The sequence below is a fragment of the Xanthomonas sp. D-99 genome (assembly GCF_017746145.1).
GTDB classification, from domain to species: Bacteria; Pseudomonadota; Gammaproteobacteria; order Xanthomonadales; family Xanthomonadaceae; genus Xanthomonas; species Xanthomonas cissicola.
Window position 1 is genome coordinate 1 of sequence record NZ_JAGHWU010000042.1, and the last position, 56898, is coordinate 56898.

At 65.6% G+C, this 56898-nt stretch carries 52 protein-coding genes, 2 other RNA genes and 2 pseudogenes (1 of these 56 only partly in view); 31 read left to right on the top strand and 25 right to left on the bottom strand.

Annotated features, from left to right (window positions below; genetic code table 11):
• Window positions 1–56: 56 nt before the first annotated feature.
• A pseudogene (locus tag J7360_RS14715) lies at window positions 57–1607 on the top strand (TonB-dependent receptor); the annotation flags it as partial.
• A gap of 155 nt (window positions 1608–1762) precedes the next feature.
• Here J7360_RS14715 and J7360_RS14720 read toward each other — a convergent pair.
• Entirely contained in the window at window positions 1763–3844 is a 2082-nt protein-coding gene (locus J7360_RS14720) for a 3-hydroxyacyl-CoA dehydrogenase NAD-binding domain-containing protein (RefSeq protein WP_209034147.1), read from the bottom strand.
• A gap of 235 nt (window positions 3845–4079) precedes the next feature.
• Here J7360_RS14720 and rpoE point away from each other — a divergent pair, with 235 nt between their 5' ends.
• The 9 genes from rpoE (at window position 4080) to recO (ending at window position 13077) form a co-directional block, all read left to right on the top strand.
• Complete coding sequence (gene rpoE, locus J7360_RS14725) at window positions 4080–4700, top strand: RNA polymerase sigma factor RpoE (protein WP_007962205.1); 621 nt, start codon at window positions 4080–4082, stop codon at window positions 4698–4700.
• Window positions 4697–5590, top strand: coding sequence for a sigma-E factor negative regulatory protein (locus tag J7360_RS14730; protein WP_209034149.1), 894 nt, complete (start codon window positions 4697–4699; stop codon window positions 5588–5590). The genes rpoE and J7360_RS14730 overlap by 4 nt, the downstream gene beginning before the upstream one ends.
• Before the next feature lie 109 nt (window positions 5591–5699).
• Complete coding sequence (locus J7360_RS14735) at window positions 5700–7277, top strand: DegQ family serine endoprotease (RefSeq protein WP_057660823.1); 1578 nt, start codon at window positions 5700–5702, stop codon at window positions 7275–7277.
• Window positions 7278–7459: 182 nt separating this feature from the next.
• Window positions 7460–9250, top strand: coding sequence for a translation elongation factor 4 (gene lepA, locus J7360_RS14740; RefSeq protein WP_033481242.1), 1791 nt, complete (start codon window positions 7460–7462; stop codon window positions 9248–9250).
• 97 nt (window positions 9251–9347) lie between these two features.
• Window positions 9348–10148, top strand: a complete 801-nt coding sequence (gene lepB / locus J7360_RS14745; protein ID WP_007970507.1) for a signal peptidase I — start codon at window positions 9348–9350, stop codon at window positions 10146–10148.
• A complete protein-coding gene (locus J7360_RS14750) occupies window positions 10149–10556 on the top strand; it encodes a DUF4845 domain-containing protein (protein WP_011050845.1) in 408 nt (135 codons plus the stop codon).
• Window positions 10546–11226, top strand: a complete 681-nt coding sequence (gene rnc, locus J7360_RS14755; protein ID WP_008574282.1) for a ribonuclease III — start codon at window positions 10546–10548, stop codon at window positions 11224–11226. Before J7360_RS14750 ends, rnc begins: the two co-directional genes overlap by 11 nt.
• Window positions 11223–12122, top strand: coding sequence for a GTPase Era (era, locus tag J7360_RS14760; protein WP_003488210.1), 900 nt, complete (start codon window positions 11223–11225; stop codon window positions 12120–12122). The genes rnc and era overlap by 4 nt, the downstream gene beginning before the upstream one ends.
• Before the next feature lie 232 nt (window positions 12123–12354).
• The gene (gene recO, locus J7360_RS14765; RefSeq protein WP_022559779.1) at window positions 12355–13077 is read left to right on the top strand and encodes a DNA repair protein RecO; all 723 of its coding nucleotides are present in this window, start codon (window positions 12355–12357) and stop codon (window positions 13075–13077) included.
• Between the two features lie 396 nt (window positions 13078–13473).
• Here recO and J7360_RS14770 read toward each other — a convergent pair whose 3' ends face one another.
• On the bottom strand, window positions 13474–14196 hold the full coding sequence (locus J7360_RS14770; RefSeq protein ID WP_057660826.1) for a response regulator: 723 nt from the start codon (window positions 14194–14196) through the stop codon (window positions 13474–13476).
• A gap of 159 nt (window positions 14197–14355) precedes the next feature.
• Between J7360_RS14770 and rlmD the strand changes: the two genes are divergently transcribed.
• From rlmD to J7360_RS14820, 10 genes and pseudogenes are all read left to right on the top strand, one after another.
• Entirely contained in the window at window positions 14356–15690 is a 1335-nt protein-coding gene (gene rlmD, locus J7360_RS14775) for a 23S rRNA (uracil(1939)-C(5))-methyltransferase RlmD (protein WP_209034151.1), read from the top strand.
• 175 nt (window positions 15691–15865) lie between these two features.
• The gene (locus tag J7360_RS14780; protein WP_022559776.1) at window positions 15866–16363 is read left to right on the top strand and encodes a CYTH domain-containing protein; all 498 of its coding nucleotides are present in this window, start codon (window positions 15866–15868) and stop codon (window positions 16361–16363) included.
• A 215-nt stretch (window positions 16364–16578) separates the two neighbouring features.
• Window positions 16579–17262, top strand: coding sequence for a DsbA family oxidoreductase (locus tag J7360_RS14785; protein WP_042806154.1), 684 nt, complete (start codon window positions 16579–16581; stop codon window positions 17260–17262).
• Window positions 17263–17278: 16 nt separating this feature from the next.
• Complete coding sequence (locus J7360_RS14790; protein WP_209034153.1) at window positions 17279–18313, top strand: FAD-dependent oxidoreductase; 1035 nt, start codon at window positions 17279–17281, stop codon at window positions 18311–18313.
• A gap of 180 nt (window positions 18314–18493) precedes the next feature.
• A complete protein-coding gene (locus J7360_RS14795; protein WP_209034154.1) occupies window positions 18494–20071 on the top strand; it encodes a cryptochrome/photolyase family protein in 1578 nt (525 codons plus the stop codon).
• A gap of 117 nt (window positions 20072–20188) precedes the next feature.
• Window positions 20189–21194: pseudogene (gene nagZ / locus J7360_RS14800) on the top strand (beta-N-acetylhexosaminidase).
• The gene (locus J7360_RS14805) at window positions 21194–21748 is read left to right on the top strand and encodes a hypoxanthine-guanine phosphoribosyltransferase (RefSeq protein WP_017155614.1); all 555 of its coding nucleotides are present in this window, start codon (window positions 21194–21196) and stop codon (window positions 21746–21748) included. The pseudogene nagZ and the gene J7360_RS14805 overlap by 1 nt, the downstream one beginning before the upstream one ends.
• Before the next feature lie 87 nt (window positions 21749–21835).
• Complete coding sequence (locus J7360_RS14810; RefSeq protein ID WP_057660841.1) at window positions 21836–22588, top strand: S-methyl-5'-thioinosine phosphorylase; 753 nt, start codon at window positions 21836–21838, stop codon at window positions 22586–22588.
• 87 nt (window positions 22589–22675) lie between these two features.
• On the top strand, window positions 22676–22882 hold the full coding sequence (locus J7360_RS14815) for a cold-shock protein (protein ID WP_003488188.1): 207 nt from the start codon (window positions 22676–22678) through the stop codon (window positions 22880–22882).
• Window positions 22883–22977: 95 nt separating this feature from the next.
• Complete coding sequence (locus J7360_RS14820; RefSeq protein ID WP_057660844.1) at window positions 22978–24249, top strand: NAD(P)/FAD-dependent oxidoreductase; 1272 nt, start codon at window positions 22978–22980, stop codon at window positions 24247–24249.
• Between the two features lie 26 nt (window positions 24250–24275).
• On the opposite strand, the gene pdeM is transcribed toward J7360_RS14820, so the two are convergent.
• The 12 genes from pdeM to J7360_RS14880 form a co-directional block, all read right to left on the bottom strand.
• The gene (gene pdeM / locus J7360_RS14825; RefSeq protein WP_057660848.1) at window positions 24276–24920 is read right to left on the bottom strand and encodes a ligase-associated DNA damage response endonuclease PdeM; all 645 of its coding nucleotides are present in this window, start codon (window positions 24918–24920) and stop codon (window positions 24276–24278) included.
• Window positions 24910–27411, bottom strand: coding sequence for a ligase-associated DNA damage response DEXH box helicase (locus J7360_RS14830; RefSeq protein WP_057660850.1), 2502 nt, complete (start codon window positions 27409–27411; stop codon window positions 24910–24912). Before J7360_RS14830 ends, pdeM begins: the two co-directional genes overlap by 11 nt.
• Complete coding sequence (locus tag J7360_RS14835; RefSeq protein WP_057660854.1) at window positions 27408–29012, bottom strand: ATP-dependent DNA ligase; 1605 nt, start codon at window positions 29010–29012, stop codon at window positions 27408–27410. The genes J7360_RS14830 and J7360_RS14835 overlap by 4 nt, the downstream gene beginning before the upstream one ends.
• On the bottom strand, window positions 29009–29242 hold the full coding sequence (locus J7360_RS14840) for a hypothetical protein (RefSeq protein WP_017155619.1): 234 nt from the start codon (window positions 29240–29242) through the stop codon (window positions 29009–29011). The genes J7360_RS14835 and J7360_RS14840 overlap by 4 nt, the downstream gene beginning before the upstream one ends.
• The gene (locus J7360_RS14845) at window positions 29239–30261 is read right to left on the bottom strand and encodes a ligase-associated DNA damage response exonuclease (RefSeq protein ID WP_017155620.1); all 1023 of its coding nucleotides are present in this window, start codon (window positions 30259–30261) and stop codon (window positions 29239–29241) included. The genes J7360_RS14840 and J7360_RS14845 overlap by 4 nt, the downstream gene beginning before the upstream one ends.
• 258 nt (window positions 30262–30519) lie before the next feature.
• Window positions 30520–30594, bottom strand: a non-coding RNA gene (locus J7360_RS14850) — sX9 sRNA.
• Window positions 30595–30653: 59 nt separating this feature from the next.
• A complete protein-coding gene (locus J7360_RS14855; protein ID WP_008578205.1) occupies window positions 30654–31019 on the bottom strand; it encodes a hypothetical protein in 366 nt (121 codons plus the stop codon).
• Complete coding sequence (locus J7360_RS14860; protein WP_057660857.1) at window positions 31016–31573, bottom strand: polymer-forming cytoskeletal protein; 558 nt, start codon at window positions 31571–31573, stop codon at window positions 31016–31018. The genes J7360_RS14855 and J7360_RS14860 overlap by 4 nt, the downstream gene beginning before the upstream one ends.
• Window positions 31574–31799: 226 nt before the next feature.
• Window positions 31800–33509: a diguanylate cyclase gene (locus J7360_RS14865; RefSeq protein WP_057660860.1), complete on the bottom strand. Its 1710-nt coding sequence runs from the start codon at window positions 33507–33509 to the stop codon at window positions 31800–31802.
• Between the two features lie 107 nt (window positions 33510–33616).
• Complete coding sequence (locus J7360_RS14870) at window positions 33617–33943, bottom strand: hypothetical protein (RefSeq protein ID WP_011346837.1); 327 nt, start codon at window positions 33941–33943, stop codon at window positions 33617–33619.
• Window positions 33944–34171: 228 nt separating this feature from the next.
• Window positions 34172–34513, bottom strand: coding sequence for a hypothetical protein (locus tag J7360_RS14875; RefSeq protein ID WP_003489455.1), 342 nt, complete (start codon window positions 34511–34513; stop codon window positions 34172–34174).
• 122 nt (window positions 34514–34635) lie between these two features.
• A complete protein-coding gene (locus J7360_RS14880) occupies window positions 34636–35811 on the bottom strand; it encodes a thiolase family protein (RefSeq protein ID WP_209034156.1) in 1176 nt (391 codons plus the stop codon).
• Window positions 35812–35964: 153 nt separating this feature from the next.
• On the opposite strand from J7360_RS14880, the gene J7360_RS14885 reads away from it, so the two are divergent.
• Entirely contained in the window at window positions 35965–38796 is a 2832-nt protein-coding gene (locus tag J7360_RS14885) for an autotransporter serine protease (protein WP_209034158.1), read from the top strand.
• Window positions 38797–38857: 61 nt separating this feature from the next.
• On the opposite strand, the gene J7360_RS14890 is transcribed toward J7360_RS14885, so the two are convergent.
• The 3 genes from J7360_RS14890 to J7360_RS14900 all read right to left on the bottom strand — a co-directional run bounded on the left by J7360_RS14890 (window position 38858) and on the right by J7360_RS14900 (window position 40919).
• Window positions 38858–39958, bottom strand: a complete 1101-nt coding sequence (locus tag J7360_RS14890) for a Glu/Leu/Phe/Val dehydrogenase dimerization domain-containing protein (protein WP_005924809.1) — start codon at window positions 39956–39958, stop codon at window positions 38858–38860.
• Between the two features lie 266 nt (window positions 39959–40224).
• A non-coding RNA gene (locus J7360_RS14895) (sX9 sRNA) lies at window positions 40225–40301 on the bottom strand.
• Between the two features lie 90 nt (window positions 40302–40391).
• A complete protein-coding gene (locus J7360_RS14900; RefSeq protein WP_306347936.1) occupies window positions 40392–40919 on the bottom strand; it encodes a YgjP-like metallopeptidase domain-containing protein in 528 nt (175 codons plus the stop codon).
• 380 nt (window positions 40920–41299) lie between these two features.
• On the opposite strand from J7360_RS14900, the gene J7360_RS14905 reads away from it, so the two are divergent.
• On the top strand, window positions 41300–41473 hold the full coding sequence (locus tag J7360_RS14905; RefSeq protein WP_003489471.1) for a DUF1328 domain-containing protein: 174 nt from the start codon (window positions 41300–41302) through the stop codon (window positions 41471–41473).
• A 162-nt stretch (window positions 41474–41635) separates the two neighbouring features.
• On the opposite strand, the gene J7360_RS14910 is transcribed toward J7360_RS14905, so the two are convergent.
• Complete coding sequence (locus tag J7360_RS14910) at window positions 41636–41890, bottom strand: DUF2789 domain-containing protein (RefSeq protein ID WP_022559761.1); 255 nt, start codon at window positions 41888–41890, stop codon at window positions 41636–41638.
• Between the two features lie 173 nt (window positions 41891–42063).
• Here J7360_RS14910 and J7360_RS14915 point away from each other — a divergent pair, with 173 nt between their 5' ends.
• Window positions 42064–42330: a DksA/TraR family C4-type zinc finger protein gene (locus J7360_RS14915; RefSeq protein ID WP_057660871.1), complete on the top strand. Its 267-nt coding sequence runs from the start codon at window positions 42064–42066 to the stop codon at window positions 42328–42330.
• Window positions 42331–42510: 180 nt separating this feature from the next.
• Here the strand turns inward: J7360_RS14915 and J7360_RS14920 are convergent, their stop codons facing one another.
• The 5 genes from J7360_RS14920 to J7360_RS14940 all read right to left on the bottom strand — a co-directional run bounded on the left by J7360_RS14920 (window position 42511) and on the right by J7360_RS14940 (window position 47300).
• A complete protein-coding gene (locus J7360_RS14920; protein WP_209034166.1) occupies window positions 42511–43104 on the bottom strand; it encodes a mechanosensitive ion channel family protein in 594 nt (197 codons plus the stop codon).
• 430 nt (window positions 43105–43534) lie between these two features.
• Window positions 43535–43720, bottom strand: coding sequence for a hypothetical protein (locus J7360_RS14925; RefSeq protein ID WP_022559758.1), 186 nt, complete (start codon window positions 43718–43720; stop codon window positions 43535–43537).
• A gap of 189 nt (window positions 43721–43909) precedes the next feature.
• Window positions 43910–45286, bottom strand: a complete 1377-nt coding sequence (locus J7360_RS14930) for an Hsp70 family protein (protein WP_007967345.1) — start codon at window positions 45284–45286, stop codon at window positions 43910–43912.
• A 152-nt stretch (window positions 45287–45438) separates the two neighbouring features.
• Entirely contained in the window at window positions 45439–45912 is a 474-nt protein-coding gene (locus J7360_RS14935) for a peptidylprolyl isomerase (RefSeq protein ID WP_011050866.1), read from the bottom strand.
• Between the two features lie 338 nt (window positions 45913–46250).
• A complete protein-coding gene (locus tag J7360_RS14940; protein WP_057660874.1) occupies window positions 46251–47300 on the bottom strand; it encodes a cation diffusion facilitator family transporter in 1050 nt (349 codons plus the stop codon).
• A gap of 114 nt (window positions 47301–47414) precedes the next feature.
• Between J7360_RS14940 and J7360_RS14945 the strand changes: the two genes are divergently transcribed.
• Window positions 47415–47750 carry a zinc ribbon domain-containing protein YjdM gene (locus J7360_RS14945; protein WP_057660877.1) on the top strand — a complete coding sequence of 112 codons (336 nt, stop codon included), beginning with the start codon at window positions 47415–47417 and terminating at the stop codon, window positions 47748–47750.
• Between the two features lie 597 nt (window positions 47751–48347).
• Here the strand turns inward: J7360_RS14945 and J7360_RS14950 are convergent.
• Window positions 48348–49442 (bottom strand): alkene reductase, encoded by a 1095-nt coding sequence (locus tag J7360_RS14950; protein WP_057660880.1) that lies wholly within the window; start codon window positions 49440–49442, stop codon window positions 48348–48350.
• A 243-nt stretch (window positions 49443–49685) separates the two neighbouring features.
• Between J7360_RS14950 and J7360_RS14955 the strand changes: the two genes are divergently transcribed.
• From J7360_RS14955 to J7360_RS14985, 7 genes are all read left to right on the top strand, one after another.
• Window positions 49686–50897, top strand: a complete 1212-nt coding sequence (locus J7360_RS14955) for an MFS transporter (RefSeq protein ID WP_057660884.1) — start codon at window positions 49686–49688, stop codon at window positions 50895–50897.
• 165 nt (window positions 50898–51062) lie between these two features.
• A complete protein-coding gene (locus J7360_RS14960) occupies window positions 51063–51233 on the top strand; it encodes a hypothetical protein (protein ID WP_057660888.1) in 171 nt (56 codons plus the stop codon).
• 221 nt (window positions 51234–51454) lie between these two features.
• Window positions 51455–51910 (top strand): PA2169 family four-helix-bundle protein, encoded by a 456-nt coding sequence (locus tag J7360_RS14965; protein WP_007967331.1) that lies wholly within the window; start codon window positions 51455–51457, stop codon window positions 51908–51910.
• 272 nt (window positions 51911–52182) lie between these two features.
• Entirely contained in the window at window positions 52183–52785 is a 603-nt protein-coding gene (thpR, locus tag J7360_RS14970; protein ID WP_005911644.1) for an RNA 2',3'-cyclic phosphodiesterase, read from the top strand.
• A 35-nt stretch (window positions 52786–52820) separates the two neighbouring features.
• A complete protein-coding gene (locus J7360_RS14975; RefSeq protein WP_057660890.1) occupies window positions 52821–53426 on the top strand; it encodes a hypothetical protein in 606 nt (201 codons plus the stop codon).
• Window positions 53427–53489: 63 nt separating this feature from the next.
• Window positions 53490–53684 (top strand): oxidoreductase-like domain-containing protein, encoded by a 195-nt coding sequence (locus J7360_RS14980; RefSeq protein ID WP_031421812.1) that lies wholly within the window; start codon window positions 53490–53492, stop codon window positions 53682–53684.
• A gap of 69 nt (window positions 53685–53753) precedes the next feature.
• Window positions 53754–55127 carry an AcvB/VirJ family lysyl-phosphatidylglycerol hydrolase gene (locus J7360_RS14985; RefSeq protein ID WP_209034160.1) on the top strand — a complete coding sequence of 458 codons (1374 nt, stop codon included), beginning with the start codon at window positions 53754–53756 and terminating at the stop codon, window positions 55125–55127.
• Between the two features lie 304 nt (window positions 55128–55431).
• Here the strand turns inward: J7360_RS14985 and mprF are convergent, their stop codons facing one another.
• A protein-coding gene (gene mprF, locus J7360_RS14990) for a bifunctional lysylphosphatidylglycerol flippase/synthetase MprF (RefSeq protein ID WP_209034162.1) crosses the window boundary here: on the bottom strand, window positions 55432–56898 show its 3' portion. 1098 nt of this gene lie beyond the right edge of the window; 1467 of the gene's 2565 nt are visible here — the last part of the coding sequence; its start codon lies beyond the right edge, outside the window; its stop codon occupies window positions 55432–55434.

The window sequence follows — 56898 nt, forward strand, 5'->3', positions numbered from 1 at the left end:
GGCGATGGCCGCTTAGCTCCACTTCTGGCGACCGCTAAAAGTGGGGGGATTACCCCACCAAGTCGGAAAACATCAACGATTTCGTGACCACCCGGGTGCGCGATGCATTGCTGGGCTGCCAGCCGGGATCCTTCGATGGCTGCGTGCCGTACAGCGTCTGGAACGACAGCGTCACCGCCGAGCAGGCGCAGGCATTGCAGGGCGTGGGTATCGTCAATTACGAGACCTCGATGCGTGTCTTCAATGCCTACGTCACCGGCAATTTTGGCTACAGCCTGCCGTGGGCGGGCGATAACCCGATCAGCGTCGTCGGCGGTGTGGAAACCCGTACCGAAACCTTCAAGCGTGTTGCCGACAGCAATATGCAGACCGGCAATTTCACCGGCCTGGGTGGTCCGACCTCCAACGTCTCCGGCGATATCAGCGTCAAGGAACTGTTCCTGGAAGGCGCAGTGCCGTTGCTGGCGCAAGCGGGCAGCCTGGATCAGCTGGACATGCAGCTTGGCTATCGCTATTCGGACTACGACATCTCCGGCGGCGTGAGTACGTACAAGGCGGGTCTGGGCGCGACCTTCGCGGATGGCAAGTACCATTTGCGTGCAGGCTGGAATCGTGCCAACCGTGCGCCCAACATCACCGAGCTTTACAACGAAAACACGATCGGACTGTGGAGCGGCAGCGACCCCTGCGCAGGGGCCAATCCCACGTTTACCCAGGCGCAGTGCGCCAACACCGGCGTCACGGCCGCGCAGTACGGGCGCGTGGCGGCCAATCCGGCAGGGCAGTACAACGAGATCGGCGGCGGCAACACCGCGCTGCAGCCGGAAACCGCCAATACCTGGACCATCGGATTCGCTGCCAGCCCGGTCAAGGGGCTGGATCTGAGCGTGGATTACTACGACATCAAGATTGACGATGCGATCCGTGCCATTGGTTCTTCCAACATCCTGACCGCCTGCGGTGTGACCGGTAATGCGGACCTATGTAGCCGCATCCGCCGCAATGCCACGACCGGCGACCTGTTCCGCGGCAGCGACGTGGACACCTCCGGCCTGATTTTCAACTCCCAGGACAACTTTGGGTCGTTGCACTTCCAGGGCGTGGATCTGACGGCCTCCTATGCCTGGAGCATCGGGCCCGGACGCCTGACTGCCTCGATGATGGGCAGTTATGCCATCAAGCAGGAATACGAGCCGGTTCCGGGCGTGCAGCAGGTGACCTACGACTGCGCTGGCGTGGTGAACGTGGCATGCAACAGTGCCGAATGGCGGCATGTGCTGAGCACCCGCTACAGCTTCGATCGTTACACCGTTGGTCTGCGCTGGCGTTACATCGGTGAGCTGGACTATCAGAACACCGACGGCACTGCCGGTACCACCGACGTGCGCTTGGTCAATCAGGACAACAAGGTGTCGGCGTACAACTACTTCGATCTCTCCGGGTCGATGCAGCTCGGCGATTACGTCACCTGGACCCTGGGTATCAACAACATTGCCGACAAAGAGCCGCCGCTGGTGGGTGGCAGCTTGACCTTCAATGCCAATTCGCTGGGTGGTTACGACCAGGCCGGACGCTACTTCTTCACCAGTGTGGGTCTGCGTTTCTGAGTCGCGTTGCAGTGAGGTAAAACGGGAACGGCGGGCCTTGGCCCGCCGTTCTTTTTTGTACCTGAGCCAAGCTGCGTCTGGTTGTCTTTGCGCACGATCCGCACCGTTTACCACCGCGAATAGCGCCTGCTCGAGGCGGAAGATGAGCGTGTGGCTTACGCCGCAGCCTCCCGCAACAACGGTGAGTCCCAACCCGGGCGCGGCGCGAAGCGTTCGCCGTAACGGGCATGCAAGGCCTGCAGACGCTCCAGTAGCGCGTCTGCGCCGACGCTGCGGATGTATTGGATCGGGCCGCCACGGAAAGGTGCGAAACCTGTGCCGAAGATGACGCCGGCGTCCAGCAGGTCTGCGTCGGCCACCACGGCGTCATACAGGCACGCTACCGCTTCGTTGAGCAGCGGCAGGATCAAGCGATCTTCCAAATCTGCCGGTGCGGCGTAACCGCTGGCAACCTCGGGTTTGACGGCGCGTCCGTTCTCCCACTTGTACAGGCCCTGGCCGTCCTTCTTGCCGCGCTTGCCGGCTTCCACGGTCGCCAGTGCCGCCGGGATGGGCAAACGCAGGAATGGCGCCAACTCGGCACCTACGCCTGCCGCCACATCCAGGCCCACGGTGTCGATCAATTCGATTGGCCCCATCGGCATGCCGAACTTCACTGCCGTCTTGTCCAGCACCGGGCCGGGAATGCCCTCGGCATACGCGGTGGCCGCTTCGAGCAGGTAGGGGAACAGCACCCGGTTGACCAGGAACCCCGGCGTGCCGGCCACCGGCACCGGGAACTTGTCCAAGGTCTTGCAGAACGCAGCCAGGCGCGCGACGTTGGCCGGATCCAGGCCATCGTGCTGCACGATTTCCACCAGCGGCATCATCGCCACCGGGTTGAAGTAGTGCAGGCCGGCAAATTGCGCCGGGCGCTGGATGTGGCCACGCAAGTCGGTCAGCGGAATCGACGAGGTATTGGTCGTCAGCAATGCATCCGGCTTGAGTTGCGGCTCGATCGATTGATACAGATCGCGCTTGGCCTGCGGGTTTTCGATGATCGCCTCGATCACCAGATCGGCCTGCGTCACGCCCGCGCCGGCCAGGTCGCCGCGCAGACGCGCCGCCACTGCTGGTCGCTTGGCGTCGTCCTTGACACGCTTGGCGAACAGCTCGCCACCACGTGTCAGCGCCGTATCGATAAAACGCTGCTCGCGATCCTGCAACGTGACGTCGAAGCCCTTGTAAGCCGCCCAGGCCGCGATATCGCCGCCCATGACGCCGGCGCCGATCACATGCACATGGCGAATCGGGGCTGCGGCCACGCCGGCTGCGTCCTTGCCGCCCAGCGCTTTCAGACGCTCGGTCAGGAAGAAGATCCGGATCAGGTTGCGTGCGGTCGGCGTGCTGGCGAGTTTGACCACTGCCTTGCGCTCGGCCGCCAAGCGCGCCTGGGTGCCGCTACCGCCCGCCCGCTCCCAGACGTTGATCAAGGCGTAGGGCGCCGGGTAATGCTCCTTGCGCGCCTTGCGCGCCACCTGCTTGCGCATCTGCGGCGCCAGTAGTTTGCGCGCCAGCAAGGTGTTGGTGGCCCATGCGGTAGCGCGCTGCTTGAACGCATGCGTGGTGCCGGCGAGCGCCAGGCTGGCGGCCACATCCACCAGCACGGCAGGCGCGGCGACCTTGTCGACCAGGCCCATCGCGCGCGCGGCCTTGGCCGACACTGTGCGACCAGTGAGCATCAGATCCATTGCGGCCGGCGCACCGATCAGGCGCGGCAAGCGGGCGCTGCCGCCCCAACCGGGGAAGATGCCGAGCTTGGTTTCCGGCAGTCCGATGCGCGTACTGCCATCGTCGGAGGCCACGCGGTAGCGGCAGGCCAGCGCGATTTCGGTGCCGCCACCCATGCAGAAGCCATGGATCGCCGCGACGGTGGGGCACGGTAGTTCGGCCAGCTTCTGGAAGACCTGCTGCCCGCGATGGATCGCATCGTTGACCGTGCCCTTGCGGTCGAATTCCTGGAATTCCTTCAGATCGGCACCGGCGATGAAGCCGTTGGGCTTGCCCGAGCGCAGCACCACACCGGTCGGCGGATCCAGCGCCAGCCGCTCGACCAAGGCGCCCAGCTCCAGCAGTACCTCTTGCGAAAATGCGTTAACCGGTGCGCCCTGCCGATCGAGGCTGAGCACGACCACGCCGTCCTCGCGCAGATCGGCCTGCCAATGGCTGAATCGGAGCCCGTCGAAACCTGGAAGCATGCGTCTAGCCGTCCGGCGATAGAAGGAAAGGTCGTTATCATCCAGAGGTTGTTTCCTTCACGTCAAATACCCATACCTGTCGACAGGGCAGATCCGCGCTTGCGCGCGGCGTCGCCAGCGGTGCATCGCTGCCGCTACCCTGATGCGTGACGGTCGTACGGATCGGTATGAACTTTTCTTTTCAATGGTGGTCTCATTGCCCGACTTCGGTGGGCTGACAGGAGTGTGGCCCGACATGGCCGAAGTCGATACACCTCAGGAGCTGGACCTGGAACTGGTCCGGCGTGTGCAGCGCGGCGAAAGCGCGGCGTTCGATGTGCTGGTGCGCAAATACCAGCATCGGATCGTTGCCTTGATCGGGCGCTACATCGCCGACTGGAGCGAATGCCAGGACGTTGCCCAGGACACGTTTGTGCGCGCCTACCGCGCGATCAACAGTTTTCGGGGCGACGCCCAGTTCTATACGTGGCTGCACCGCATTGCCGTCAACACTGCCAAGAACCATCTGGTTGCGCACAACCGCCGCCCGCCCACCGACGACATCGAGATCAGCGATGCCGAACAATTCGATGGAGCGACCCGGTTGCGCGACACCGATACCCCGGAGCGCGAATTGATGCGACAGGAGCTGGAACAAACGGTGATGCGCGCGGTCCAAGCGCTACCGGAAGAACTTCGGTCGGCCATCACCCTGCGCGAGGTGGAAGGGCTGAGCTATGAGGACATCGCGCGAAAGATGGATTGCCCGATCGGAACGGTGCGCTCGCGCATTTTCCGGGCGCGCGAGGCCATCGATATCGAGCTGCGGCCTCTGCTGGAGACCGAAAGCGCTACCCGTGAGCGACACCGCGTATGAGCCATAACCCTGCCATGTCCACTACCGACAAATTCGAACTTCACTATCGCCAGCAGCTGTCTGCGCTGGTCGACGGCGAGTTGAGCGCCGACGAGTCGCGCTTTTTGCTGCGCCGTCTGGCCCACGACGAAGAATTGGCCGGCTGCCACGAGCGCTGGCAGTTGTGCGGCGATGTGCTGCGCGGTGCCGCCAGTGCGCCGGCGCCGCTGGATTTTGCGGCGCGTGTGCGCGGCGCCATTGCCGAGGAGCCGGCACCGCAAGCACAGCCGGCGGCCCGCCCAGGCGCACGTTGGCGCTGGGGCGGCGGTGCAGCGATTGCCGCATCGGTCGCGGCGATCGCCATGTTCCTGGCGCGCGAGCGCCTGCCGGACACCGCCGCGCCCGGTGCTGAAACACCCGTCTATGCCACCGCTGCCCAGCTTCCGCCTGCCTCGCAAACGCCGCAGGCCCCTGTGGCTCCGAAGGCACCGGCCGCACCGGCTCCGGGGACGCCGGATGAGGTGGCCGCGCTCGCTGCAGCCGTACCTGCCGCTGCGCTGGCATCTACTCGGCGCGGCGCGGCAACGCGCAACCAGCAAGTCGCACGCAGTGCGGCGGCGCGTCAGCAGCAGGCGCCGACCCGCATGGTCGCTGCGGCGGTACCGGCACCCACGGAGACCTCATCTGCGGTTGCGGCGACGCCGTCCAACCCGTTTACGCATCCGGATACAACGCTGCAGGCACGCCCGTGGCCGCGCGCGGCCTTGTCCGGGGCTGGCGAAAGCCCGCTCAACGCCAGTTTCCGCCAGAGCCGACCCGGCACGGCGTTCTATCCGTTCGAACCCGCGCCACAGGCAGTCGCCAGTCCGGCGCCGAACCGCCCGGCACCGGCGCCGGCCCCGCAGGACTGACCCTGTCGCCGGCCTTCATCCGTTCGGCTATCTCCCTTCCGTTATCGTGCCGGGCCCGTGTCGCTACGCGGGTTCCGGCTCCTCTCGCCCTGCCATCGGAGGCAACCTGATGAACCATCGCATCCGCACCCAGATGTTCGGCCTGATCGCCATGACCCTGCCGCTGGCGGCCTGCGCGCAGCAGCCCGCACCCGCTGCCAAGGACGTCGCCCCGATTGCTGCCAATCGCAGTGCCACGCCAGCGCCGCAGCTGGTGGCGGGGCTGCCGGACTTCACCAATCTGGTCGAGCAGGTCGGCCCGGGTGTGGTCAATATCGAAACCACCATTACCCGCAAGGATGCCATGGCGCGTCAGCAGCGCAGCGGCCCGGGTGGTCGTGGAGGTGGCGCGATGCCGGATGACGAACAGATGCCGGAATTCTTCCGCCGCTTTTTCGGACCGGATTTCCAGATGCCGGGCGGTCCGCGCCAGGGGCCCGGTGGCGGCGATGACGACGGCGGCATCGCCGGCAAGTCGATGGGCTCGGGCTTCATCATCTCGGCCGACGGCTACGTCCTGACCAATCATCACGTGGTCGATGGCGCCAGCGAGGTGACCGTCAAGCTCACCGACCGCCGCGAGTTCAAGGCCAAGGTGGTCGGTAGCGACGAGCAATACGACGTGGCGCTGCTGAAGATCGAGGCCAAGGGCCTGCCGACCGTGCGCCTGGGCGATTCCAACACGCTCAAGCCGGGGCAGTGGGTGGTGGCGATCGGCTCGCCGTTCGGCCTGGACCACTCGGTCACCGCCGGCATCGTCAGCGCCACCGGCCGCAGCAATCCGTACGCCGACCAGCGCTACGTGCCCTTCATCCAGACCGACGTGGCGATCAACCAGGGTAATTCCGGCGGCCCGCTGCTCAACACGCGTGGCGAAGTGGTCGGCATCAATTCGCAGATCTTCTCCGCATCCGGCGGCTACATGGGCATCAGTTTCGCGATCCCGATCGACCTGGCCTTCAGCGCGGCCGAGCAGATCAAGGCCACCGGCCATGTGAGTCGCGGCATGCTGGGCGTGGCGGTCGGCCCGATCGACTCGCTCAAGGCGCAAGGCCTGGGCTTGCCGGATAGCCGTGGTGCCCTGGTCAACGATATTCCTGCCGGTAGCCCGGCGGCCAAGGCCGGCATCGAGGTGGGCGACGTGATCCGTGCGGTGAACGGCAAGTCGATCGATGTCGCCAGCGATCTGCCGCCAATGATCGGGCTGATGGCGCCCGGCACCAAGGTGACCCTGGACGTCTTGCGCGACGGCAAGCCGCGCACCGTGACGGTCACCCTGGCGCCGTTGCAGGACGGCACCGGGAACGCCGCGCCGCGCACCGCCGCCGAGGAGGCCAAGCCCGGCGCCCCGGCCAGCGTGGAATTGCTCGGCCTGCAAGTCGCCGACCTGACCGCCGCCGAACGCAGCCGCCTGGGCCTGGAAGCGGGCGAGGGTGTGCGTATTGCCGCGGTCACCGGCGCGGCGGCGCGCAGCACCCAGCCGCCGCTGTCGCCGGGGCTGGTCATCGCCCGCGTGGGCCGGACCAAGGTCGGCAGCGTCGCCGAGCTCAACCGCGCCCTGTCCAGCTACAAGAAGGGCGACGTGGTCATGCTGCTGGTGACCGACGGCAAGGCGACCAGCTACGTGGCCTTGAAGGCCGGCGGCTGAGGGAGGCCGGGATTGGGGATCGGGATTGGCAGCAGCGGGTCCGCACTACGCGGCCCGCCCTGCTTTGCGATTCCCAAATCCCGATTCCCCAATCCCCGGCCCCAAAGGGGCCGGGCGTGCGATAATGCTGCGTTACCCTGACGACGGCTGCGCCGGCGCCCACCTCAATGTCCTCTGATTCAATGCGGAACATCCGCAATTTCTCCATCATTGCCCACGTCGACCACGGCAAATCCACCCTGGCCGACCGCATCATCCAGCTGTGCGGCGGCCTGCAGGCGCGCGAGATGGAAGCCCAGGTGCTCGACTCCAACCCGATCGAGCGCGAACGCGGCATCACCATCAAGGCGCAGTCGGTGTCCCTGCCGTACACGGCAAAGGACGGGCAGACCTACCACCTGAATTTCATCGACACCCCCGGGCACGTCGACTTCTCCTATGAAGTCAGCCGCTCGCTGGCTGCGTGCGAAGGTGCGCTGCTGGTAGTGGATGCGGCGCAGGGCGTGGAAGCGCAGTCGGTGGCCAACTGCTACACCGCGGTGGAGCAGGGCCTGGAAGTAGTGCCGGTGCTCAACAAGATCGACCTGCCCACGGCCGATGTGGACCGCGCCAAGGCCGAGATCGAGGCGGTGATCGGCATCGATGCCGAAGACGCGGTGGCGGTGAGCGCCAAGACCGGTCTGAACATCGATCTGGTGCTGGAAGCGATCGTGCATCGCATCCCGCCGCCCAAGCCGCGCGACACCGACAAGCTGCAGGCGCTGATCATCGATTCCTGGTTCGACAACTACCTGGGCGTGGTCTCGCTGGTGCGCGTGATGCAGGGCGAGATCAAGCCCGGGAGCAAGATCCTGGTGATGTCCACCGGTCGCACCCATCTGGTCGACAAGGTCGGCGTGTTCACCCCCAAACGTAAGGAACTGGCTGCGCTCGGCGCCGGCGAAGTGGGCTGGATCAACGCGTCCATCAAGGACGTGCACGGCGCCCCGGTCGGCGACACCCTGACCCTGGCCGGCGATCCGGCGCCGCATGCCTTGCCCGGTTTCCAGGAAATGCAGCCGCGCGTGTTCGCCGGCCTGTTCCCGGTCGATGCCGAGGATTACCCGGATCTGCGCGAAGCGTTGGACAAGCTGCGCCTGAACGATGCCGCGTTGCGCTTCGAGCCGGAAAGCTCCGAAGCAATGGGCTTCGGTTTCCGCTGCGGCTTTTTGGGCATGCTGCACATGGAAATCGTGCAGGAGCGGCTGGAGCGCGAGTACAACCTGGACCTGATCAGCACCGCACCGACCGTGGTGTATGAAGTGCTCAAGACCGATGGCACGGTCATCAACATGGATAACCCGGCCAAGTTGCCGCAGTTGAACCTGGTGCAGGAAATCCGCGAGCCCATCATCCGCGCCAACGTCCTCACGCCCGAGGAGTACATCGGCAACATCATCAAGTTGTGCGAGGAAAAGCGCGGCACCCAGATCGGCATCAACTACCTGGGCAGCCAGGTACAGATCAGCTATGAGCTGCCCATGGCCGAGGTGGTGCTGGATTTCTTCGACAAGCTCAAGTCGGTCAGCCGTGGCTATGCCTCGCTGGATTACCACTTCGTGCGCTTCGATGCCGGCCCGTTCGTGCGCGTGGACGTGCTGATCAACGGCGACAAGGTCGATGCGTTGTCGTTGATCGTGCACCGCAGCCATGCCGATCGTCGTGGCCGCGAGCTGTGCGAAAAGATGAAAGACCTGATCCCGCGGCAGATGTTCGACGTGGCGATCCAGGCGGCGATCGGCTCGCAGATCATCTCGCGCTCCACGGTCAAGGCGATGCGCAAGAACGTGCTGGCCAAGTGCTATGGTGGCGACGTTTCGCGCAAGAAGAAGCTGCTGGAGAAGCAGAAAGAAGGCAAGAAACGCATGAAGCAGGTCGGCCGCGTGGAGATTCCGCAGGAGGCCTTCCTGGCTGTCCTGCAGATGGACAAGTAGCAGGGATTCGTCATTCGGGATTGGCAACGGCTCGTCGCCTTCCTGCTGTTGCGAATCCCCAATCTCCAATCCCGAATTCCGTTCCGAAGGAACATCAATGAAATGGTTTGAAATCATCCTGGTTGTCCTGACGCTGGGCAGCGGCTTCATCTGGCTGCTGGACAAGCTGTTTCTGGCCAAGCGCCGTGCGGCGCGTGCCGGCCTGCTGGACAGCGAGCCGGCGATCATCGATTACTCGCGCGCCTTCTTCCCGGTGCTGGCAGTGGTGCTGATCCTGCGCAGCTTCGTGGCCGAGCCGTACAAGATTCCGTCCAGTTCGATGATGCCCAACCTGCTGATCGGCGATTTCATCCTGGTCAACAAGTTCGCCTACGGTTTCCGCCTGCCGATCACCAATACCAAGTTCATTCCCACCGGCGAGCCCAAGCGCGGCGACGTGGTGGTGTTCAAGCCGCCGCACGCGCCGGACCAGAACTGGATCAAGCGCGTGGTGGGCCTGCCGGGCGACAAGATCGGCTTCCACGGCGATACGCTGTACATCAACGACAAGCCGATGCATTACACGGTCAAGGGCGAGTACATCGGCAAGGGCAAGGGCGCCGAGATGACCGGCACCACGCTGCTGGTCGAGGACCTGCCGGGCCGCACGCATACCGTGCTGGAATGGCTGGACCGCAACATGCCGGCCGGGCAGGGCGACTGGACCGTGCCGGCGGACAGCTATTTCGTGATGGGGGATAATCGCGACAACAGCGAGGACAGCCGGTTCTGGACCCAAACGCACTTTCTGCCGGAAGCCAATCTGCGCGGCAAGGCGTTCCTGATCTGGCTCAATTGCGAAGGATGGTTCTGCAAGGGGAGTTTCGATCCATCGCGGATCGGGACTGGAATCCAGTAAATGCACGCACGGCGTGCCAGGGGAAGCACAATGAAGCGCAAGCAAAGCGGTATGACGTTGACGTCGTTCGTGGTGGTGCTGGCGGTGGTGGGGTTCGGTCTGTACATCGGGATGAAGCTGTTCCCGATGTATCAGGAGTATTACGCAGTGCGTACGTCGATGAAGGGCCTGGCCAATGAGGCTGGCAGTGCCGACATGGATCCGTCCAAGTTGCAGGAAATGTTCTTCAAGCGGCTCGATATCAATGCATCCGAAAGCGTGAAGCGTGAGAACGTCAAGTTCGAGCGGATCGAAGGCGGCTGGCGCATGAAGGTCAATTACGAAGTCCGCCGTGAGCTGGTTGGCAATCTGGATGTGGTCGGCAAGTTCGATACGGCACAGGATCTGACGAAGCGCGGTGTCGAATAGAACCTTCCAGCGCGGTGATCCGATCGGGCACGCATTCGCCGATCCGGCTCTGCTCGCCCAGGCGCTGCGGCATCGCAGCGCCGGGACGCCGCACAACGAGCGACTGGAATTTCTCGGCGACGGCATCGTCAACCTGCTGATCGCCGAGGCCCTGTATCAACGCTGGCCCAAGGCCGATGAAGGCGCATTGACCCGTGCACGTGCCGAGCTCGTACGCGAAGGTGCGTTGGCAGTCATCGGGCGTACGCTCAATCTGGGCGAACGTCTCACGCTTGGCCCGGGCGAGCTGAAGTCCGGTGGTCACCGGCGCGATTCGATCCTGGCCGATGCAGTCGAGGCGATCGTCGCGGCCATCTATCTGGACTGCGGTTTCGAGCGTTGCCGTGCAGTGGTGCTGCCGTGGTTCGAAGCGTCGCTGGCGGCATTGCCGGTGGGCAAGGCAGAAAAGGATCCCAAGACCCGGCTGCAGGAATGGCTGCAAGCGCGGCAACTGCCGCTGCCCACTTACGCGCTGATCAGCGAGAGCGGCGACGAGCATGCCAAGCAGTTCCACGTCGCCTGCATTCTGGAGCAGCCCGTTGCCCGCGCCGAGGGCCAGGGCACCTCGCGTCGCCTCGCAGAGCAACAGGCGGCGACTCTTGTCATCGCACAACTGGATTCAAACACGTGAGCGAAATCACTTCCCCTCACCGCAGCGGTAGCGTTGCGGTGATCGGCCGGCCCAATGTCGGCAAGTCCACCCTGACCAACGCCCTGGTCGGCGCGAAGGTCAGCATCGTCTCCAACCGGCCGCAGACCACGCGCCATCGGTTGCTGGGCATCGCCACCTTCCCGGAAGGACAGCTGGTGCTGGTAGATACTCCGGGCTTGCACCGCGAGCAGAAGCGCGCGATGAACCGGGTGATGAATCGCGCTGCGCGCGGCTCGCTCGAGGGGGTGGACGCGGCGGTCCTGGTGATCGAAGCCGGCCGCTGGGACGAGGAAGACACGCTGGCGTTCCGCGTGCTCAGCGACGCCGGCGTGCCGGTGGTGCTGGTGGTGAACAAGGTCGACCGGCTCAAGGACAAGACCGCGCTGTTCCCGTTCCTGGCCCAGGTCAGCGAGGGGCGCACCTTCGCCGCCGTGCATCCGGTGTCCGCGCTCAAGCGCAAGGGCCTGGACGCGTTGGTCGGCGACCTGCTCAAGCTGGTGCCCGAAGCCGAGGCGATGTTCGGCGAAGACGAGATCACCGACCGCAGCCAGCGCTTTTTGGCCGGCGAACTGGTGCGGGAGCAGCTGATGCGTCAGCTCGGCGAAGAGCTGCCGTATGCCACCACCGTTGAGATCGAGCGTTTCGCCGAAGATGGCGCGCTGCTGCGCATCGGTGCGGTGATCTGGGTCGAGCGCGAAGGCCAGAAGGCGATCGTGATCGGCAAGGGCGGCACCCGGTTGAAAGAAATTGGCGGCAAGGCGCGCCTGCAGATGGAGCGCCTGTTCGGTGCCAAGGTGTTCCTGGAAACCTGGGTGCGCGTGCGCGAAGGCTGGTCGGACGACGAGGCTGCGCTGAAGGCGTTCGGGTACGAATGAGGCCGGGAAGGCCGGGACCCGGGACCCGGGACCGGGGGCCCGGGAAACGCTGGGTCAGGCAGTTGGCCGGCATGCTGCCGAGGAGAGGTTGTTTCGTTTGTTTCAGGTTCGGGTGCTGCGCTGACGGCATTGGCTCGGCGCCCAATCGCCGCGTCGCGCGGCACGGCGACGGCCGATCCGGCGCTTTTCCAGGGTCCTCGGTCGCGGGTCCCCAATCCCGGCTTTTCCTCCCATGCTGATCGAGCACGAGCGCGGGTTCGTGCTGCATGTAAGGGCCTGGCGCGAGACCAGCCTGCTGGTGGAAGTGCTGACCGAGCAACACGGGCGGGTGGGGCTGCTGGCGCGCGGTGTGCAGGGGCCGCGCAAGCAGGCGCTTCGCGCGGCTTTGCAGCCCTTGCAGCTGATCCAGTTCAGCGCCGTGCAGCGCGGCGAGCTGGCCCAGCTGCGCCAGGCCGAAGCCCTGGATACCGCGCCGCGGCTGGCCGGCGACACCATGCTGGCCGGTTTCTATATCAGCGAATTGTTGCTGCGCCTGGCGCCGCGTAACGATCCAGTGCCCGAACTCTATGCCTGTTATGCGCAGGTACGTAGCCACCTGGCGTCCGATCTGCCGTTGGCGTGGGGCCTGCGCCGGTTCGAGCGCGACGTGCTGGAGGGGCTGGGCTTCGCGTTCGATCTACAGCATGACAGCGACGGGCAGCCGATCGACCCGGCAGCGCGGTATCGGCTGGATCCGCAGGACGGCGCCTTGCGCGTGTTGAGCGAACGGCTAGCTCAGGATCGCCGCGAAACCGTCACTGGTGCGGCGCTGCTGGCGCTGGGCCAAGACGTCATGCCGGACGCGGACGACATGCCCGGCCTGCGGCGCAGCATGCGCGGCGTGCTGCTGCATCATCTGGGCGGGCGTGGCCTGAAATCCTGGGAAATGCTCGAGGATCTCGCGCGCCGTCGTTGATGGCGCGAAGCGCTGGACGCGCATGCGCGATTGCGCTGGACATAAGTCCAGCTGCGGCCGGCGTACCATGACCGAGCAGCGAATTGAGCGAAGCGGGTGCTCGGAACCGACCGGCAGCACCTTGCCGGTCGGTTCCGAAAGCCCTTCGGCATGCACCCGACAACGACCGCCACTCACGTTCTCCAACGTGGACCGGGCGAGCAGCAAATGCATGCGCCCTGCGTCGAGCCTGGAGCTCGTCCAGGCCGTCAAGCGCCTGCAAGTGGAGCCGGTGCTATCTGCAATACGCAGCTCGATCAGCAAAACGGCGATGCATCGACCATGGCGGCGAGCCGGAAGCGCACCGACGCCGGCGTCTCGCGCATCTCGTCAGGCGAGGCGCTGCGATGGGTTCGCTCAATGCAGCAACGCAGCCACCGCCGCATGGAATTGGGTGCGCGCGGTGCGCGAGTGCGGGTCGCCGCGCAGCAGGCGCACTGCGCCGGCAAGCCGTGAGGCGCCGACAAAACCGCAGCTGGCTTGCAAGCGATGAAGATGGCTGCGTAAAGCCTGCTCGTCGCTGATCTGCAAGGCCGAATCCACCGCATCCCGTGTGCCCGGTAGCTCGGCCAGGAACAGTTCGCGCAGGGCATTGAGATGATGCTGCTGGCCATTGAGCGCACTCAGCGCAGCGGTCTCGTCCCAGTCGCTGGCGGCGATGTCCAGCACGCCTACCGGGGCCACGCTGTAGCGACCACGTGCCAGGCCGCGCCGCACCGCCTGCAGCAGGCGCTCGGAGGTCAGCGGTTTGACCAGCATTTCCAGAAACCCGTCGGACTGCAAGCTGTTCTGCATCGACATGGTCGCGTCGGCGGTATGCGCCAGTGCCGGCACGTCCGGGTGCAGCAGGCGCAATGCACGCAGCAGACCACTACCGGTGCCATCGGGGAGGTTGACGTCGATCAGCCAGAGGTCGTGGCGACGTTCGCGCGCGCGGTCGAGTGCGGAAGAAAGGGAATCGGCACAGTCGACCGTGGCAGGGAGACTTTCGAGGACAGCCTGTAAGAACCCGCGGCTGATCGGGTCGTCTTCCACCAGCAGTAGGCGTGGGTGGGGTTCCTGGCGTGTGGCCATGTTCATGCTGCCTCCTTGTCAGCGATGCCGCGTCCTGATTTTGTCGCGCGCAGCGGGAGTTTGCCTGTGTTTGTGGGGCGCGACAATTGTTGCGCTGACCGGCGCGGCCTCCGTCGATCGCATCTGCGACAATACGCACCCTTTTTGCCCGCAGCTTGTCGCCACGTGGCCAGAACCAGAAACCGTCTCGACCGAACCCCCTTCCAGACCGCGGTCACCGACCTGAGCCATGACGGCCGCGGGGTCGCCCGCCGCGATGGCGAGGGCGGCAAGGTCACCTTTATCAGCGGCGCCTTGCCGGGCGAGTTGGTGCGCGCCGAACCCACCGCCCGTAGCCGGCATTTCGATGAGGCCAAGACCGTGGGGGTGCTGGAGGCATCGCCGCAGCGGGTCACCCCGCGCTGCCCGCACTTTGGCGTCTGCGCAGGCTGTGTGTTGCAGCATCTGGAGGAATCGCAGCAGATCGTGGCCAAACAGCGCGTACTCATGGACAACCTGGAACGTATCGGTCATGTCACTCCGCAAGCCGTGCTGCCTGCGCTGACCGGCGACAACTGGGGGTATCGGCGCAAGGGCAGGTTCTCGGTGCGTCGTGTCGAGAAGAAGGACAAGACCTTGGTCGGCTTTCGTGAGCTCGACCCGCGGTTCGTGGCCGATCTGTCCGTTTGCTACACGGTGATTCCGCAGATCGGCGAGAAGATCCCCTTGCTTGCCGCGCTGATCGAAGGCATGGATGGCAAGCGCGACATTCCGCAGATCGAATTCATCGCTGGCGACGATGCGGTGGCCTTGACCATTCGGCATATGCAGCCGCTCAGCGAGCGCGACCGCCAGAGCTGGATCACATTTGCCCAGGAGCACGGCTTTACGATTTTTCTGCAGCCCGGCGGGGTGGACAGCGTGCATCCGCTGTGGCCGCAGGAAGTGCCGCTATCGTTCCGCTTGCCGCAGTGGGATGTGGAACTGGCGTTCCGGCCGCTGGACTTTATTCAGGTCAACGCGTCGCTCAATCAGAAGATGATCGCGCATGCAGTCGCGCTGCTGGATGCCAAGCCCGACGACCGCGTGCTGGACCTGTTCTGCGGCCTGGGCAACTTCACCCTGCCGTTGGCGCGCGTGGTGCGCGAAGTGGTAGGTGTGGAAGGCGACGCCGGACTCGTGGCACGGGCGAAGGAAAACGCCCAGCGCAATGGCCTGGACAATGCGCAGTTCTACGCCGCCGACCTGACCCAGGATCAGCGCAGCGCACCCTGGATGCGCCAGGGCTTCGACAAGCTGCTGCTGGACCCGCCGCGCTCGGGCGCCCTGGAAGTGCTGCAGCAGTTGCCGTTGAAGACGTTCCAGCGCATCGTCTATGTGAGCTGTCATCCTGGCTCGCTGGCGCGCGACGCCGGTTATCTGGTCAACGAGCAGGGCTTCACGCTGGTCTCGGCTGGCGCGATGGACATGTTCCCGCACACCGCGCACGTGGAAAGCATTGCGGTGTTTGAGAGGCGGTGATTCGGGATTGGGCATTGGGGATTGGCAAAAGCGAACACCTTCGCTCTGCGTCGCAACTGTCGTTTCGCGCATGTCGCTCGCTGTTGAGTCCGGATCCGACTGCAATCCGTGGATCGATAAGATTTGAGGTGACTGGCACTGCTCCTGCTTCAACGAATCCCCACTCCCGAATCCCATGCCTCTAGAAATCGAACGCAAATTCCTGGTCACCGGCGATGGCTGGCGCGATGCCGCGCATGCGGTGATTCCGATGGCGCAGGGCTATATCAACGACCAGGCGGCGCTGCGCAGTGGCATGCAGCATGCCTCGGTACGGGTGCGCATTCAGGGCGAAAGCGCATTTCTCAATCTGAAATCGCGCGAAGTGGGGCATACGCGGCAGGAGTTCGAATATCCGATTCCACTTGCCGATGCACGCGCATTGCTGGCGCTGTGCGTGGGCGGCCTGATCGACAAACGCCGGCATCTGGTCGCCTATCAGGGCCATGTGTGGGAAGTGGACGAATTCCTCGGCGACAACGCCGGCCTGATCGTGGCCGAGATCGAACTCGAACGCCCCGACGAAGCATTCGCCACGCCGGAATGGGTCGGGACCGAAGTCACCGACGACGTGCGCTACTACAACCTGGCCCTGGCCTCGCATCCGTTCAAGCAGTGGAACGGGGATCTGTGATTCGGGATTGGGACTCGCAAAGGCGGGCACGCGGCTCGGCGCCTTGGAGGCCTGAGGTGCAATTGGTGATTCGTAAGAACAGATGATGCGCGGCACCAGGGTGCTTTGCAGCGCTTCATCATCGCTCCCCAATTTCAGCAGTGGCAAACGTTTGCGAGTGCAGAATCCCGTCTATGCTCTGCCAATCCCAAATCACCACGAACGAACCCCAGCTCATGCGCATCGACATCTGGTCCGACGTAGTGTGTCCCTGGTGCTGGATCGGCAAACGCCGTTTCCAGGCCGCCCTCGCAGCGCTTGGTGCGCAGGCGCCGGCCTTGGATATTCACTACCACGCGTTCCAGCTTGATCCGGATGCCGGTCTGGAGCCGACGCCATTGCGCGAGGCGCTGGCGCTGAAGTTCGGCGGTACGGCACGGGTCGAGCAGATCCTGGCGCAGACCCAGGCCACCGCGCAGGCGGAGGGCTTGCCGCTGGATTTTGGCCGTGGGCAGGTGCAGGTGAGCACGCTGCGTGCGCATCGTTTGATCTGGCTGGCCAGCCACGAGGGCGATGTGGATGCGGTCATGGAAGCGCTGTTCCATGCGCATTTTGCCGAAGGCCGTAACGTCGGCGCGACCGACACGCTGGTGCGTGCCGGTGAGGCCGGCGGCCTTGCGGCGGCGCGTGTGCAGGCGATGCTGGAATCGGACGAAGGCGCCGTCGAGGTACAAGCGCAGCTAGCGCAGGCCGACGCGTTGGGCATCCGCGCAGTGCCCAGTTTCGTGATCGACGGCCGTGCACTGATCCAGGGCGCGCAGCCGCCGGAAAGTTTTGCGCAGGCGCTGCTGCAGTTGGCAGCCGAATCGACGCCAGTCGGCGGCCCTGATGCCTGCGGACCCGACGGCTGCGCGGTGTGACACGCATGCCTGCCGCATGCACCGGCACCTGCGCGATGGCATGACACCGCCCGACCGCGTGCAGACGATCGCCGTGATTGGCGCCGGGCTGGCCGGGCTGGTCTGCGCGCAGCAGCTGCAGGCGGGCGGCCATGCGGTGACGGTGTTCGATCAGGCCCAGACCCCGGGTGGCCGCACGCGCCACTACAGCGCCGAGCAGTGGCAATGCGATCACGGAGCGCAGTATTTCACCGCGCGCGATCCTGCATTTGCAGCGGTCGTGGATGCCTGGATCGATGCCGGTATTGCCGCGCCCTGGCAGGCACGTATCGCAAGCTGGGACGGTACGCGGTTGCGCCGACCACAGAGCGCGCTGACGCGTTATGTAGGTGTTCCCGAGACGACCGCGCCGGCGCGTACGCTGGCCGCGCAGTTGGATGTGCGTCTGTGTGCCGAGGTGCACGCGCTGCGGCGCAGCCGGCAGGGGTGGCGCGTAGCGGTGTCGCAAGACGCTGCAGAGCCTCTGTTCGATACGGTGCTGCTGGCCGTCCCGGCACCGAGGGCGGCTGCGTTGCTCGCGCAGGCCGCGCCTGCGTTGCGGACGATTGCCGAGCAGGTGCGCATGCAGCCTGCATGGGCGGTGATGGCGCGCTTCGATGTGCCAATCGATCCAGGTTACGACGCGCTGTTCGTCAATGCCGGCGCATTACGCTGGGTGGCGCGCAACTCCAGCAAGCCCGCGCGTACGGGTGCGGAGACCTGGCTGCTGCATGCAACGGCCGAGTGGAGCCAGGCGCATTGCGATGCCATGCCTGGGCACGTCATCGCCAGCCTCGTGCCGGAGCTGGCGGCGCTCGGTTTGCCGATACCGCGGTCCTGCGATGCTTTTTTCTGGAAAGTCGCCAGCAGCGACCCCGCATTGCAGATCGGCTGCGTCTGGGACGCGCAGCTTGGCGTGGGCATGTGTGGCGACTGGTTGGCAGGCGGCAAGGTGGAGGGGGCATGGCAGAGTGGAATGGCGCTGGCCCGGCATGTGTCTGCCGGCGACGCGCCGCACAGCGCTTGCGACTGACGCTGTGCCAAGCAGCGCAGAACTAAAGGGTGATGCGGTGCTTGGCCATACCGCGGTCATGGCAGTCGTTCGTGCATGCATCCCCGGTGACGCGAATATTTTTTTCGGGTCGAAGGCGTGCCCGTGCGCCGCATCGGCCCGGACGCGCCCCTGCATCCGGCATGATCGGGCGTCACTCTGATGCATGATTCCAGCGCACTTATCGCGCAAACCAATCCACAAACGCCGGCCCATACGCTGCGCTTGATCCTGGGCGACCAGCTCAATCCGCAGCACAGCTGGTTCGCCACGCGCGATGCGGGGGTGGTCTATGTGTTGATGGAAGTGCGGCAGGAAACCGACTACGTACTGCATCACGCGCAGAAGGTCCTGGCGATCTTCGCGGCCATGCGCGCGTTCGCCGCAGGCTTGCGGCGTGCAGGGCATCGGGTGCGCTATGTGACGATCGACAACGCCAGCAACCGGCAGTCGATCCCGCGCAACCTCGAGGCATTGATGGCGCATTACCGCGCCGACCATCTGGAGTACCAGTCCCCGGACGAATGGCGGCTGGACGAAGCACTACAGCACTGGAGCACCGCGCAACCCTTTGCCACGCGCATGGTCGACAGCGAACATTTCCTGACCGCGCGCAACGAAGTCGCCGCCTGTTTTCGCACTGGCAGCCCATGGCGCATGGAAGTGTTTTATCGGCGTATGCGGCGCCAGCATCGCATCCTGCTCGATGCAGCAGGCGAGCCGGAAGGTGGGCGCTGGAACTTCGACCACGACAACCGTGCGCCGTGGCCGGGCCACCCGCCTGCCCCCCAGGATTGGCGCACGACCCACGATCACAGCGCGCTGTGGCACACGATCCAAGCCGCCGGCGTGCGCAGCTTTGGCGCACCGAACGCGCAAGCCCTGCCATGGCCGCTGGATCGCGACGAAGCCTTGCAGCATCTGGACGCTTTCATCGCGCATGCATTGTCCAATTTCGGCCGCTTTGAAGATGCCATGAGCACGCGTAGCCCGCGCCTGTTCCATTCGTTGCTCTCGTTCGCGCTCAACGTCAAGATGCTGCACCCGCACGAGGTGATTGCGCGCGCCGAAGCGGCATGGCGGCAAGGGCATGCGCCGTTGGCGGCGGTGGAAGGCTTCATCCGGCAGATTCTGGGCTGGCGCGAGTACGTGCGCGGTGTGTACTGGTCGCAGATGCCCGGCTACGCGGAATCGAATCGTCTCGACCAGCATGCGCCGCTGCCGCACTGGTTCTGGGACGGGCAGATCGGCATGCGCTGCCTGGCCGATGCGGTCGGCAATTCTTTGGCCAACGCGCATGCGCATCACATCCAGCGGCTGATGGTGATCGGCAATTTTGCGCTGCTGGCGGGGCTGGATCCGCAGGCCCTGCATCGCTGGTATCTAGGCGTTTACATCGACGCCTTCGAGTGGGTGGAGCTGCCCAATACGGTGGGCATGAGCCAGTTCGCCGATGGCGGCCTGCTCGGCAGCAAGCCGTATATCAGCGGCGCGGCCTACATCGATCGCATGAGCGATTACTGCGGTGGTTGCCGGTATCAACGCAAGTTGCGGGTCGGCCCGAACGCCTGCCCGTACAACGCGCTGTATTGGGATTTCCTGCAGCGCCAGCGCCCGCTGTTGGCCGCCAACGAACGCCTGGCGCTGCCGTACCGCCAGCTCGACGGGATGGCCCCCGAAGTCTTGGCACAAGTACAGGCCCAGGCCGCGCATTGGCGCGCCCACCTCGAGGGGCTGTGAGCCTACCCGCAGCGCCCGCAGGGGCGCGCAGCTGAATGCGCGATCTGACTCTGCCACGCGCATCTGCGACAATGCCGCGCTGCGCCACCATGGCGCCTGGCCCGGGAGTCCCCCAACATGCTTCTGATCGGCGTTGCCGGTACCGAACTCAGCGCACAGGAACGCGATTGGCTGCAGCACGATGCGGTTGCCGGCGTGGTGCTGTTCAAGCGCAACTTCGCTTCGCGCACCCAGGTGGCCGAGCTGTCGGCCGCCATTCGCGCCGCCGCGCCGCGCCCGGTGCTGATCTGCGTGGACCAGGAAGGCGGGCGCGTGCAGCGGTTTCGCGAAGGATTCAGCGCGCTGGCGCCGTTGCAAAGCTTCGGTGCGCAGTACGCGCAGGACCCGGAGGCAGCACTGGCCGCCGCGCGCGCGCATGCGCAGTTGATGGCCAGCGAGGTCCGCGCCAGCGGCGTGGACCTGAGCTTTGCGCCGGTGGTGGACCTGGGCCGCGGCAACCGCGCCATCGGCGATCGCGCCTTCAGCGACGACCCGCAGATCGTGGCCACCTTCACGCGTGCCTATGTGCAGGCGCTGCACGGCGCCGGCATGGCCGCCACGCTCAAGCATTTCCCCGGCCACGGCACCGTGCTGGAAGATACCCACGTCGATCACGCCAGCGACCCACGGCCGCTGGAGGTGCTGCAGGCCGAAGACCTGGTGCCGTTCGTGGCGGGAATCGAGGCCGGCGCCGACGCCGTGATGATGGCGCACGTGGTCTACCCGCAGGTCGCGCCGGAGCCGGCCGGCTATTCGCAGCGCTGGATCGAGCAGATCCTGCGCGGCCAGATGGGCTTCCGCGGGGTGGTCTTTTCCGACGACATCGGCATGGCCGCCTCCTTCAGTGCCGGCGGCGTGGCGGGCCGGGTGCATGCGCATCTGGATGCCGGCTGCGACGTGGTGCTGGTGTGCCACCCGGAGCTGGTCTCCGAATCGCTGCAGGCCGTGCAGGGCCGCAGCCTCAATACCGCTGCGTTGATCGGCCTGATCGGCCGTGGCGCACTGGGCTGGGATGGCCTGCTCGCCGGCACCGACGCCTCATTCACCCACTCCTCCTTCTGCCCATTTCGGAACAACTGCCTGATGTCCACGCTCACCATTTCCCAGGCCCTGGCCCAAGCCGATCTGCTGGTCGACCGTCCCGCCATCGATGCCGCCGTTGCCACCATCGCCGATGCGATCGCACGCGACTACGCCGGCGAAGTGCCGGTGTACCTCACCATCATGCACGGTGCGCTGCCGTTTTCCGGCCAGCTGGCGCTGGAGCTGGGCGCACGCGGGCAGGACCTGCAATTCGATTACCTGCATGCCACCCGGTACCGCGGCGAAACCACCGGCGGCGAACTGGTGTGGAAGCACCGTCCGGCCACCGCATTGTTCGGTCGCCGCGTGATCCTGGTCGACGACATTCTCGACGAGGGCTACACGCTGCAGGGCGTGCGCCAGTGGTGCCTGGAGCAGGGCGCCACCGACGTGCGCGTGGCGGTGTTGACCGTCAAGCGGCACGACCGTTGCGTGCCGGGCGTGAGCGCCGATTACGTGGGCGTGGAAGTGCCCGACCGTTACGTGTTCGGCTTCGGCATGGACGTCAACGAGCAGCTGCGCGGTATTCCTGCCATCTATGCGATGAAGCCGTAACGCTGCAAATCCATGCCCGCATCGTTGCGGGCAGCTCGGCGCGCACGCGTGCGCTCCCCATCATGTCTTTCGCTGCAGAGGTCGGTTGTGTCCGCAAATTCCATCGCATTGGCCGTCATCGGCGGCACGGGTGTCTACAAGCTCGCGCAGCTGGACGATGTGCAATCGCACGAAGTCCAAACGCCCTACGGCGCGCCGTCCGGGCCGATTCGCGTCGGCATGCTGCTCGGCCATCGCGTGGCCTTCCTGGCGCGCCATGGCGAAGGCCATTCGCTGCCGCCGCACAAGGTCAATTATCGCGCAAACATCGCTGCACTGCAGCAAATCGGCGCCTCGCGGGTGCTGGCGCTCAACACCGTGGGTGGGATCACCGAACAGTTTGGCCCGCGCGTGTTGGCGTGCCCGGATCAGTTGATCGACTACACCTGGGGCCGCGTGTCCACGTTCTGCGAAGAGCCTGGAAGCGAGGTGCAGCACGTGGATTTCGGCCACCCGTATTCGCCGATGTTTCGCAGCAAGGTCATTGCGGCAGCCAAAGTGACCGGCGTCACGCTGGTGGCGGGCGGCTGCTACGGTGCAACGCAAGGACCGCGACTGGAAACGGTTGCAGAGATCGCACGCATGCGTCGCGACGGCTGCGATCTGGTGGGCATGACCGGCATGCCCGAAGCTGGGCTGGCACGCGAAAAAGGCTTGGAATATGCGTGTTTGGCGATCGTGGCCAACTGGGCGGCCGGTTGCGGCGACGCGCAGGAAATCACCATGGCCGAGGTGTTGGCCAACGTCGATGCGGCTTCGTCCGGGCTGCCCGAGCTGATTGGCGAACTTGCACGCGGGTGATTGTCATCGGGGCATAAGCTTTGCATACTCGGCGCGTACGCACCGCCGTACACCACCCATTAATTATTGCAAAGGTCTTGCATCACCATGCCGAACGGTACCGTCAAGTGGTTCAACGACGCCAAGGGATTTGGCTTCATCTCACCGGAGGACGGCAGCGCCGATGTCTTCGCGCACTTCTCCGCGATCAATTCCAAGGGCTTCCGCAGCCTGCAGGAAGGCCAGCGCGTCAGTTATGACGTGACCCAGGGCCCCAAGGGTGCCCAGGCTTCGAACATCACGCCGGTCGAGTAATCTGACTCGATTGTGCGGTTGAAAAACCCCGCCACGGCGGGGTTTTTTTTGCGCCGATTGTGCGCGGGCAGCGATCGCCAGACAGGGCAGGGACGATGCAACGAGCATTACGTATTGCGGTAGTGGGCTACGGAACGGCGGGGCAGGCATTGGCCGTGCTGCTCGGCGCCGACGGGCATCAGCTGGAGGTCTTCGAGCGCGCAGCTGCACCCGGGCCGGTGGGCGCCGGTTTTCTGCTGCAACCCAGCGGGTTGCAGGTGCTCTGGAACATGGGCTTGCTGCCGCAGGCGCTTGCGCATGGAGCGCCGGTGCGCCGCCTGTATGGCGACACGCCGTGCGGGCGCGCGGTGATGGACATGCAGTACCGCGATCTGGATCCGCGCCTGATGGGTGTGGGCATGCAGCGCGGCGCCTTGTTTACGCTGCTGCGCGAGGCCTGGCCGCAGCACGCGCAACTGCATGTGGACACGCAGATCACCGCGATCGACCACGCGGGCGTGCGCGTGCAGGATCAACGCGGGCAGTGGCATGGCCCCTTCGATCTGATCATCGCCGCCGATGGCTCGGCTTCCACGTTGCGTGCGCAGGCACAGGGAACGCAGCTGGATCGGGTATATCCATGGGGGGCGCTCTGGTGCCTGCTGCCACGCGAAGACTGGCCGTTCGTGGACGAATTGCGCCAGCGCTATATCGGCGCACGCAAGATGATCGGCCTGTTGCCGGTGGGCACGCGCCCGGGCGACGACACGCCGCGGCTGAGCTTTTTCTGGAGCCTGCCGTGCAGCGATTTCGTTGCGTGGGAACAGCGCGGCATTGCCGCCTGGCGCGACGAGGTGGCACAGATGTGGCCGGAAGCACACGCGCGGCTTGCCACGGTGCAGGTGCATGGTGCACTGGCGCGCGCGAGCTATCGCGATGCTGTGGTGTCGCGCTGGCATCGCGGCCGCTTCGTGCTTGCCGGCGATGCCGCGCATGCGATGAGCCCGCAGTTGGGGCAGGGCGTGAACATGGCGCTGCTGGACGCATTGGCGATGCGCGATGCGTTGCGCGCCGGCGCCGATCTGGACGATGCCTTGCAGCGCTACCAGCGCGAACGCCAGGCGCACGTGGCGATCTATCACCGCTGGAGCCGCTGGCTGACGCCGCTGTTCCAGTCCGAACGCGATCTGTGGGCACATGGCCGCGATCTGCTGCTACGCCCGATGGGACGCGTGCCGGGTGGACGCGGGCACATGTTGCGTGTGCTCAGCGGCACCCAGCACGGTTGGTTCGGCAAGCTGGCGCTGGCGCCTGAATTTGTCGAGACCTTGGCGCAGCCAGTCGCGCGGCTGGCCGACGTTAACGCCGAAGCACTTGCACGGCCATAGCATCGACCGGTGCGTGCGTGGCAGGGCTAACGCACCGGCAGTGCCAACGCATCGCCTTCCACGCAGGCAACCAGGCGCTCGCCTTCGGTCAACGTCGGCACGATGCCTGCGGTGAACTGCGAGAACGCCGGCAGGATGGTGACGCGCTCGCGCAACCAGAACGCCGGCCAGCGCCGCGACAGCCCTGGCAGCTTGGCCAGGGGATGCAGGTGCCCGCATAGCACGTGGCCGGTGGGATGCGGCAATGGGTCATGGCGCAGCACGAACGGTCCATCTTCGACCTGTTCGCCGGCCGCTTCGATGTGCAACTCCGCACCGGCCAGGGCGCGGTCGTGATTGCCGCGGATGGCGATCACGCGCAACGCGCAATGCCGTTCGCGCCATGCGCTCCAGCGTCGGTGCCAGGCGGCACGCGGCGCGGGCCCGTGCAACAGGTCGCCCAAAATCCACAGCGTCCGGACATCGCGTTGATCCAGCAACGCATCCAGCCGCTCCAGATCGTGCGCGGTGCCGCCGGCCGGCAAGCCGATGCCGGCACGTCGGAAGACATCGGCCTTGCCCAGGTGCAGGTCGGCGATCAACAGCGCACGGTGTGCCGGGCGATACAACGCACGCTCGCCGAGCAATTCCACGGTTTCGCCGGCCAGCTGCAGCTGCACGCTATCGCCCATGCTTGCGTTCCAGTTGTTCGGCAGCACGCAAGACGCGCGCCTTCCAGTCCTCGGTACTCAGCTGCCCACGCACGCGTTCGGCCCACAGCGGAAACGATAACGGCGTGAGGCTGCGTGGCTTGCGCAGGCGCAACTCGCGACGCGCGCAGTCTTCCAGCGCATGCGCAAGCCGCGCCAGTTCGAGCTGGCCTTCGAACACCTCGCGCTCGGCCTGGGCGAGCAGCAGGTGATCGGGGTCGAAGCGTTGCAACACGTCGTACAACAAACCGCTGGACGCCTGCAGCTGGCGCAGGCTGCGCGGCGCACGGCCAGGCAACGACGGCGACAACAAGCCCGCCACGCGCGCGATTTCGCGGAACTGCCGGCGGGCCAGCTCGCCGAGGTTGAGGCTGTCGCGCAGATCGTCGAACAGTCCCGCCGGCGAGAGCAGGGCCTGCAGCACATCGGCATCGATGTCGACATCCTGCGCTGGCGACAGCACAAAGCCGTAGTCGTTGGCAGCGAAGCTGAAGGTATTGCGCTGGCGTCGGCCCCAACGTGCCGCCAGCAACGCGGCCAGGCCTTCGTTGACCTGCCGGCCGGCAAATGGGTAGACGAAGACGTGGCGGCCGTCGCGCGCCTTGACGCTTTCCACCAATAGATGGTCCGGCCCGGGCAGCGAAGAGAGCGACGCCTGCAGGTGCAGCAACGGCGCCAGTGCCTGCATCTCCGGCGCATCGCCGGGCTCGGCGAACACCGCTTCCACCTCGCGTCCCAGCGCAGATGACAACGGCATGCGCCCGCCCATCCACTTCGGGACCACGCCGCTGCCACCCTTGGCCACGCGCACATAGGCAGTCATGTCTTCCAGGCGTACCAGTTCCAGCAGGCGGCCGGCGAACTGGAAGCGGTCGCCGCGGCGCAGGCGGCCGATGAATTGTTCTTCCACCGCGCCTAGCCGTCCGCCGCGCAGAAACTGCACGCGCACGCTGCCGTCGCTGGTGATCGTGCCGATGGACAGCCGATGCCGCAGCGCGACGCGCCGGTCGATCACGCGGTACAGACCCTCCTCGTCGCGCACCACTTTGTGAAAGTCCGGGTAGTGCGCCAGCGCGCTGCCGCCTTGCACGATGAAATCCAGCACCGCGTTCCAGGTGGTCCTTTCCAGTGCGGCGAAGGCATCGGTACCGCGCACTTCCTCGAACAACGCGTCGGCGTGGAAGCCGCCGCCGAGGGCGAGGGTGACGCAGTGCTGCGCCAGTACGTCCAGCGATAACCGTGGCGGTGGGCGCGCTTCGATATGGCCGTGCACCAGCGCGCGACGGGCCGCGGCATATTCGACCAGCTCCAGTGCATGCGAGGGGACGCACACCACGTGGCCCGACTCGCCGGGACGATGGCGTGCGCGGCCGGCGCGTTGCAGCAGGCGCGCGATGCCTTTCGGGCTGCCGACCTGCAGCACCTGATCCACCGCCGGGAAGTCCACGCCCAGATCCAGGCTGGAGGTGGCGACCACGCAGCGCAGGCTGCCGTCGGCCAGCCCGCGTTCGGCGGCGGTGCGTAGCGACGGATCCAGCGAGCCGTGGTGCAGCGCCAGCGTAGCCAGGTCTTCGGGCCACACCGCGCTCAAGGCCTGATGCCACAACTCGGCCTGCGCGCGCGTATTGGTAAACACCAGGCTGGTGCGCTGTTGCATGATCTTTTGCAGCACGCGCGCCAGTTGCGCCAGACCGAGGTGGCCTGCCCAGGGAAAGCGCTCGCCGCTGTCCGGCAGCAAGGTCTCCAGCGTCATCGTGCGCGGTTTGACGCCGGAGACCAGCGCCGCCTCGGGGCGATGCGGCAACAGCACATCGCGTGCCTGCGACAAATTACCCAGCGTTGCCGACAGCCCCCAGATGCGCAGTTGCGGCGTCCAGCCGCGCAAGCGCGCAAGACACAGCTGCAGCAACACGCCGCGCTTGTTGCCCAGCAGTTCGTGCCATTCGTCGACGATCACGCAGCGCAATGCCGATAGCTGCGGTGCGGTATCCGGATACGACAAGAGCAAGGCCAGCGATTCGGGCGTGGTCACCAGTACATCGAGCTTGCCGCTGCGGGCCAGCCGCTTGTCGCGCGCGCTGGCATCGCCGGTGCGCAGGCCCACCTGCCAATCCAGCCCCAATGCATCCACCGGCTCGCGCAGCGCGCGTGCGGTGTCGGCGGCCAATGCGCGCAGCGGCGTGATCCACAGCACCTGCAGATTGCGTTGCGGCTGGCGACGCGCAGGCGAGGCGGGTTTGCCCGGTTTGCGCGGGGATGTGCGCCCACGTGCGGCCAACGCCTCCAGCAACGGCCCGCCGAATGCCGCCAGCGTCTTGCCGCTGCCGGTGGGCGTGTGCAGCAGGCCGGATTCGCCGTCGAGATAGCGCTTCCACACATCGCGTTGAAACGTCAGCGGCGCCCAGCCGCGCTGCGCGAACCAGGCACGCCACTGTTGCAGTGGCGTGCCGTACGTGTGCTGCGTGACGCTCACCGCGCCAGTGCCTGCAGGGTACTCAGGTGGTCGGCTTCGGCCATTGGCTTGTCGTGACGCCAGCGCAGGATGCGCGGGAAGCGCACTGCGATGCCGGACTTGTGCCGCGCGCTGCGGTTCACCGCTTCAAACCCCAGCTCGAACACATGCTGCGCGGTGACCGCACGCACCGGGCCGAAACGCTCGGTGGTGTTGGCACGGATCCAGCGATCCAGCTGCAGGATTTCCTTGTCGTCCAGGCCGGAATACGCCTTGGCGATCGGTACCAGTTGGCCCTCATGCCACAGCCCGAAGGTGTAGTCGGTATAGAGCGTGCTGCGTCGGCCGTGGCCGGCTTGCGCGTACAGCAGCACCGCATCGATGGTGAGTGGGTCGATCTTCCATTTCCACCAGTCGCCGCGACGGCGACCAGATTGATACACCGAGCCGGCGCGCTTGAGCATCAACCCTTCCACGCCGCGTTCGCGCGCTTCCACGCGCACCTGCGCTGCGGCCTGCCAATCGCTGACCTGCACCAGCGGCGAGGCAATGATGCGCGGGTCTGCAAGCGCGGAGAGTACACCTTCCAGCAGAGCGCGCCGCTCCTGCAGCGGGCGCTCGCGCAGGTCTTCGCCCGCCAGTTCCAGCAGGTCGTAGGCCACCACGCGTGCCGGTGCGGCGGCCAAGGTCTTGGGCCCGGGCTTGAGCCGCTGGATGCGCGTCTGCAACGCGGTAAACGGCATCGGCAGGGGCTGTTCGGGTTGCCAGGCCAGCAGCTCGCCATCGATGACGGTGCCGTCTGGCAACTGCATCGCGGCGTGTTCGATTTCAGGGAAACGTCCATCCAGACGTTCTTCGCCGCGCGACCACAGTGCCGCTTCGCCAGCGCGGCGAATCAGCTGCAGGCGAATGCCGTCCCATTTCCATTCCAGCAGCCAGTCGTCGATGGCGCCTAACGTTTCGACCTCCGCTTCCAGCGGCGAAGCCAGGAAGAACGGGTAGGGCTGCTGGCGTTCGCCGGGCAGTTCTTCGCTGGTCAACAGGTCTGCAAGATAGGTCGGATGCGGCCGCCAACTGCCCAGCATGCGCTGGGCAATGCGCGCGATGTCCACGCCCGACAATTCGGCCAGCGCCTGCTGCACGAGCCGTTGCGACACGCCAACCCGCAGTGCGCCGGTCAGCAGCTTGTTGAACACCAGCCGCTCGTCGAAGGCCAGGCTGCGCCACGCCTGCACGATGCAGGCCTTGCGGATGTCCACGTCCTGGTTGGCGATCGGCAGCAGCCGCTGTTCGATCCACTCTGCCAGGGGCAGGTCGGCCGCCTCGGTGACCGGGTCGTCCAGCAGCAGGGCCAGCGTTTCGGCCAGATCGCCGACATGGTCGTAGCTGTCGGCGACCAGCCAGTCGGCAACGCCGGCGGTGTCGGTGATCCATTCACGCAGCTCGCCGCTGCTGGCAATGCGCATGCGCGCACTGGCCACCTTGCCACCGGCCATCAGATAGAGCGCCCATGCCGCATCCAGCGCGGGCGCCTCGCGGAAATACGCCACCAGTGCAGCGCGCTTGTCGAGCGTGCCGGTGCTGCGGTCCAGGGTGCGATACAACGCCGCGAAACGCCTCACAGCAGCGCCCGTGGCGCTGCGCGCCTGTCGGGAGCACGCAGTTCCAGTGCGCGTCGGGTAAACGCGGCAAGCACGCGTGGGCGCCGTAGCGGTCGCGGTGGACCGATGGTGGCCGCTGGTGCGCTGCGATGCACGCAAAACGCCAATGCATGACGGCGGAACGCGAGCGCACCGCTCAAGCGAATGCGCGGACGCGCGCGAACATAACGACGTGCGGGCAGCGGGTTCATTCCTCGGCTCCGAAATCGGTGCGGAAGGCTTCTGCTGCGACGCCGCGCTCCCGCAGGTGTTGGATCAATGCATCGGTATTGCCATGGGTGGCAATGACGCGCTGTGCGCCGGTTTCTTCGATGGTGCGCAGCAGGTCGGGCCAGTCGGCATGGTCGGAGACCACAAAGCCGCGGTCGTAATTGCGCCGACGGCGATTGCCGCGGATGCGCATCCAGCCCGAGGCAAAGCCCTGCTGTGCGCTGCGGAACCGGCGGATCCAGGCACTGCCGGCCGCCGATGGCGGTGCGATGACCAACTGCCCGGCATAGTCGGCGCCGCGCGCATGCTCGCTGACCGGCTGGGTGTCCAGCATCGGGATGCCTGCCTGGCGGTAGACCTCCACACCTACCGCGACGGCGCCATGCAGCAATGCCGGCTGCGTCTCCCACGCGCGCAATTCGGCCAATACGCGTTGCGCCTTGCCCAGCGCATAGCAATACAGGATGGCCGCTTCGCCGCGTTCGGCGCATTCGCGGCGCCAAGCGGAAATATCGGCCGCGACCTCGGAGGTGTCGGGCCAGCGATACACCGGCAGGCCGAACGTCGCCTCGGTAATGAAGGTGTCGCACGGCACCACTTCGAACGGCTTGCAGGTGGGGTCGGGCTGGCGCTTGTAGTCGCCGGAGGCCACCCAGACCTCGCCATCCACTTCGATGCGCACCTGCGCCGACCCCAGCACGTGTCCGGCCGGATGCAGCGACACGCGCGCACGACCCAGCTGAAACGTTTCACCATCCGCATGCGTGTGATAGACCTGTTCGCCCAGGCGCCATTGCAGGATGGACAGGCTCTCGCGCGTGCAGTGGTACTCGCCCATGCCGCTGCGGGCGTGGTCGCCGTGACCATGCGTGATCACCGCGCGCGGCACCGGCCGCCACGGGTCGATATGGAAGTCGCCTTGCGGGCAATACAGGCCCTCCGGCCCGAGCACCACCAGATCGCCGCGTGTGTGAGTTGTCTCATCGTTGCCGTTGCGCATGCGGCAACTCTGGCCAAGCCGGTGTGCAGATCCTGAGAATGGGAGCCGTGCGCCGGTGCGTTCGTGCAGCACGCGCTGACCGGCAGGTGCCACGACGTCGCGAGCCGCCGCCGGACGGGCGTGGACGGCGCGCAGAGGCCAGCGTGCAGAAGCCAAGGGTGCACGCATGGCACATGCCGGTCAGTTCACCGCCACGTTCGTCCGGCAGTGCGCGTTTAGTAGTGTTGGCAGCCGCGTGGATCGTGGACGCCTTAGAGCGGCCAACAAAACAAAGCGAGCGGCCGTCAGGTGGCGTCGACGGTACGAAGGAACCGCGGTGTACGCGTGGTACACACCGATTCCGGGCAACGGCCGCGCCCGCCTGGCTGCGCAGTCGTTTTTGTTAGCTGTTCTTAATGCCGCGTACGTCGCCCAGGCGAACGCACCGCGCTCGCTTCCACCGCCAGGGTGAAGCCGCGTTCTTCGCCGCCGTGCATGGCGCCGACATCGACCACCTGGCGACGGATCTCCTCGCCCTTACCGTTGCGCACCACCACCACCACCGTGTATTCCCATGGATCGCCGTCGGCCGGGTGGCGGATGGTGCCGTCGACCTTGAGCGGCACGATCGGCGCCGGCTGCGCGTGTTGCGCAGCCGCCGAATCGAAGCGCAGGTGGTGCTTGCACGCAGGGCAGACGCTGGCGCTTTCCAGGATCGTCGCCTTGCAGTGCGGGCAGCTACGCGTGGCGCCGGGCGTGCCCGGGCGAGGTGCACTCATGTGGCGTCGCTGTCTCCGCTGACGACCGGCTTGTTGGGCGCGACCGGCTTGCCGCCATCATCGCCCCAGCCGAAATCGGCTTGGCCGCGCATGCGCGCACCCGATGCCACCGTGAGGCTGCCGGCCTTGACGTCGCCGACCAACACACCGGATGTCTGCAGTTCGACCTGCGCGGCAGATTCGATGTTGCCCTCCAGCTCGCCGGCGATGATCACCTTGTTGGCGCGCACGCCGCCATTGAGCTTGGCGCCGCGTTCGATGGTCAGATCGCCCTTGACGTTGACATCGCCCTTGAAGCGGCCGGCCAAGCGCACATGGCCGGCGCCTTCGATCTTGCCTTCGATGCTGATGTCGGCAGCGATCAGCGACTCTTTCGCTTCGCTGTGACGCTGTGTGGCTGCAGTTGCCGGTGCGACGCTGGGCGCTGCGGCGGCGGGCACCGGCGGTGCGGGACTGGTCTCGGCGGTGAACAGCCTGCCATCGGCAGCAGGAACCTCGGGGGTGACCGGAACGCCGTCTTTCTTGTTGGGACCTTGATCGCGCCACATCGACATCGGACTGCCTCGCTTTAGGGGGCGAGGCCGACTATCGCCGCGCAACTGGATCTTTTGTGTGACGAACTCCGCAATCCGCGATGGACGGCGTGCGTGCCGAAGCTGTCGGCAAACGTCGCGAGCAGAGCTCAGGTGGGTGCGGTGTACAGGGCGGCAGTGTCGCTCGACACATCGCGGACGCGGCCGCACCGGCCTGGCAGCTGCGCCGCGGCTTTGTCAGCTGCTTTCAGTTCGCACTGTCCGTCGCAGCACCGTGTCGCTCGACCCGGTTGCGCCCAGCGCGCTTGGCGCGATACAGCGCTGCGTCGGCTTTCTGGATCAGGCTCGCACCCTGTTCGCCATCGGCCGGGAAACTGGCCACGCCGATCGAGGCAGTCACCTTCGGCAACGCGCGCGCACCGTCGCTGACCGCCAGCGCGGCGATGTAACCGCGGATCTGCTCGGCCACGCGCATGGCTTCCTCGCCATCGGCTTCGGGCAGAAGGACGGTGAATTCCTCACCGCCGTAGCGGCATGCCACGTCTTCGGCGCGCAGGCGGGTCAGCAGCACCTCGCCCACCGCTGCCAGCAACAGGTCGCCACCGGCATGGCCTTGGCTGTCGTTGAACTGTTTGAAATGGTCCACGTCCAGCATCAACACCGACAGCGGCAGACCACGCCGTGCGCACCGCGCCAACTCGTGGCTCAGCGATTCTTCCAGATAGCGGCGGTTATACAGCCCCGTCAGCGCATCGCGGATCGACTGCCGGCGCAGTGATTCTCGCAGGCGCAGGTTGCTCAGCGCCAACGACAACTGCTCGGCGGCCGCCTCGGCGATTTCCAGCCGCGGCATCGGTCCCGGGCCGGCTGCGGACAGGAACAGAAACCCGAGCTGGGTGCCTTGCGCCGACATCGGCAGGCACGTGGTGGTGACGGACGCATCGCGTGCGGGTTCTTCGATATGCGCACACAGCGCATCCCGGCCCAGGTCGTGGACGATATGCGGCTGGCCGCGGCGCAGCGCCCAGCATTGCTCCGGCGACAGATGCGGCGCACTGCGCACCAGCGGCTCGCCCCAGTGGCTGATCGCCTCGGCGCGGTCTTGCGAGGCGCGCAGCAGGTACACGCTTCCCGCCACGCCCGGCAGCAGGCTGGCCAGGGTACGGCTGCTGACCATCAAGGCTTCTTCGGCACTGATGCAGCTCTGCAGCAGGCCGGTGTAGCGGCTGAGCAGGTTGAGGTCGGCGGTACTGCGCTGCAGTGCGTCGATGCTCTCGCCCAACTCGCGATTGGCTTGCGCCGCCAGCTGTTCGGCCTGCGCGCGATGGCGCAGTTCGCGCATCAACAGCGCATAGACCATGCCCACCACCACCAGCCCGAACGGAATGCCGGCCAGCGCCAGTGCCAGCAACAGGTTGGCGCTTTGTTCGCTGCTTCGCGCGCGCTGTGCCAGCAGTTCCTGTTCGCGCTGCACCATCGCCAATGCCTGCTCGCGGATCGCGCTGGTGGTGCGGAAGGCGCTCTGCCGGATGTCGGCACGTGCCGGCTCCAGCCCACTTTGCGTATAGATGTCGAGCACGTGCTGAATCTGCCGCAGGCGGGTTTCCACCAGCCGTTGCAACTGCGCCAGGTGCTGCTCCTGCGCGGGGTTGTCGACGATCAGGCGGCGCAGGTTGTCCAGCAGGATCGGCAAACGTTCGACACTGGTGTGGTAGTCGAGCAGGTAGGCGTCGTTGCCGGTGAGCAGGAAACCACGCTGCGCCGATTCGGCATCGAGCACGCGCGCCTGGATCTCGTCGACCCGCCCGATCACCTCGTGGGTATGCGACACCAGCGCGGCGTCGGCCAGCGAACGGCGGGCACCGACGAAGATGCCGATTCCGATGACGACGAAGATCAGCGCAGAAAAAATCAGCGCCAGCTGGTTGCGCCGGCGTGACGTAAAAGAAGAGGACATATGCGAATGCTAGCCTGCCGGCCTCGACAACACGAGCCACCCGTCGGCCGAGACAAGCGCGCCGGCACATGGCCGGCGCGTTGCGGGTGCCGCGAAAGAGGGGCGACTCAGTGCTGCGCGTGGTCGGCGTCGTGCTTGTCGGCGTTCTGTTCGGCCTTGTTGGCCATTTCACGCGTCTTGTCGGCGGTGGCATCGGCCGCATTGGCGGTGGCGCGGCTGGCGTCTGCGGCCAACTCGCGCGCAGCCACGCGTGCATCGGCAGTTGCGGCCTTCGCTTCCACTGCTGCACGGTCTGCGGCCTGTTCGGTCGCGGCGGCGGCGTGCTTGGCGGCAGACGCGGCATCGCGGCGCGCCTGCTCGGCATCCGGGCCCTGACAGGCAGCAAGGGTGAGGGCGGCGATGGCGCTCAACGACAGCATGCGGATCGTCTTCATGGGTGGTCCTGTTCCTGTTCCGGTGTTGGAAGCCGGAGCTTATGCAGGAGGCGATGCAGTCTGCGTCAATGCGCAGCCGGCCATTCAGCCACGGGGTAGACAGACGCAGTCTTGCAGGATGTTGGTGGTCATGCCGGCGGGTACGGCGTGCAAGGCCGGAATCGCAGGCAAAAAAAAGCCGCTGGAAACCAGCGGCTTTTTTCGAACTCGCTTGGAGTCAAGAAGTGATTACTTCTTGGCTTCTTCTGCGGTGTCCTTGGCAGCCTTGGCGGTGTCTTCAGCCGTCTTGGCAGCGTCGGCAGCCTGGTCAGCAGCAGCGTCGGTCGCGGCGCCGGAAGCAGCCTGGGCAGCGTCAGCAGCGGTGTCGGCCGAAGCAGCAGCGGTGTTGGCAGCAGCCTGAGCGGCGTCAGCCGACTGCGAGCCCGAGGCAGCAGCCTGGTCGGCAGCGGTCTGAGCGTCGGCAGCAGCTTCGTTAGCCGAAGCAGCAGCGTCCTGAGCCTGTTCCGGCTTCGAGCAAGCGGTCAGGGCCAGGCCCAGAGCCATTGCGATCAGCAGCTTGTTGATGGTCATTGTTTCAATCCTCGTCGTTAGATTAGGCAACGCGCTATTGCGCGCCCCCGACATGATGACGGCCACAAGACGAGTGTCAAGCGCACGCGTATTCAGTTTTGCAAAATCGCCGTTAAAGATAATTAAATCAATTCGATAGCGATGGCGGTCGCTTCGCCGCCACCGATGCATAGCGTTGCGATTCCGCGCTTGCCTCCGCGGCTGCGCAACGCGTTCACCAATGTCACCACCAAGCGCGCGCCGGATGCGCCGATCGGATGGCCCAATGCGCAGGCGCCGCCATGCACATTGACCTTCTCGTGCGCGATGCCGAGTTGCTTGATCGGTGCCATCGCTACGACGGCGAAGGCTTCGTTGATTTCGAACAGATCCACATCGTCCAATTGCCAGCCGAGCTTGCCGAGCAGCGCTTGAATTGCAGCGACCGGTGCGGTGGTGAACCACTCCGGCTCCTGAGAATGGGTGACGTGGCCGACAATGCGCGCCAGCGGCGTCACGCCGCGGCGTTGCGCGTCGTCCGCGCTCATCAGGACGGTGATTGCCGCGCCATCGGAAATACTCGAGGAACTTGCCGCGGTCACGCTGCCGTCCTTCTTGAAGGCCGGGTTCAGCGTTGGAATCTTGGCCACGTCCGATTTGCCCGGCTGCTCATCGCTGTCCACGACGACTTCGCCCTTGCGCGTGGCGACCGTCACCGGCACGATTTCGTCGGCAAACGCGCCGCTGCGCTGCGCCGCCTGCGCGCGTTCCACCGAGGCGATCGCGAATGCATCCTGGTCGGCGCGGGTGAAGCCGAACGTCTCCGCGGTGGCTTCGCCGAACACGCCCATGGCCTGGCCGTCATACGGATTGGTCAGGCCGTCCCAGGCCATGTGATCGACCGCCTGGAAATTGCCGTAGCGGTTGCCGGTACGCGAGTTGGGCAGCAGATGCGGGGCATTGCTCATCGACTCCATGCCGCCGGCCACCACGATGCTGGCCGAGCCGGCCTTGATCAGGTCGTGTCCCAACATGATCGCCTTCATGCCCGAGCCGCACACCTTGTTGATGGTGGTGGCGCCGGTGGAGGTAGGAATGCCCGCGGCAATCGCGGCCTGGCGCGCAGGTGCCTGGCCGAGATTGGCCGGCAGCACGCAGCCGACGATGACCTCGGAAATATCGGCAGGTGCGATGCCCGATTGCGCGAGCGCGCCCCGGATGGCAGCCGCGGCGAGCGTGGGTGCCGGCACCGCATTGAATTGGCCGAGGAACGAGCCGATGGCAGTACGTTTGGCAGCAACGATGACGATGTCGGACATGAGCAGATACCGTTTAAAGTGAAACGATTATCTGCCTCATGGCGGCGCCGCGCTAGCACGCGCCCCACGCGCACCCTTTCCGATTAAAGTAAGCAAAGCGTTATTCGGGCCCGATTGGGCCCCATCCATGGAATGGGTTCGGGGAGAACACAAATGAAGAAGCAAGACGTCGCCAGGACTGTACTGGCCTCGGCGCTGGCCGTTGCGTTGACCGCATGTGGCGGTGGTGGTGGCGGAGGTGGTATCCGTCCAAGCACTCCGGCCGCACCGCCGGTGACCTCGCCGCCGCCGCCGCCAACATCGCCGCCGCCACCGGTGACGACGCCCACCACGCCGGAGCCGGCGATCGATGCGCATCTGGCGCTGACCAACGCGCGTGCGGCGCAGGCGCTTGGCTTCACGGGTGCTGGGTACCGCATCGGCGTCATCGATACCGGCATCAATGCCAATCATCCGGCGTTGCAGGGACGCGTAAGCGACAGCTTCATCTATGTGGACCCACGCACCAACAACACTGCGGTGGGCGATGTGGTCGGGCACGGAACCGTGGTGGCCGAGCTGGCCGCCGGGCGTGCGGTCGGGCAATGGCCCGGCGGCATCGCGCCGGGCGCGGGCCTGGTGTCTGCGCGCATCATCAGCGACCGTGCGCCGGAGGATGACGGCAGCGGCGACGGCAACGAGGTCGATGGACCGCTTGGCCTGGGACCGGTGCACGCCGATCTGATCAGTGCCGGTGTGCGCATCATGAACAACTCGTGGGGCGGCCTGTACTGGAACGACCCGACGGTGACCAATCAGATTGCCCAGGAATATCGCCCCTTCATCCTCAGTAACGATGGGCTGGTGGTGTTCGCGTCGGGCAATGAATCGCGCTCGCAGCCCTCCGATACGGCGGCGCTGCCCAGTCAGCCTGGCCCCAACGGAACGCTGCCGGCGGCCGATCTGGAGCGCGGTTGGTTGGTGGTGGGCGCGCTGGATACCGCCAACCCGACGCAACTGGCGTCGTACTCCAACGCCTGTGGTGTGGCGATGCGCTACTGCCTGGTCGCGCCAGGCACGTCGCTGTTCATCGACCCGGACGCCACTGCCGGCAACATCCGTTATTTCTACGGCAGCGGCACCTCGTTTGCAGCGCCGCTGGTCTCCGGTGCGGCTGCGCTGGTGTGGCAGGCATTTCCGTATTTCAACAACGATCTGGTGCGCCAGACCTTGCTGGGAACCGCCACCGACTTGGGAGCTGCGGGCGTGGATCCGGTCTTCGGCTACGGCCTGCTCAACGTCGGCAAGGCAGTGTTGGGGCCGGCACGCTTCGATTGGGGCACGGTGGATGTCAATGTCACGACCTTGCGTTCGACCTGGGCCAACGCCATCAGTGGCACCGGCGGCCTGACCAAGCGCGGCACCGGCACCTTGGTATTGAGCAGCACGGCCAATGCCTTCACCGGCGACACCCAGGTACTTGGCGGCACCTTGCAGACCGCCAGCTTGCAGAGTGCGCGCGTGAGCATCGCCAACGGCGCGCGCCTGGTCGGCGCGGGCAGCATCGGTGGTCGGGTCGACAATGCCGGGACCTTGCAGGTCAACGGCGCGACCGCATCCATTGCCGGCAACTACACTCAGGCCAGCAACGGTCGCCTGGCAGTGAATGTGGGTGACCGTTTGAATGTCGCGGGCACGGCGACCATCGCAGGCGACCTGCAATTGCTCGGTCGGCGCGACTACGTCGTCAACAACACGACCTACGCAGTGCTGCAGGCGACCGATGGTCTGCAGGGCACATTCGACACGCTGAGCAGCGGGCCGGCGGTGACCTTTCTTAGCGCCACGCGCAGCTACGACGCCAACGCCGCGTATGTGTCGCTGCAGCGCATGGATGTCACCGCGGTCGCTGCGTCGCTGGGCGCGATCGGCACCGCATCGATGGATTCGGCCATCCGCGTCGAGCAGGCGTTCCAGCAGGTCGATGCGCAGCAGTTCCAGGGCAATGGTGCACTCAGCGGCGGCTTCATTCGCGCTGCAGCTGCCTTGCAACAATCGCCCACGGCCAAGGCCGCCGCGGATTCGCTGCGCAGCCTGTCCGGCCGCGCGCATGCCGACTCTGCGGCGATGACCTTCGACACCATCGATCTGGGTCGCCGCGCACTGGCAGCGCATTTCGATGGTCTCTCGCAACAGCCGCGTCTGTTGGGCAACTGGCAGCGGGCACTTGGCGGGCCGGGCGAGGGCGGTGCAACCACTTCGGGCTTTGCCACCTCCGGCTGGATGATGGGCAACGATCTGCGTCTGGCTTCCGGTGCGGTTACCGGCTTTGCGTTCGGCGAAACGCGCTCCAGCAGCCTGGGCGACCTGGATGGGGCACGCGGGCGCGATCGTCAGGTGCAGGCGCAGCTGTATTGGGGCACGACACTGGGCGCTGCGTACACGTTGGGTCAGCTGGGCTTTGGCAACGTCAGTCGTCAGATCGAGCGCACCCTGCAGCTGGGCGAAGACCGCAGCAGCGCCTTCAGCGACTACAGCGGCAGTTACCTCAGCAGCAATCTGGAAACCGGGTACCGCCTGGGCGGTGCGCATGCAAGCCTGACGCCGTATATGGGCCTGGATTATGTGCGTTTGCGCAGCGGTGGCTTCCGCGAAAACGGCGGCGATGGTTTCGGCTTGCGTGCCGATGCGAGTACGTCCTCGCGCACGCAGGCGCTTGCCGGCGTGCGCTCGGCGTATCGTTGGCGCGGTATCCAGTTGGGCAGTTACGCCGAATGGCAGCAAGCGCTGAGCAGCGATGGCTTGACGCTGGATGCCAGCTTCGTCGGGGTGGATGCGTGGGCACCGCTGCGTGGCATGCAGCCGGCACGCTCGGGTGGTCTGTTCGGCATCACTGCTGCAGCACCGGTTGGCCAGCAGAGCCAGCTGCGTTTCGGTTACGACCAGCGGGTGGGCGAACGCGGCGACGACCGTGCGCTGAGCCTGCGATACAGCGCCGATTTCTGATCGGCGCCTTGCCTGGCTGAGGCATGTGGTCCCTGTCCAGGCAGCGTGCCTGGACAGGGTTTCACTCGCCGCGCAGCTTGTGCAGGAAGCGCGGTGCGGTGCGGCCCAGCGGCAGTTTGAGCTTGCTGATGGCCTCGATGCGCGCTTCGGCAATCTGATCGGCCGCCTGCTGCGGCGAAACGTCCAGCTGCGTTGACAGATCGAAAACCTTTTCCAGGTTGTGATAGATGCTGCGGATCAGCCGCATCGCACGTTCGCGGTTGTAGCCGTCGATCTCCAGCGACACATTCATCACCCCGCCGGCATTCACCACGTAATCGGGCGCATACAAAATGCCGCGCCGATGCAGCTCTTCGCCGATGGCGGCGCTGGCAAGCTGATTGTTAGCGGTGCCGCAGATGATCTTGGCCTTGAGTTGCGGCAGCGTGTCTTCGTTGATGGCGCCTTCCAGCGCGCAGGGAGCAAATACGTCGGCCGATACCTGATGGATTTCATCCGGGCGCACCGCTTCTGCGCCGTATTCGGCCACGGCGCGGTCGACCAACGCCTGATTCAGGTCGGCCACATAGAGTTTTGCGCCGCGCTCCTTGAGCAGCTTCACCAACTCCATGCCGATATGGCCCAGCCCCTGGATCGCGATGCTGGCCTTGCCGACTTCTTCGTGGCCGAGCTTGCGGTTGAGCGAGGCCATCAGCGCCTGCAGCGCACCATAGGCCGTAAACGGGGCAGGGTCGCCGGAGCCGCGGTGCACCTGGTGCACGCCGGTGACGTATTCGCTCTCCAGGTAGATCTGCTCCATGTCATTGACGTCGGTGCCGACGTCCTCGGAGGTGATGTAGCGCCCGCCGAGGGTGTCGACGAATCGGCCGAAGGCGCGGAACAGCGCTTCGGTCTTGTCGGTCCGAGGGTCGCCGATGATGACCGCCTTGCCGCCGCCGACATTCAGGCCGGCCAGGGCGTTCTTGTAGGTCATGGTGCGGCTCAGCCGCAGCGCGTCGTTGAGTGCCGCCTCGCTACTGGCATAGGGGCGCATCCGCACGCCACCCAACGCTGGCCCAAGGCGCGTGCTGTGCAGGGCGATGATCGCCTTGAGTCCGGCATCGCGGTTGTGACAGAAAATCACCTGCTCGTGGCCGGTGGTATCGAGGGTTTCGAAAAGCATCGAAGGCTCCGCGGGGCTGCGTGATGTGCCTTCCCTGAAGCCGGGCATGCACCCGTGCCGTGGGAAACAAAAAACGCGACGTTTGCAGATCCTGTCCGATCACGTCGCGCTGCAACATTTTAAACCACGTCGGCAGGGGCTTGTGCATGAATCTGTTCACCAATGCCGATAGCACTGCTGGCGGAACCATAGCGTCCCCAACCATTTGCTGCCTGCCGGGACGTGGCCGCATGCGAACGCCAGCGACCGGAAACGCCTCCTAGAGTGGCCGACACCACGTAGCGAGCGGTCGTCAGGCGGAGGTAGGCGGCGCGCGCGGGACTGCAGTGGACGAGGGGGACCTGCTCATTCCGAGCACCGGCCGCGTGCATGCTCGCCTGGCGGTGAGCGCAGAGCCGCGCGTGGTCTTGCACGCGTCCTGTACGATCAGCGATCAGCGATCGGCGGACAGGGCTAGTTGCGTCAAATACAGACGCAGGTCGAATTCCAGCTGGTGATAGTCCGGGGTCATGTGGTTGCAGAGCTGGTAGAAGGCCTTGTTGTGATCGGCCTCCTTCAGGTGCGCCAGTTCGTGCGCCACGATCATCTGCAAGAACGGTTCCGGCGCGTCGCGAAACACCGATGCGATGCGGATCTCGCGGCTGGCCTTCAAACGGCCGCCGTGCATGCGCGAGATCGCCGTATGCGTGCCCAGCGCATGCTTCACCACCTGCAGGTGGTTGTCGTACATCGCCTTGTGCAAGGTGGGCGATGAGCGCATGTAGCGCTCCTTCATCGCCTTGACGTACTCGTAGAGATGGCGGTCGGTGCGTATCGCGTGTCGGTCCGGGTAACGCCGTGCCAGCACGGCGGCGAGCTTGTCCTGTGCGATCAGCTCGCGTACCTGATCCAGGACGGCGGGCGGATAGCCGGTGAGGTAGCGAAGAGTGTCCATGGCGATCGGTCGCGGGCAAGCGCGCATGATCGCCGATGTGTCAGCCACTGACCAATCCACGCGTGCGGATGCGTGACTGCGAACCAGTTGCGCATGCGCACCGAGAGTCGATGGGGCAAGCGCGTGCATCGGTTGCGTTCAGTGCGGCTTGCACGATGTCACGCGGATGCGGTGCTTCGCCGCGGAGGGGTGGCCCCGCGTGCAGCTGTGATCATTTCTCCAGAAGCGCGCACGGTTGCGTGGACGCGGCGCTTGCTCTGTGAATGCAATGCACGTATTGCAGCGTGTGTCAGGCGTATTCACGAGTGCGGCACATTCGAATCGGTAGCGTGCGGTGCATGTTTTGTGGCGCTGCGCCGCAAGCACACGATCAAACAACGGCACGGTGCCGATGAGGAGACAACATCATAATCAAGTGGGCCATCATTTTCGCAATTATCGGCTTGATCGCCGGTGCGCTGGGTTTCGGCGGCATGGCCGGCGCGGCGATGGGTATCGCCAAGTTCCTGTTCTGGGCGGGCATCATCATTGCCATCGTGCTGTTCGTGCTGGGCATGACGATTGCCAAGAAAGTGACCTGACGACGCATGCTGCACAGCCGAGCAAGCGCATTGCTGTGCGGCTGTGTTACCTGTGATGCGAAGGAGCGGCCAATGGCCGCTCCTTTTTTTCTGCCGAGGCGCTGGCCCGCATGTCAGCTGCAGGCGATCTCAAGCGTGGCGTACGCGACGCGCGCGCCTGGCTCAAACGCCGGTATCGTTGGCAGTGGTATGCAGGGCGATATTGAGTTGATCGATGGTCACGATCCAGTCGGCATCGTCGAGGCGTTCTTCACGCAACAGCTGGGATTGGGCAGGCGTCCAGAACGGTGCTTCTTCCAGGCGCATCTCGCCTGGCAGCGGGGAATGCTCGGCAATGAAGCTGCGAATGCTGGCTTCGTCGGACGGCAGGCCAAGCTGGGCGAATAGTTCGGAAAACGGGTGGACGGGCTGTTCCATTGCTGTTCCTTCGTAAGTGCGGATGACGGAGTGCCTGGTCACTTGCCGCCCGTAGCGGCAGTGGCGTTGGCTTGATGCTAGTGCAACCAGCTTGAGCGTACTGTGCACATGCGGCTTGGATTTGCCTGCGCGAATGACCATATGTGTGTCCAGACCAGCGAGGTGTAGCGATCATGGCGACCGGATGGGCGGGTGATGGGGCGGTACAGGACCAGATCGATGCCACTGTCGACGATGCAATCAAGCGCGCACGGAGTCAGTTGCATCACGGGCCGAGCCTGACGCACTGCGAAGAGTGCGAGACACCGATTCCCGAGGCGCGCCGCAAGGCAGTGCCCGGCGTGCACTTGTGCGTGAACTGCCAACAAGCGCATGACTTGGAGCAGGCTGCGCAAAGCGGCTACAACCGTCGCGGCAGCAAGGACGGTCAGCTGCGTTGAGTGGTTGAGGGGTCATCTCCACGATGCCATTGCGACCGCGATCCCGTACAGCGTCTCTATCGCAAGCGGGCAACGCAGTGGAGCTTGCTGTAGTCGTTGGGGCTTGCCGCTTGCCGACGAGGACGTGTTTGGGTTCTGCCACTGGCGAACTGGCCGCAGCAAAGCGGCTTCGCCTTGCGCCTAGTTGGCGTTGAAGCCGCCGGTCTCGCGCCAGCGACGCGTGGTGCGCTGGAAAAACAGGCTATTGGGGACTTGCAATACGCTGCCGGCATGGTCGCCGGTTTCTTCCAGCGTGGTGTAGATCACGTTGATATCGATCACACGTCCCTTCAAGCCGGGCTTGTCGCCGCCTTCGAGTACCTCGATGTGATCGTGCAGGCGAAACGGCCGCGTGGTGATGATCAGGAACGTGCAGAAGATATTGGACAGTACGCTCCATGCAGCGAAGAAGGCTACTGCGCCGACGGCTGCGAACCCGGTGAATGCGGTCCATAACGTGCCGCCCGAGACGCCGATGACCCGCAGCACCATCAGCAAGGCACTGACCGAAATGACGAAGCTGCCGACGCGGCGGATACCGATCATCATTTCGGCGGGCACGCTGTAGCGTGTGCACAGCCGCCGCAGCAGTTGCCGGAGCAGCAGGCGGACCAACGCGGCAACTGCCAGGATCAGCACGATCTTGACCGTCGGTACTGCAATCGCCAGCCATTCCGGATTCCAGTGGGGCAACAGGCTGCGGATCATGGCGGGCAACGCATCGGAGGCGGACATCGCATCGTGCAGGATCAACGGGGCGTCCATTGTAGCGGGCCAACTCTGCGCTGTAGGTGCGCAGAGTGAATGCATGCTCATCTGCGAATGCAGGAGTGCGGCAGATGGCAGGCACTCCATGAATGCATGCCGACGCGAGCATGCGGATGGAGTTGGTGGGTGCAAGCCCGGCGCGTTCGCGCGGGTGCGGCGCGAGGCGCCGACGCGCCCGCAGCGTCCGGTCGCCGCGCATCGGCAACCCGTGCGAAGTCATTGCGCGGGTCATCGCCAGAAGCGACACGACGTCGCACTGAAGTCGCATTCCTGCGCGATGCGTATGAATGACATCGCCGGACGCCAGAAACAAACATGCCACCTTGCGGTGGCACGTCGGTACAACAGTTCCACTTCGCGGCACCATGCATTGCAACCTGCCGCGTTGTTGGCTGCGTTAGGCGGCCTTGTCGCCGTCGTTGCGCGCCGGGCCGAAGTTGGTGGTGAGCACTTCGATCCGGCCGCCGGTCTTGCGGAACGCGGCGATGTCGGCAGCGATGCGCTCACGACTGAGCGGCTGCGACTTACCTTCGCTGCGAGCGATGCTGGGCTGGGATTTCTGCTTGGTCGCGGGACGTGCCATGTGGCCTCCTGTAGCGGGGAAGTGCGGTGACACCGCGTGCGGCTAGGGTGGCGCGCGCGGAAGCGGTGTCGAGAGTGCGACGGCGTTCGGTGCGCCATCGCGGTGGCACGCTGTGCGTGCCGTTGCAGGCAAGACGGCTAGGCGTCGAGCAGCAACCGCGCATTATAGGGGATGACGCGGCGGCGCGTGTTAATCGTCCGACGAATGGACTGCCTGCGCGGCCGCCCAGGCCAATCCCTGGACCACGCCGAATGACGGATCGCCATGCACCAGGCGCGATTCGGGGAACGCAGCGGCCACGGTCTCGCGGATATAGCCGGCCCGCGACATGCCGCCGGTGAGGAACACCGTCGCCGGTGCGGCCGCCATGTCGGCGCGTACCTGTGCCAGCAGGCCTGCCAGTTCGCCCAGATAACTGGAAGCGGACGCGACCAATGCATCGGCCTGCACGTCCACGCCCAGGCCGCGCTCGATGAAGTCGAGCGCGGCCTGGTGCCGATCCAGCTCGCTGAGCGCGATCTTGCAGGCTTCCACGCCGCGATACAGACGCGCGGTGTTGCCGGTGTCCTGCAGGGCCTGCAGGCGCTTGTCGAAGGGGGCGGGCACGTCCTGGTACTTGTGCAGGCGGAATTCGCGCTGTCGCGTCATGTCTTGCACCATCGCCGCCTCCACGTAGTGGTGGGTAGGCACGCGCGTGATGCCGCGGCCGAACAGCGGCATGTAGGCCGCCAGGCTCAGCGCCAGATCGATATCGGTACCGCCGCGCGCGATCCCCCAGGCACGGTGTACCTGCGGCGCAGCGCTGCCACCGACGCTGGCATGGGCGATGTCGGTGGTGCCGCCGCCGATATCCACCACCACGGTGTCGTGGCGGCTGTCGTGGCTGACGTGATAATGCATCGCGGCCGCTGCAGGTTCTTCGAGAAAATCCACGTTGTCGAAACCGGCGGCGATCGCAGCGGTCTGCAGGATCTCCAGCGCCTGCGCATTGCCGGCCTCACCGATCGAACTGCGAAATTGCACCGGCCGGCCCAGGGTGGCGCGACGGATGTTGATGTCGAACTGGCGCGAGGCAGTCAGCCGGATGTGTTCCAGCACATGGGTGGCGATGCCGGTAATGGTCTGGCGCGCGCGCGGATGCAGGTTGTAGCCCAGCATCGACTTGGGGCTTTGCACCAGGCTGCCTTCGCCCTCGAGAAAATACGCATCCAGCGCCTCGTCGCCGTAGACGGCGTTTTGCAGCAGGGCGGCGGAGGTGCGTGGCTCACGCACCTGTGCTTCCATCCACTGCCGCCGCACGATGCGGATTGCGTCGCGGCGCAGGCTGTCGTTGTTGGGGGTGCGGCCGGCAGCCAATGCATCGCGTCGGCCCGAGTCGATGAGCCGCTCCACCTCGTATTCCAGCGCTGGCGTCAGGCTGAAATCGTCCGGGTCGCGCATGGTCTCCGGAAAATACACCGTGGTGCGGAACTGCAAGGCCTCGCCGAAGCGCACCGGCACGACCTGCCCATCGACGATCGCCGCGGCGGCGGAGTTGCTGGTACCGAAGTCGATGCCGAGTTTCATGCAGACAGGCCTGAGAGCGGGTCGCGCACTTTACTACGCCTGCCGCACCTGCCGTCGAGACTGGCAGCGTCGGTAACGCCATGGCCAAACCCGAGCGTTGTGCTGCGCACTGGCCCGCGCCGCAGCCACGGGGGCGCGCGGCGCGCGCCGGGTCAGGCCGCCAGCTCGGCCACGTGGCCGTCGTTCAATTCCTGCGTGGTGGCCTCGCGCACTGCCACCACTTCGACCGCAAAGTGCAGCGTTTGCCCAGCGAGCGGGTGATTGCCGTCCACGGTGACCTGATCCGGGCCAACCTCGGTCACGGTGACCAGGACCGGACCCTGCTGCGTGCGCGCCTCGAACTGCACGCCGGGGACTACATCGACATCGGTCGGAAACGCATCGCGCGGCACCTGCTGGATGAGCTGCTCATGACGCGGACCATAGCCCTGTTCGGGCACGACGTCGGCGGTGAGCGTATCGCCCAGCTGCTTGCCTTCCAGTGCCTGCTCCAGGCCTGGCACGATGTTGCCGGCGCCATGCAGGTAACTCAGCGGCGTGTCGGGCGTGGAGCGGTCCAGCACCTGGCCGTTGTCGTCGGAAAGGGTGTAGTGAATGGTCGCAACGCGACCCTGGCTGATTTCCATTGGAAACCTCCATGATGGATGATCGAAGGGAATGCATCGGCTGATTCACGATGCGAAGAAGTGCCGCACGCACACCGTAGGCAATCGCACCGCATCATGCAACTGCAGCCGGTTTTGCGGTTGAGGCGGGGATCAGCTTGGCGGCACAACCGCCACGACCAGGCTCGTGCCAGATGCGTCAGCGCGACAACGGATTGAAGCGTGGTGTGCGTCGGGCTGACGTCCGCAGCGCGATCGGCGATTGCGGCGTTGGCGCTGCGTTCGATGGATCAACGCGGCGCCGTGGTGACCGACAGGCATGCATCACGACATCTGCATGCCGCACGCTTCGGTCTGCCTCAGTCGGGCTCTGTTCCGCTCTCGATCTGCGCCCGCCGTGCACGCCAGGTTTCCGGGGTCTGCGGCTTGACGAACAGTGCGGTAAGTTCGGGATGTTGCTGCTTGGCAGCGGCTTCGATCCGCCCGACGCAGGCCTCGATCTGCGGTGTGGTGCGGCTGTCTTCGAACTCGGCGCTCAATGCTGCCACCACCTGGTTGGGGCCCATTTGCATGGTGAGCACGCCATTGGCCGCACGCACGTCCGGGTCGCTGGCGGCGATGCGCAGCAGCGAGTCGGTGACATGCGCATGCGCCGGCTCGCCGATCAGCAGGCCCTTGGTTTCGCGCGCCAACAGGAATGCGGTAAACGCCAGCACCCCGGCGATGCCGATCGAGGCGATGCCGTCGAGCTCGGGCATGTCGAACAATTGCGCACCGGCCAGACCGAGCAGCGCCATCAGCAAACCGATCAACGCAGCGCTGTCTTCCAGCAACACGGTGAAGGTGGTGGGGTCCTTGCTCTGGCGAAATGCCTGGAAATAGCCCATGCGGCCTTTCTTGGAGCGAAATTCGCGCACCGCCACCACCCATGAAATGCCTTCGAACACGATCGAGACGCCGAGCACGCAGTAGGCAACCAGATGGCTCTTGGCCGGCTCCGGGTTACGCAGATGCACGATGCCTTCATAGAGCGACACGCCCGCACCCATCGCGAAGACCAGCAGGGCGACGATGAAACTCCAGAAGTACAGCTCGCGCCCGTACCCGAACGGATGGGTTGGAGTGGGTGGCTGCGCGGCGCGGCGCAAGCCATACAACAGCAGCACTTCGTTGACGGTGTCCACCAGCGAGTGCACGCCTTCGCTGAGCATGGCCGAGCTGCCGGAGATGCCGGCGGCGATGAACTTGGCCACGGCAATGGCCAGATTGCCCGCCAGTGCCACGTACACCACCACGTGCGAACCTTTAGGCTTGCCTGGACCATTGCCGCTGGCCGAGGGCTCGCTCTGTTCGAGGCGAGGGGAGGATGGGTTTGTGCGCGGGGAAGGGGACACCGGCTGATGGGACACGCGCGACCTGCGAGGCATTCGACAAGCGTCGCACTATCGCGCCATCGCCGTGCCGGGTGCGTGATCGCGTGGCAGGGCGGCTACAATCCACGCCCGCTTCGATCAAGGAATTGCATGCCTACCGTCCCCGCCTGTCCGCAATGCGGACTGGAGAACACCTATGCCGATGGCGCGATGTGGATCTGCGCCGATTGCGGCTTCGAATGGAGCGCAGGCGACGCCGCGGCAGACACGACGGTGGTGCGCGATAGCAACGGCAACGTGCTGCAGGCCGGCGACACGGTGACCGTGATCAAGGATCTCAAGGTCAAGGGCGCGTCGATCCCGCTCAAGCAGGGCACGGTGATCCGCAATATTCGCCTGGTCGAAGACGACGCCGAACACATCGAGGGCAACTCGGAGAAGATCAAGGGCCTGGTGTTGAAGACCTGTTTCCTGCGCAAGGCGTAAGCGCGGTTAACCAATGGCGCTGCAATGTGGGTGGGCGCGACGTCAATGCGCGATGTTGACGAGTGCGCAATGTACCTGTGGATGGGGCACTGCTGGCCAGTTGCGCTAATCGCGCGGATACACCAATGCCACCATGCAGCCGGTGCCGATGTGGCTGGCAGGCCACGGCCAACGAACGGGCTGCCGAGCAGAACCGCAGCGAGCAGGCGCACATTCTTGGCAATGAGCGTGCTGCATCGTCGGCCAGCGTTGCGTGCTGGCAATCGCGACGGTAGCGCGCATGCGCCGCGGCGAGGTCACGTGTCGTGATGGGGGCGTTGCGGATCGGAGGCCCAGGTGACGAATGTCGGGCGCGCCTGGCAACCGGCGAAAAACCCAATGCCAACAACGCACGATCCCATGCGCGCGTGCGATGCGCAGGATGCCAGCAGCGGTTCGCCCGGCAATCGCCGATAGGCCGCATAGCGCCAGCGGCCGGCATGCGAGGGAGGCAGCCGATATCCGTCAACAGCAGGCATGCAGTGCATCGGCGTCACCCACAGCGACCGCACCGTGCGCTGGCAGGTGCGGTCGCGTGGTCAGTCGCTGATCAGGCGATCACTCCGGCAATGCGGGGTAATCGGTATAGCCCTTGGCACCGCCGCCGTACATCGTTGCCTGGTCGAGCTCGGCCAGTGGCGCATTCTCGCGCAGGCGACGCACCAGGTCCGGGTTGGCGATGAACGGGCGGCCATAGGCGATCGCATCGGCGTAGCCGCTGCTGATGGCGTGTTCGGACATGCCGCGGTCGTAGCCGTTGTTGGCGATCCAGGCGCCGTCGAACTTGGCCCGCAGCGCGGCGTAGTCGAAGGCGATGTTGTCGCGCGGGCCGCCGGTCGCACCCTCGATCACGTGGATGAAAGCCAGCCCGCCGATCAGGTTGAGGCGCTCGACCGCACGTTCGAACAGCGGCTGCGGGTCGGAGTCGTGCGCGCCGTACACCGGGGTCACCGGCGACAAGCGCACGCCGGTGCGCTCGGCGCCAATTTCATCGGCAATCGCCTGCACCACCTCGGCAAGCAGGCGGGTGCGGTTTTCGATATCGCCACCGTAGGCGTCGGTGCGCTGGTTGGAGCTGTCGCGCAGGAACTGGTCCAGCAGATAGCCGTTGGCCGCATGCACCTCCACGCCGTCGAAGCCGGCATCGATCGCGTTGCGCGCCGCGATGCGGTAGTCCTCGATCAAGCCGGGGATTTCGTCCAGCGCCAGCGCACGCGGCTCGGACACGTCTTCGAACCCGTTTTGGGTGAAGGTCTTGCCCTCCGCGCGAATGGCGCTGGGCGCAACCGGTACTTCGCCCGGGGGCAGCACACTGGTGTGCGAGACGCGGCCAACGTGCCACAGCTGCAGCACGATCTTGCCGCCGCGACGATGCACTTCGTCAGTGACAGCGCGCCAGCCCTCGATTTGTTCCTTGGTATGGATGCCGGGCGTATCGAGATAGCCCTGGCCCAGCGGACTGATCTGGGTCCCTTCGGCCACGATCAGGCCGGCGGTGGCGCGCTGGCCGTAGTACTCGGCAGCAAGCGGCGAGGGCACCTGGCCGGCGACGGCGCGGTTGCGCGTCAGCGGGGCCATGATCACGCGATTGGCAAGATCCAGTGCGCCCAGGCGCACCGGGGAGAACAAGGGGGATTGAGTGGATTTGGACATCAGCAACCAGTCGATTTGATCACGCGCCAGGCGCGACGCCGCGCCGATCGCGGTGCTCCGTAGCGATGGTGGTGGAGTGAAGCAGATTCGAGCGATGCAGATAGGACACAGCGTCCCTGTCGCGTTGAACGCGGCGTAATTGTGATGGATTAGGCGCTGGCGCCCAACCGAGTCATGGTGTCGCGCTTTCCTGCTCTGCTGCATTGCACAATAATAGGCCGCCCTGCATTTCTGGAGTCGGGCATGACCGATGCCGATCTTTCTTCGCCACGCGTGTCCCGGCGCGATTACGTGCTGATCCTGCTTGCGCTGGCGATGGGCGGCTTTGCGATCGGCATCAGCGAATTTTCCACCATGGGCCTGATGACGCAGATTGCGCAGGGCCTGCAGATCACCGAGCCGCAGGTCGGTCACGTCATCAGCGCGTACGCATTGGGCGTGGTGGTGGGTGCGCCCTTGCTGGCGATCCTGGGCGCGCGCTGGCCGCGGCGCACCTTGTTGCTACTGTTGATGGTGTTCTATGCGCTGGGCAACGTGGCCAGCGCATTGGCGCCGGGCTACCACGCCATGCTGCTGTGCCGCTTCATCGCCGGGCTGCCGCATGGCGCCTACTTCGGCGTTGCGTCGCTGGTGGCCGCATCGATCAGCCCGCCCAATCAACGTGCCACTGCAGTGGGGCGCGTGTTGTTGGGTTTGAGCGTTGCGCTGCTGGTGGGCAACCCGCTGGCGACCTGGCTGGGGCAAATCGTGAGCTGGCGCTGGGCCTATGCATCGGTGTCGGTGATTGCGCTGGGCACGGTAGCCGCTGTGGCGGTCCTGTTGCTGCCGCAGCCGGAGGAGCCGCGTCAGCAGCCGCTGCGCGAATTGCGCGCGTTCAATCAGCCGCAGGTATGGCTGGCATTGGCGATCGGGGCGGTGGGTTTTTCCGGCATGTTCTGCGTCTTCAGTTACCTTGCGCCGACGTTGACTGCGGTGACCGGCGTCACCGCAGCGCGCATTCCGTTGGCGATGGTGGCATTCGGCGTGGGTGGGGTGCTGGGAAGCATCCTGGGCGGTTGGTTGTTCGATCGCATGCAGTTCCGCGCGGTGCCGGTGTTGCTGGTGTGGTCGGTGGTGGTGATGTTGACGTTTCCGCTGGCAGCGCAATCAGCCGTGTGGGTGTTCGTCTCCGTCGTGGCGGTCGGCACCATGGGGGCCTTGGCGCCAGCCTTGCAGACACGCTTGATGGACGTGGCGGCAGAAGCGCAGACCCTGGCCGCAGCCTCCAACCACGCAGCGTTCAATACAGCCAATGCATTGGGTCCATGGCTGGGTGGCATGGCGATCACGGCGGGCTGGGGGTGGACCTCCACCGGTTACGTCGGCGCGGCCACCGCGCTCGGCGGGTTGCTGGTTTATGCAGCGGCGGTGTGGCAGGAACGTCATCAGCAACGTACGGTATTGAGGAGTTGCTGAGTTGCCGGTGCCGCGATGCGTCGAGCGTCCGCGGCGCCGTTTTGCTCAGGTGGCAGCACTTGCGCCGCTCTGCGGCGATCCGCAGCAGACCACGTGGCGTCACTACAGACATCTCACAGGGGGCCGGCGAGACTTCGCGCTCAATCAAGCGGACCGAACAGTGCCATGACCGAGTTCACTCCACCACCGTGGAAGCGCCCCAATCCCAAGGGCAAGGCGAAGTCGACGCCGTTGACCGACGCGCAAAAGGCAGCTGCCAAGCAGCGTGCTGAAGAGGCGGGGCGGCCGTATCCGAACCTGGTTGACAACATGTGGGTCAGTCGCCAGCCGAAGTGATCTTGACCTGCTGTTGGCATGGATGAACTGCGATTCATCGCCTGCACGATGGCGTGAGGATGATACCTACATCGCTCACATATCGATTATGCGAGCGACGCGAGGATGAGGCCGTACACAACGCGGCGGTACTGCAATCAACCCATCGATTGACTCACTTTCCGATGCATGCGCAGTGATCGCACAGCGCAGCGTCGGCCCATCCCAACAAGGAGCCCTACATGAGCATTCAGAGCAAGACCGAGCATAGCCTCAACGACCTCATCGCCATCTCGCGCGACGGCAAGGACTTCTATGAAGAAGCCGCGGCCAAGGTGGGCGATGCGGAGCTCGCAACGCTGTTTCGTCGCATCGCTGGCGTCAAGACCGATATCGTCAGCAGCCTGAGCAGTGTGGTCACCGCCGTTGGCGGCACGCCGGAACAGCACGGCACCCTGGTGGGCAGCATGCAGCAGTTCTACGGCAAGGTTCGCGCGACCCTGGGCGACACCAAGTACGGCTATGTAGCCGAGCTGGAAGAATCCGAAGACCGCCTGTTGAAGGCGTTCGACGAGACCATCGCCGACCAGGACACCCCGGTCGCTGCACGCGACGCCGCGTTGCGCCTGCTGCCGGAAGTACGCGCTTGCCATGACGTCATGCGTAACCGCAAGCATGCGATGAAGAGTGCCGCATAAGCTGCGCGCGCATTGAACCGATGTGCATCGTCACCGATCGGATGCAGCTCGGGAGCAAAACGATAAAGGCGGAAACGGGCAGCATACGCTGCCCGTTTCTTTTTGTGTCGCGGCGCGAGTGCAGGACCTGACACCGCAATCGCAGTTCCACGCGTACAAATAGGTTCCACATCCGCGTCATGCGTGCCGGCATATTCGGCACGCGTCGGGTCTGCTAGTATCCGCCGCCCTTCTTCAGGCAGGCCCGCGTTGCGCGGTCGTGGCATCCATCCATGAAGCAACAGTTCCTGTACCTGTCATCGGCCGAGGCGCAGTTGTCGCTCGGACTTGGGGAAGAGAAAACGACCGAACGTCTGTTTTTCGCGGTGATGGCCGATGCGCCCACTGCCGAACATGCCGCGCGGATTGCCGACAGCCTGTTGCGAGGCGGGCACGCCGAAGGCAAGCCGCTAGCGCGCGAGCGGCTGCATGTGACCCTGCATCACCTGGGCGATTACGCCGGTGGTCTGCCGCCCTCGTTGGTGAGCCGCGCCAGCCAGGCCGCGACGCGCGTGCAGATGGACGCCTTCGCCGTGGAGTTCGATCGCGTCGGCACTTTCGGTGGCAGGCGCTCGCAACTTCCCTGCGTACTGCGTGGCGAGGAGCAGGTGCGCGGGCTTTACGAGCTGCAGGGCGCATTGGGAAGGCAGCTGGCGCATGTCGGCATTGCCGGCGACGCGCAATACACGCCGCACATGACGCTGCTGTACTGCAATCAGGCGGTGCCGCAGCGGCGCTGCGATGCGCTTGCCTGGACCGTGCGCGACTTCGCGCTGGTGCGCAGCTTTCTTGGCCAGTCGCGTTACCAGATCGAAGGCCGCTGGTCGCTGCGCTGATGTGCACAGCCGCGCGCACGCGGTAGCCTGCGGACATGGACATCGCTACGCCATTGCCATTGCACGCCGACCACCTGGCCGCACTCGAACAGGCCTATGCCACGCCGCCGCGCGCTTATCACCACTTCGGCCACGTCCGCGCGGTGCTGCAGCACTATGCCGAGGTCGCAGCCGGGCCGGGCTGGCAGCAGCCGATAGAGGTCTGGCTGGCGGTGCTATTCCACGATGCGGTGTATCAGCCCGGGCGCAGCGACAATGAAGCGCAATCGGCACTGATGGCGTCCGAATCCATCCCGCGCTGGTGGCCGCAGGCGCCGGTGGATGTCGGGCGGGTGCATGCGCTGATCCTGCTCACGGCCCGGCATGGGCAATTGCAGCCTCAGGACGTGGATGAAGACGCCGCGCTGTTCCTGGACTGCGACATGGCGATCCTGGCCGCGCCCGCGGCTGTATTCGATGCCTACGATCAGGCCATCGCCGAGGAGTATCGCGGGCACGTACCCAGTGTGCTGTGCCGGCTCAATCGCCGTCGGTTCCTGGCGGGTGTGCTCAAGCAACCGCGCATCTTCCTGAGCGATTACTTCCATACCCACCACGACAGTGCCGCGCGCGCCAATCTGCGTCGGCGGCTGGGACGCTGAGCGTGCCCGTCCGGTCCGGGCCGCATGCCCGGCTGAGTCCGATGCGCACGCTACAATGGCCGCATGCACGACAGCGCTGCTTCCAGCCCAGACCCACGCCCGATCGCCCCGCAGCCGCCTGCGCCCAACGAATGTTGTGAAAGCGGCTGCCCGCTGTGCGTGCATGATCTGTACGCCGAGGAGCTGACGCGTTACCGCCAGGCCCTGGCAGCGTGGGAAGCGCGCCAGCCGGCGGTCAGCCGCCCCGAGGCGCAATGAGCAAGGTGCTGCGCTTCGCGCTGCAGTCCGGAACGATTATCTTTGAACCACTTTTCCCGATGGTGCGACATGCGACGACTTGAAATGTGGAGCGCGCTCTGCGGCGCGGCGATGGTGACGCTGTCGGGCATGGCTGCCGCGCAGGCGCCGGAACCGGTCAGCCACGGCCGTTTCGAGCAGGTGCCGGTGCTGATGCCCAGGGGCGAGCCGCAACGGGTGGTGATCTGGCTGGCCGGTGCGGGCAATGCCGCCAAGCGCCAGGCCCAGGCAGAAAGCCTGCGCGCCGACGGTGCGATGGTGGCGGTGGTGGACACCGCGCACCTGTACGCCGTGCTGCGCAAAGCCGGCGGCACCTGCACGTTCTCGGTCGGCGATGTGGAAAATTTCTCGCGCTACGTGCAGGCCTTCTATCACATCCCTACCTACCGTCTGCCGCTGCTGGTGGGCGATGGCGAGGGCGCCGCGTTGGCCTATGCGATCGCGGCCCAAGCCAAGCCGCATGTATTGGCCGGCGTGCTGACCGACGGGCTCTGCCCAGCCACCGTGTCCAACCAGGCGATCTGCCAGCCGGGTGTGCGCCCGGGGACCAATACGCTGTTGCCGGTGCCATTGCAGATTCCCTGGGTGCTTGCGGCCAGCCAGGACAAACGCTGTCCGGCGGCTGCCGAGGAGGGTTTCCTCCAGCAGGTGCCGCAGGCGCGAACCTTCCGGCGCTCAGCGCAAGGCGACATCCTGCCCGGCCTGCGTGCCGCGGTCCGTTCGCTGGGCGAGCAGAAGGGCGTGGCGTTGCCGCCGCCGCCGGGCGGTCTGGCGGATCTGCCGGTGGTGGAGCTGCCGGCCAAGCCGGACGGCGACAGCGACGACGACACGTTCGTGATCTTCGTTTCTGGCGATGGCGGTTGGGCCGGGCTGGACGAAGAAGTGGCCGACGCACTCGCCGCGCAAGGCATTCCGGTGGTTGGCCTGGATTCGCTGCGTTACTTCTGGACCGAGCGCACGCCGCAAGGATTTGCCGACGACCTGGATCGCATCGCCCGCATCTATGCGCAGCGCTGGGATCGTCAGCGCGTGGTATTGATCGGGTTTTCGCAGGGGGCCGACGTGCTGCCGGCAGCCATCAACAAACTGCCGGCGGCGACCAAGCAGAACCTGCGCATGACGGCGCTGTTGTCGGTCGGCAAGCTGGCCGACTACGAATTCCACGTCAGCAACTGGTTGGGCTCGGATGACGAGGGCCTGCCGATCGCACCGGAAGTTCAGCGCCTGCCGGCCGGCACGACGGTGTGCATCTACGGCCAGGACGACGACGATGCGCTGTGCCCAAGCCTGCCCGCAAACGTGGCCAGGCGGGTCGCACTGCCGGGCGATCACCACTTCAAGGGCGATTACGCAACCCTGGCCAAGACGATCATGGACCAGTTGCACGCGCTGTCGAAGCCGTAAGGCTGGACATCGTTTGATCTGATGGCGCCGACCATGGCGCCTGCCTTGGCCTTGGTCGGTTGTGCGGTGCCGCCTCCGGTCTCGGGGCAGGCTGTAACTCCATCCCTGGAAACTCGGTGGCGGCATTCATGCCGCCATCCAGTCCCGCCCCGAATGGCACACCGCGCTTCCATGATGTGCGGCAGCTTGCTGGCAAACCGGCATTTCATGAACTGGAATGCGCCTGGGATTTCGACATCCGCGCTGGTGAGCGGCGAAGCAGTGCCGCCAGATCGGCATGCCTGCCGCCAGCGTCCCGCCAGGCTTACTCCTGCCGTCCAGGATCGGCCGAGATCAACCGGGTGACATCCAGCAAGGCGGCCGGCAAATGCATGCCGCCGGGGGCGACCAGGTAGCGTGGACGCCAGGCCGGGGCGAACTTCGACTTGAAGCGGCGCAGACCGCTGAATCCGTAAAAACGCTCGCCGTGCCGCGCAACCAGGCTGGCGAAGCGGTTCCAGCGCCCGGCCAGGCGATGCTCGGCCAGGCCCGACAACGGCGCCATGCCCAGCGAGAACCGCGTGTAGCCGTTGGCCTGGCCCCACAGGAACAACTCGATGAACAGGAAATCCATGGTGCCCTTCGGTGCCTGCGCGCTGTGCCGCATCAGGTCCACCGAGAGTTCGCCGCCGGCCGGTGCCCACCACACGTTGGCGAATGCCACGATCTGTCCTTCGGCCTCGGCCACCGCCACCGGGAAGCGACGCAGGTAATCCGCATCGAAGCTGCCCAGCGAAAAGCCTTTCTCTTCGCCGGATTTTTCTTCCAGCCACTGTTCCGACACCTCGGCCAGACGCGGCAACACCTCCTCCACCTGGTCGGGCTGCAGCATGCGGAAGCTCAGGCCGCCGCGCTTGCCGCGATTCCAGGCCTGGCGCAGGTCGGCGCGGTCGCGGCCTTCCAGGGTAAAACCTTCCAGCGGCACGATCGCCTCTTCGCCCAGCTTGACCAGGGTCAGCCCCATGTCGAGATAGGTCTGCCAGTACCGTTCGCCGACCTGGTAGAACACCGGGCGCAGGCCCATGTGGTCGGCCTCTTCGCGGAAGCGCCAGATCAGCGCGCACGCCACCTCTGGCGGGCCGACCGGGTCGCCCATGGAAATCAGCGAGCCGCCATAGCGCTGCATCATCACAAAGCCACGGTGCTGCTCATCCAGCAGAAACGCCTTGTCGCCGGTCAGCGCCAGGCAGGCCTGGGTATCGGTGCTGGTGGCCAGGATCGGTGCCAGCGTCTGCAGCGTCTGTGCATCGGCCGCCGGCATCGGCCTGCGCCCGCCCCGCAGCAGGCGCGCCATGCCGAACACGATCACGCCCACGCACAGGATCAGCGCGGCGCGCAACGCACGCGGCGCATTGGCCGAGGTAGCGAACTGCCACCACAGATCGTTGCTGTATTCGACATGGCTGTAGACGAAGAACAGCAGCCAGAACGTGGCCACCAGCACCAGGCCCAGGTTGCTCAGCCAGCGCCACGACCAGGCTTCGTCCAGCAGCGCGCCCTGGCGATAGAACTCGCGCCGCGCCGCCCACAGCGCAACCGCTGCCAGCGCCGCCGACAACGACACCGAGATATGGCTGCCGCGCAGCAGCGCCAACGGCGGCAGCAGCAAGCACACGCCCAGCGCCAGCACCCAGGCCGCATGGCTGCGGCGCTGCAGGCCCTGGCCGATCAGCAGCAGCAGCATGCCGCCCAGACTGACCAGCAGATGCGAGGTTTCGATCAGCGGCAGCGG

Bases quoted from the DNA above. Each gene is read 5' to 3' on its own strand.
- J7360_RS14795 (WP_209034154.1), top strand. From the start codon at position 18,494: ATGCATGATTCCAGCGCACTTATCGCGCAAACCAATCCACAAACGCCG.
- J7360_RS14985 (WP_209034160.1), top strand. From the start codon at position 53,754: ATGCGACGACTTGAAATGTGGAGCGCGCTCTGCGGCGCGGCGATGGTG.
- J7360_RS14785 (WP_042806154.1), top strand. From the start codon at position 16,579: ATGCGCATCGACATCTGGTCCGACGTAGTGTGTCCCTGGTGCTGGATC.
- J7360_RS14780 (WP_022559776.1), top strand. From the start codon at position 15,866: ATGCCTCTAGAAATCGAACGCAAATTCCTGGTCACCGGCGATGGCTGG.
- J7360_RS14805 (WP_017155614.1), top strand. From the start codon at position 21,194: ATGTCCACGCTCACCATTTCCCAGGCCCTGGCCCAAGCCGATCTGCTG.
- J7360_RS14880 (WP_209034156.1), bottom strand. From the start codon at position 35,811: ATGTCCGACATCGTCATCGTTGCTGCCAAACGTACTGCCATCGGCTCG.
- J7360_RS14930 (WP_007967345.1), bottom strand. From the start codon at position 45,286: ATGAAACTCGGCATCGACTTCGGTACCAGCAACTCCGCCGCCGCGGCG.
- J7360_RS14855 (WP_008578205.1), bottom strand. From the start codon at position 31,019: ATGAGTGCACCTCGCCCGGGCACGCCCGGCGCCACGCGTAGCTGCCCG.
- J7360_RS14910 (WP_022559761.1), bottom strand. From the start codon at position 41,890: ATGGAACAGCCCGTCCACCCGTTTTCCGAACTATTCGCCCAGCTTGGC.
- J7360_RS14945 (WP_057660877.1), top strand. From the start codon at position 47,415: ATGCCTACCGTCCCCGCCTGTCCGCAATGCGGACTGGAGAACACCTAT.
- J7360_RS14875 (WP_003489455.1), bottom strand. From the start codon at position 34,513: ATGACCATCAACAAGCTGCTGATCGCAATGGCTCTGGGCCTGGCCCTG.
- J7360_RS14870 (WP_011346837.1), bottom strand. From the start codon at position 33,943: ATGAAGACGATCCGCATGCTGTCGTTGAGCGCCATCGCCGCCCTCACC.
- J7360_RS14915 (WP_057660871.1), top strand. From the start codon at position 42,064: ATGGCGACCGGATGGGCGGGTGATGGGGCGGTACAGGACCAGATCGAT.
- J7360_RS14960 (WP_057660888.1), top strand. From the start codon at position 51,063: ATGACCGAGTTCACTCCACCACCGTGGAAGCGCCCCAATCCCAAGGGC.
- J7360_RS14840 (WP_017155619.1), bottom strand. From the start codon at position 29,242: ATGAACCCGCTGCCCGCACGTCGTTATGTTCGCGCGCGTCCGCGCATT.
- J7360_RS14955 (WP_057660884.1), top strand. From the start codon at position 49,686: ATGACCGATGCCGATCTTTCTTCGCCACGCGTGTCCCGGCGCGATTAC.
- J7360_RS14965 (WP_007967331.1), top strand. From the start codon at position 51,455: ATGAGCATTCAGAGCAAGACCGAGCATAGCCTCAACGACCTCATCGCC.
- J7360_RS14975 (WP_057660890.1), top strand. From the start codon at position 52,821: ATGGACATCGCTACGCCATTGCCATTGCACGCCGACCACCTGGCCGCA.
- J7360_RS14950 (WP_057660880.1), bottom strand. From the start codon at position 49,442: ATGTCCAAATCCACTCAATCCCCCTTGTTCTCCCCGGTGCGCCTGGGC.
- thpR (WP_005911644.1), top strand. From the start codon at position 52,183: ATGAAGCAACAGTTCCTGTACCTGTCATCGGCCGAGGCGCAGTTGTCG.
- J7360_RS14925 (WP_022559758.1), bottom strand. From the start codon at position 43,720: ATGGCACGTCCCGCGACCAAGCAGAAATCCCAGCCCAGCATCGCTCGC.
- J7360_RS14860 (WP_057660857.1), bottom strand. From the start codon at position 31,573: ATGTCGATGTGGCGCGATCAAGGTCCCAACAAGAAAGACGGCGTTCCG.
- J7360_RS14820 (WP_057660844.1), top strand. From the start codon at position 22,978: ATGCAACGAGCATTACGTATTGCGGTAGTGGGCTACGGAACGGCGGGG.
- J7360_RS14885 (WP_209034158.1), top strand. From the start codon at position 35,965: ATGAAGAAGCAAGACGTCGCCAGGACTGTACTGGCCTCGGCGCTGGCC.
- J7360_RS14790 (WP_209034153.1), top strand. From the start codon at position 17,279: ATGCACCGGCACCTGCGCGATGGCATGACACCGCCCGACCGCGTGCAG.
- J7360_RS14730 (WP_209034149.1), top strand. From the start codon at position 4,697: ATGAGCCATAACCCTGCCATGTCCACTACCGACAAATTCGAACTTCAC.
- J7360_RS14900 (WP_306347936.1), bottom strand. From the start codon at position 40,919: ATGCGCGCTTGCCCGCGACCGATCGCCATGGACACTCTTCGCTACCTC.
- J7360_RS14845 (WP_017155620.1), bottom strand. From the start codon at position 30,261: ATGCGCAACGGCAACGATGAGACAACTCACACACGCGGCGATCTGGTG.
- pdeM (WP_057660848.1), bottom strand. From the start codon at position 24,920: ATGGGCGATAGCGTGCAGCTGCAGCTGGCCGGCGAAACCGTGGAATTG.
- J7360_RS14935 (WP_011050866.1), bottom strand. From the start codon at position 45,912: ATGGAAATCAGCCAGGGTCGCGTTGCGACCATTCACTACACCCTTTCC.
- J7360_RS14980 (WP_031421812.1), top strand. From the start codon at position 53,490: ATGCACGACAGCGCTGCTTCCAGCCCAGACCCACGCCCGATCGCCCCG.
- J7360_RS14865 (WP_057660860.1), bottom strand. From the start codon at position 33,509: ATGTCCTCTTCTTTTACGTCACGCCGGCGCAACCAGCTGGCGCTGATT.
- rpoE (WP_007962205.1), top strand. From the start codon at position 4,080: ATGGCCGAAGTCGATACACCTCAGGAGCTGGACCTGGAACTGGTCCGG.
- lepA (WP_033481242.1), top strand. From the start codon at position 7,460: ATGCGGAACATCCGCAATTTCTCCATCATTGCCCACGTCGACCACGGC.
- J7360_RS14920 (WP_209034166.1), bottom strand. From the start codon at position 43,104: ATGTCCGCCTCCGATGCGTTGCCCGCCATGATCCGCAGCCTGTTGCCC.
- J7360_RS14815 (WP_003488188.1), top strand. From the start codon at position 22,676: ATGCCGAACGGTACCGTCAAGTGGTTCAACGACGCCAAGGGATTTGGC.
- J7360_RS14770 (WP_057660826.1), bottom strand. From the start codon at position 14,196: ATGAACATGGCCACACGCCAGGAACCCCACCCACGCCTACTGCTGGTG.
- lepB (WP_007970507.1), top strand. From the start codon at position 9,348: ATGAAATGGTTTGAAATCATCCTGGTTGTCCTGACGCTGGGCAGCGGC.
- J7360_RS14735 (WP_057660823.1), top strand. From the start codon at position 5,700: ATGAACCATCGCATCCGCACCCAGATGTTCGGCCTGATCGCCATGACC.
- recO (WP_022559779.1), top strand. From the start codon at position 12,355: ATGCTGATCGAGCACGAGCGCGGGTTCGTGCTGCATGTAAGGGCCTGG.
- J7360_RS14750 (WP_011050845.1), top strand. From the start codon at position 10,149: ATGCACGCACGGCGTGCCAGGGGAAGCACAATGAAGCGCAAGCAAAGC.
- J7360_RS14890 (WP_005924809.1), bottom strand. From the start codon at position 39,958: ATGCTTTTCGAAACCCTCGATACCACCGGCCACGAGCAGGTGATTTTC.
- J7360_RS14720 (WP_209034147.1), bottom strand. From the start codon at position 3,844: ATGCTTCCAGGTTTCGACGGGCTCCGATTCAGCCATTGGCAGGCCGAT.